Raw genomic sequence first — 54,473 nt, 5'->3', positions numbered from 1 at the left:
TCCTGTTCTCGGCCGGCCTGCTGTCGATCCTGGTACTGATCGTCAACTACGTGAAGCGCCCCGAGACCCAGGGCACCATCGTCTACTCGCACCACAGCTGGATGATCCGCTCGTTCTGGTGGTACCTGGTGTGGTCGGCGGTCGCGTGGGTCTTGGCAGTCACCATCATCGGCATCCCGCTCGCCGTGCTGGTCTGGGGCGTGGCATGGCTGTGGGCGGCCTACCGCATCATCCGCGGCTTCCTGGACCTGAACAGCAACCGCGCGATGCCCTGAGTCACGCTGCGCGCCGCGCTCGGCGGCCGGCATCGCGCCGGCCGCCCTACAGCTGCGCGAGCGCCTGCGCGATATCGGCGATCAGGTCGTCCGTATCTTCCAGGCCCACGTTGAAACGCACCAGCACGCCCTGCTCCTGCCACTGGCTGCGGATCGCCCGGATCCGGTAAGGCATCACCAGGCTGTTCGGGCCACCCCAGCTGTAGCCGAGGCCGAACAGCGTCAGGGCATCCACGAAGCGGTCGGTCTGCTCCTCGGTATAGCGTGGATCGAACAGCACCGAGAACAGGCCGCCCGCGCCCTTGAAATCGCGTTGCCAGTGGGCGTGTCCGGGGCAGTCCTCGAAGGCCGGGTGCAGCACCCTGGCGATTTCCGGACGCGCCTTGAGCCAGGTCGCCAGCTTGCGGGCGCTGGCATCGTGCGCCTCGAAGCGCAGCTTCATGCTCGGCAGGCCGCGCATCACCAGGTAGGCATCGTCGGCGCCCACGCCCAGGCCGAGGCGCATGTGCGCCTGCGCCAGTTGCTCGTTGAGCGCGCGGTCCTGCGTGATCACGGCGCCCATCAGGAGGTCGGCGCCGCCCGACTGGTACTTGGTCAGCGCATGCATGACGATGTCGGCGCCGACGTCGAAGCCGCGCAGCGCCAGGCCGGCCGACCAGGTGTTGTCGAGCGCAACCGGCACGCCCTTCGCTTTCGCCGCCCGGCAGATGGCGGGCAGGTCCGGCACTTCCATCGACACCGATCCCGGTGCCTCGGTCCAGACGAGCTTTGTGTTCGGCTGGATCAGGTCGGCGATGCCCGAACCGATCATCGGATCGTAGAAGCGCGCACTGACACCGAAGTCCTGCGCCAGCCAGCGGCCCAGTTCGCGGTTCGGGTTGTAGACGTTTTCGGGCAGCAGCACGTCGTCGCCGCTCTTGAGCAACGCGAAGTTGATCATCGCGATCGCCGCCAGGCCCGAGGGCGCCAGCAGGCAGTGCCGGCCGCCCTCGATCTGCGCCAGGCGCGCTTCCAGCGTGAAGGTGGTCGGGGTGCCGTGCAGGCCGTAGGTGTAGGCGCTCTTGTCCTTCCACTGCCCCGAACGCATCGCCGCCACGTTCTCGAACAGCACCGTGGAAGCGCGGTGCACACCCGGCGGGAAGGCGTCGAAGCCGCCCGGCGCTTCGTAATCGCTGTGGATCAGGGAGGTCTGGACGGTCTTGTTCATGGGCACGCGCTTCCTTGTTTCGTCGATGGACTCAGGCCACGGTGGCCCACAGGTCGTGGGCGTCGGCCTTGGTGATCACCACGTCGATGAACTGCCCCACGGCCGGCTTGGGCCTACCCGGCACCAGCGCGCGCTTGATGTGGACCACGCCGTCGATTTCCGGCGCGTCCGCGGCGGTGCGGCCGATGGCTTCGCGCGGGCCGACTTCGTCGACCAGCACGCGCATGGTCTTGCCGACCTTGGCCTGCATGCGCTTGAGCGAGATCTCTTCCTGCAGCAGCATCACGCGCGCGCGGCGCTCTTCACGCACTGCTTCCGGCACCGGATCGGCCAGTTCGTTGGCGGTCGCACCTTCCACCGGCGAATAGGCGAAGCAGCCCAGGCGGTCGATCTGCGCTTCGCGCAGGAAGTCCAGCAGGTACTCGAACTCTTCTTCGGTCTCGCCCGGGAAGCCGGCGATGAAGGTGGAGCGGATCGTCAGGTCCGGATTCATCTTGCGCCATGCCAGGATGCGGTCGAGGTTCTTCTCGCCGCTGGCCGGACGCTTCATGCGCTTCAGGACATCCGGGTGCGCGTGCTGCATCGGGATGTCGAGGTAAGGCAGCACGTGGCCGTCGCCCATCAGGGGGATGACCTGGTCGACGTGCGGATACGGGTAGACGTAGTGCATGCGCACCCAGGCGTCGTACTGGCGCGCCATCTTGCCCAGTTCTTCGGTGAGCTGGGTCATGTGGGTCCTGACCGGACGGCCGTTCCAGAAACCCAGGCGGAACTTGACGTCCACGCCGTAGGCGCTGGTGTCCTGCGAAATGATGAGCAGTTCCTTGACGCCGGCCTTGAACAGGTTCTCGGCTTCCTGCAGCACCTCGTGGATCGGGCGCGACACCAGGTCGCCGCGCATCGACGGGATGATGCAGAAGCTGCAGCGGTGGTTGCAGCCTTCCGAAATCTTCAGGTAGGCGTAGTGCTTCGGGGTCAGCTTGACGCCGTGGTCCGGCACCAGGTCGATGAACGGGTCGTGCGGTTTCGGCAGGTGCAGGTGCACCGATTCCATCACCTCGGCGACGGCGTGCGGGCCGGTCACGGCCAGCACCTTCGGGTGCACCTTGGTGATGATGTCCGCGCCGTCCGCATCCTTCTTGGCGCCGAGGCAGCCGGTGACGATCACTTTACCGTTCTCGGCCAGGGCCTCGCCGATCGCATCGAGCGACTCCTGCACCGCGGCGTCGATGAAGCCGCAGGTGTTGACGATGACCAGGTCGGCGCCGTCGTAGGACTTGGCGGTTTCATAGCCTTCGGCGCGCAACTGGGTCAGGATCTGCTCGGAATCGACCAGCGCCTTCGGGCAACCGAGCGACACGAAGCCGACCTTGGGCGCGGCTACCCCGGCAGCCAGGCTCGGAATGACGAGCGGCGCGGGTGCGTCGGCGACGGCGGCAGCGGTGTTGGCGGAGGCAACGGGAATACGACGGAGTTCGGTCATGGGCGGACGACTAGGAATCTGGGCAATCCGCGATTGTACCCGAACCGGGTGTGAGGGTGGAACCAGGGGGATGGATTACCGGCCCAGAACCGGGCCGGCGGTGTCGCAAAACGACGAAGCTTGCCAGGCTGTTTACTTCTTGTCGGCCGGCGGCGGGGTCATGCCCGGGAACGGGAAGGCGCCGAACATGGCCTTGCTCTGGTTCTGCATCTGCTCCTGCATCTGCAGGAACAGGTTCTTCGACTGGTCGATGTAGTTGTTCATCATGCCCTGCATCATCGGGCCCTGCACGTTCATGAACTGGGTCCACATTTCGGGGCTGAAGGGCTTGCCTTCGAGGGCGCCGGCGGCATTGCTGGTGAACTTGTTCTGGATGTCGGTGAACGCCTGCACGTTCTTTTCCAGGTAAGAACCCATCATGCCCTGCATGGCGTGGCCGTAGTAGCGGATGATCTGGGCCAGCACCGAGCTGGAGAACATCGGAATGCCGTTGGCCTCCTCTTCCAGGATGATCTGGAGCAGAATGCTGCGGGTCAGGTCCTCGTTGGTCTTGGCATCGACCACCGTGAATTCGTCGGCGTCGAGCACCAGCTGCTTCACGTCGGTCAGGGTGATGTAGGAACTGGTCTGGGTGTCGTACAGACGGCGGTTCGGATACTTCTTGATCAGGCGTTCAGCACTCTTTTTCACACTACTCATTTCATGTCTCACGTTGTGCGTTGCGGTAGCGTGGACCGCACGCTATTTTTTCTTGATTGGTCACCAGAAAATCCGGCCCGTGGGCCGTGCCGCGCGGCAACTTTATTGCCTTACGGACGGACAAGCCCACACCATACCACGACCCGCTCGCAGGTGCAGCAATTATTAGAGTACAAACTTCCGTGGCGATTTTGATATGGTTCGTGGGTAAAAAACCACCCACCGTACCCGTGCATTCAGTCGGCACGCGCCTTGACGTAGCGGCCCGGCGCGGCCTCGAGCGGCTGGTAGCGCTCGCTGCCGAAGGCCGCCGGCGCCGGCACCTCGGCGCCGCCGTGCTGGGCCAGGAAGCCGGCCCATTCCGGCCACCAGCTGCCCTTCTGTTCGAGCGCGCCGGCGAACCAGTCGGCGGCGGTCTTCGGACGCGCCTTGCCGCTCTTGTCGTTGGTCCAGTAGCTGCGCTTGTTCTTCGAGGCCGGGTTGATCACGCCGGCGATGTGGCCCGAGGCGCCCAGCACGTAGCGGTTGGCCTTCGGGTTCTTCGGGTTGAGCAGGCCCATCGAGGCAAACGCGGCTTCCCAGGGCACGATGTGGTCTTCCTTGGAACCGTACACGAACACCGGGCAATCGATCTTGCCCAGATCCACCGGCACGCCGCACACGCTCAGCGCGCCCGGCACCTTCAGCTTGTTCTCGAGGTAGGTGTTGCGCAGGTACCAGCAGAACATCGGGCCCGGCAGGTTGGTGCTGTCGGCGTTCCAGTACAGCAGGTCGAAGGCCGGCGGTTCCTTGCCCTTGAGGTAGTTCTGCTGCACGTAGTTCCATACCAGGTCGTTCGGGCGCAGGGCCGAGAAGGTGGTGGCCAGGTCGCGGCCCGGCATCAGGCCGCCGCCGCCCAGGGTCTGCTCGCGCAGGGCTACCTGGGCTTCGTCGACGAAGACTTCGAGTACGCCGGTGTCCTGGAAGTCCAGCAGCGTGGTCAGCAGCGACAGGCTGGCCGCGGGTTGCTGGCCGCGCGCCGCCAGCACGGCCAGCGCGGAGGCGGCGATGGTGCCGCCCACGCAGAAGCCGAACACATGGGTCTTGTCCTGCTGCGTGATCTCGCGCACCACCTCGATCGCCTTGATGGCCCCTTGCTCGACGTAGTCGTCCCAGCGCAACTTGGCGAGATTGCGGTCCGGGTTGCGCCACGAGACCATGAACACGGTATTGCCCTGCTCCACCACGTAGCGCACCAGCGAATTTTCCGGCTGCAGGTCGAGGATGTAGAACTTGTTGATGCAGGGCGGGATCATCAGGAGCGGCACCGCCTTCACGCTCGGGGTCGCCGGGGTGTACTGGATCAGCTGGAACAGCTCGTTCTCGAACACCACCTGGCCCGGCGCGGTGCCGACGTTGCGGCCCACTTCGAAGGCCGATTCGTCGGACTGCGAGATGCGGCCCTTCTGCATGTCGGCCAGCATGTTCGCCAGGCCCTTGGTCAGGCTTTCGCCCTTGGTCTCGATGAGTTTCTTCTGCGCTTCCGGGTTGGTGGCGAAGAAGTTGGCGGGCGACATGGCGTCGACCATCTGCTGGACCGCGAAGCGGATCTTCTGGCGCTCGCGCGGGGCGGCGTCGACGGCGTCGGCCAGGGCCAGCATGAATTCCGAGTTCAGCAGGTAGGACGCGGCCGAGAAGGCCGACATCGGATGCTCGCGCCATTCGGAGCTCGAAAAGCGCCGGTCGTGGAGTTCCGGCGACTTGCCGCTGACGAAGTCCTGCCACAGCTGGCCGGCCTTCCTGAGGTAGTCGTCGCGGATGGCTTCCAGCTTGGCCGGCGCGATGCCGGCGCCGAAATCCTTCAGCACGCCGGCCAGCGGATTGGCGCCCATGCTGCTTGCGCCGGCAGGCGGCATCATGGTCGGCATCGTCATCCAGCCCTGCCAGGCGCTCGGGTCGGTGAACTGGTTCATCCAGGAGGCGGCAAAAGCTTGGGGGTCAGGCATGTTCATGTCAGCGTCCGTTGTTTAGAATCGGGTCTACAACCTTGGAGAAAAGCATGTGGATCGTCGCCGTTGCCTGGATTTATGTGGTCGCCCTGATGGCAGCGACCGAACCGACCATCGTGCACGGTGTGATGACGTTCCTGTTCTATTGCGCCCTGCCATTATCCATTGTTTTTTATCTCACCGGGTCAAAACGGCGACGCGCGCGGCGCCAGGCGCAGGCGCAAAACAACGCGACAGTGAAGAATGCAGCAGCCGCAGCGGCGCCCGGTCCGGACACGGGCCGCGACGGCGCCAAGGGCAACTAGGCATTCTGGGCCGCTGCCGGGGCGCTTATTTGATCCAGATCAGACTGGCCTGGCGTCCAGTGACCCGGTCGCGCCGGTACGAGTAAAAGCGCTGCGGGCTCGATGCGGTGCAGATGCCGCCGCCATGCACGCGGGTGATGCCGTCGCGCGCCAGCATCAGGCGCGCCAAGGTGAAAATATCCGCCAAAAATTTTACCGGCTGGTCAAATTTTGGCTTGAACGCAGCCAGCGTGGCCTCGCCCGGCAGCGCGGCCAGGAAGGCGTCGCGCACGTCCTCGCCCACCTCGAAGGCGTCCGGGCCGATCGCCGGCCCCATCCAGGCAGTGATCTCGCCGGCGCCCGCGGCGCGCATGGCCCGCACGGTCTCGCCGAGCACGCCGCCGGCCAGTCCGCGCCAGCCGGCGTGGGCCGCGCCCACCACCTTGCCGTCGAGGTCGGCGAACAGCACCGGCAGGCAGTCGGCCGTCAGGATCGCGCACACCAGGCCCGCCTGGGTGGCGATGCTGGCGTCCCCGCTGCACACCGGCTGCTCGGCGCCGACGCTGCGGGCATCGACCACCGCGGCCCCGTGCACCTGGGCGATCCAGGCCGGGCGGCCCGGCAGCCAGGCCTGCAGGCGCTCGCGGTTGACGCGCACGGCGTCCGGATCGTCGCCGCAATGCATGCCGAGGTTCAGGCCGCCGCCGCCCTTGCCGTCGTCATACGGCCCCTGGCTGACGCCGCCGTCGCGGCCGGTCGCCAGCGCGCCCACGCTCGGCGGCAGGTCCGGCCACGCCGGCCATACCAGGGCGGAGCGCTCCATCATTCTTCGGCGTCGACGTCGTTCTCGTCGCCCGGCTCCGCGATGCCGGCCTTGGCGATCAGCGCGGCGAAATCGGCGGCCAGCGGCACCGTCCATTCGCAGGCTTCGCCCGTGGCCGGGTGCACCAGGCCGAGGCGGCGCGCCTGCAGGGCCTGGCGGTGGAACACCGGCACCAGGTGCTGCTTGCCATAGACCGAGTCGCCCACCAGCGCAAAGCCCAGGTGCTGCATGTGCACGCGGATCTGGTGGGTGCGGCCGGTCTCCAGGCTGCAGCGCACCAGCGACACCGGACGGCGGTCCAGGGTGCCGGTGGCGACGCGCGCGTAGTGGGTGATGGCCGGCTTGGCGAAGGGGCTCGAGGACACGGCCATCTTGACCCGGTCCTTCGGATGGCGGCCCATCGGCGAATCGATGGTGCCGCGCGCATGCGGCGTGCCCCAGACCAGCGCGAAGTACTCGCGCTTGACGGTGCGCGCCTGCAGCTGGCGCACCAGGTCGGTCTGGGCGGCAAGGGTCTTGCCGACCACCATCAGGCCGCTGGTGTCCTTGTCGAGGCGGTGCACGATGCCGGCGCGCGGCACGCCCACCAGTTGCGGGCAATGGTGCAGCAGGCCGTTCAGCAGCGTGCCCGACCAGTTGCCGGCGCCCGGGTGCACGACCAGTCCGGCCGGCTTGTTGATGACGAGGATATCCTCGTCTTCGTAGACGATGTCGAGCGCGATGGCCTCGGGCGTGAAAGCGGTGTCTTCCGGCGCCGCCTGCGGTTCGATGACGACGGTCTCGTCGCCGTAGGCGGTCGACTTGCCTTTGGCGGGCTTGCCGTCGACCTTCACGAAACCGCCCTCGAACCAGAGCTGCAGGCGCGCGCGAGAGAACTGCGGCACCAGGCCGGCGATCACCTTGTCGAGCCGCTGGCCGCAGGCCTCGGGGTTCAGGTGCAGGGTGATCGGCGACAGGTCGGTCTTGGCGTCGAGCTCGAACCCGCCGTCCAAGTCATCGTCTAAATCGGAGTCGAGAGGCATTTCCGCCGAATTCGGCGCAGGAGTTAATATCACGTGAGTCCCATCGGCTATAATCAGCCGTTCGTTGAATCTAGGTAAAACTTTCTTGCAAAGAGCTATGCAAAAAAAATTGTCTGTGTTGGTCGCGGCTTGCGCCCTGAGTTTGTCCGCCTGCAGCATCCTGCCGAAGTCGGACGACGACACCAAAAATTGGTCAGCGGAGAAATTATACGCTGAGGCACGCGATGAGATGAACGGCGGCCACTATGAATCGGCCATCAAGCTGTTCGAGCGGCTGGAATCGAACTACCCGTTCGGCACCTATGCCGCGCAAGCGCAGATGGAAATTGCGTACGCCCATTACAAGGCCCAGGACCAGGCCGAGGCGCTGGCCGCGGTCGAGCGCTTCATCAAGCTGCACCCGAATCATCCGCAGGTCGACTACATGTATTACCTGCGCGGCCTGATCAATTTCAACGACCAGCTGGGCTTCCTGAGCTTCATCTATTCGCAGGATCCGACCGAGCGCGACCCGAAGGCCACCCGCGAAGCCTTCGCCGCCTTCAAGGTCCTGGTCGACAAATTCCCCAACAGTAAGTACCGCGAGGATTCGATCGCGCGCATGAACTACCTGGTCAACGCCATGGCCCAGTACGAAGTGCACGTGGCGAACTACTACTTCCGCCGCGGCGCCTACCTGGCCGCGCTGAACCGCGCCCAGGCCGCCGTACAGGAATACACCGACGCGCCGGCGCGCGAAGAGGCGCTGTTCCTCATGATGCGCTCCTACGACAAGCTCGGCATGCCGGTGCTGCGCGACGACACCCAGCGCGTGCTGGTGCTGAACTACCCGAACAGCCGCTTCCTGAACCCGAACGCGCAGGGCGATGCGCCGTGGTGGCGCTTCTGGTCGAAGTCGGGCCCGAAGGCCGCACCGAAGGACGCCCAGTAAGACCCGGGCGCGGCGGGCTGCGTGCCGGGCTGCGTGCCGGGTTGCGTACCAGCCGCGCCCGGCGTGCCGCTTCCCTGCCCGTTCAGGCCGCCAGTCTGCGGCGGAACACCCAGCTGGTCTCGTTCGACGCCGATGCGTCGTAGGCATAGCCGTCGACGTCGAAATCCTTCAGCTGCGCGGGATCCTGGACGCCGTTCTGCGCCGCGTAGCGCGCCATCAGGCCGCGGGCGCGCTTGGCGAAGAACGAGATGATCTTGTACTTGCCGTTCTTCCAGTCCTCGAACTGCGGCGTGATCACCGGGGCGTCGAGCAGCTTCGGTTTCACCGACTTGAAGTATTCTTCCGATGCCAGGTTGACCAGCGCGCTCGCTCCGGTCTGCGCCAGCTGGGCGTTCAGCGCCTGGGTCACGCTGTCGCCCCAGAAGGCATACAGGTTGTTGCCGCGCGGGTTCTTCAGGCGCGTGCCCATTTCCAGACGGTAGGGATGCATGCGGTCCAGCGGCCGCAGCAGGCCATACAGGCCGGACAGGATGCGCAGGTGGCGCTGGGCGTACGCGATCGCCTCGGGCGCGAGCGTACGGGCGTCCAGCCCGGCATACACGTCGCCGTTGAAGGACATGATGGCCTGGCGCGCCTCGGCATGGTCTTCGCTCCAGTGCGCATAGCGCGCCACGTTGAGCATGGCCAGGCTGTCCGACAGGTCCATCAGTTCGGCGACCTGGCCGGGGGAATACCCGCGCAGCACCGCGATCAGTTCGGCGGCGCGCGCGATGAAGTCCGGCGTGGTGTGTTGCTCGGTGGTGCTTGGGGATTCGAGGTCGAGGGATTTGGCGGGCGACAGGACAATCAGCATCGGTTCAAACAGCTTTACGATCAAGACAGAAAAAAGTTTCCGCATGATACCTGCTTTTACCCCAAACCCGTCGAAACCCATCGTCATCGACACCAACGTCTGCCTCGACCTGTTCGTGTTCCGCGATCCGCGCTGGGCGCCGCTGCTGGCGGCGCTCGAAGCGGGCGAGGTCGTGGCCGTGACGCGCGCCGACTGCCGCGACGAGTACCGCGTGGTGCTGAACTACCCGCACCTGCCGCTCGACCAGGCCACCCGCGCCGAAGCCGCCGCCCGCTTCGACGCCCTGCTGCGCGTGGTCGCACCGGACGCGCAGCATGTGCGCCTGCCGGTCTGCACCGACCGCGACGACCAGAAGTTCCTGGAGATCGCGCGCGACGCCGGCGCCGACGTCCTGATCACCAAGGACAAGGCCTTGCTCAAGCTGGGCCGGCGCACCGCCCGCGAAGGCCTGTTCCGGATCATGGTTCCCGAGGCCTGGCTCAAGGCCCGGTTCGCAAGCACGCTAGAATGACGGCACCGACCCAGCCTTTCGACACCATGAGCACTCCCGCATTGCCTACCCGCCTGCCCGCCGTCGGCACCACCGTCTTCACCCGGATGTCGCAGCTCGCCCTCGAGCACGGCGCCGTCAACCTCGGCCAGGGCTTCCCCGACTTCGATTGCGATCCCCAACTGGTCGAACTGGTGAGCCGGGCCATGCGGGCCGGCCACAACCAGTATCCCTTCATGAGCGGCGTGCCGGCCCTGCGCGAGGCGATCGCCGCCAAGATCGAGCGCCTGTACGGGCGCCGCTACGACGACGCCGCCGAGATCACCGTCACCGCCGGCGCCACCCAGGCCATCATGACCGCGATCCTGTGCAGCGTGCATCCGGGCGACGAAGTGATCGTCATCGAGCCGGCCTACGATGCCTACCTGCCGGCGATCGCGCTGGCCGGCGGGGTGGCCGTGCCGGTGTCGATGCAGGTCGGGGAACAGGGCTACAGCGTGCCCTGGGAGCGGGTGGCGGCCGCGGTCACGCCGCGCACCCGCATGATCGTCGTGAACACGCCGCACAACCCGACCGGCAGCATCCTGCGCGAGGCCGACCTGGAGGCCCTGGCCGCCATCGTCGACGGCAGCGAGATCCTGGTGCTGTCCGACGAGGTATACGAGCACATGGTGTTCGACGGCGTGCCGCACGCCTCGGTGGCGCGCCACCCGGCCCTGGCCGAGCGCGCCTTCGTGGTCTCGAGTTTCGGCAAGACCTACCACGTCACCGGCTGGAAGGTCGGCTACGTCGCGGCCCCGGCGCCCTTGATGCTGGAATTCCGCAAGGTCCACCAGTACAACGTATTCACCGTGAACACCCCGATGCAGCACGGGATCGCCGCCTACATGCAGGATCCCGCGCCCTACCAGGAGCTGCCCGCCTTCTACCAGAACAAGCGCGACCTGTTCCGCGCCGGCCTGGCCGGCTCGCGCTTCGAACTGCTGCCCGCTAGCGGCACCTATTTCCAGTGCGTGCGCTACGACGCGATCTCGGACTTGCCGGAAGCGGAATTCGCCGCCTGGCTGACGGCGGAGGCGAAGGTGGCGGCGATCCCGGTGTCGGCCTTTTACAGCCGCCCGCAGGAGTCGGGCGTCGTGCGCTTCTGTTTTGCCAAGAAGGACGAGACCCTGCGCAAAGCGCTGGCAAGCCTGGCGAAGCTCTAGGCCTCGCCGGCGGCCTTCAACGCCCCAGCTGCTTGAGCTTGCGCTCCACGAAGCCCTGCAGCTCGGCCGACAGGCTGCCGCTGTCGAGCGCCTTGCGGAAGGCGCCGGCTGCTTCGGGGTTGCGCTTCTCGGCCTGCAGCGACAGGCCCAGGCCCATCCACCACACCCCGTTCTGCGGCGCCGTGCGCAGCGCCACCCCGTAGTGCTCGGCCGCCTCGCGGTGGCGCCCCTCGCGCGCCAGCATGCCGGCCAGGAAAGCGTGATAGTCGCCATTGCCGGCCGCATACGGCAGGGTGCGCAACAGCGTGTCGATGCCCGGGCTGCCGCGCTCGACCTGCAGGCGCGCCATCAGCATCGCCATTGCCGGCTGGCGCGGATCGAGCGCCAGCGCCGCGCCCAGCTGGCGGATCGCTTCGTCCGGGCGCTTGGCCTCGATCAGCAGCGACACCAGGGTCTGGCGCGACGCCTCGTGGCGCGGATCGGCCTTCAGGGCCGCCTCCAGCTGCGATATCGCTTCGGTGACCCGGCCGTCCTCGAGACTGGCCAGCGCGCGGCGATACGCGTTCTCGGCGCGCTGGGCCGCTGTCTCGACCCGGCCGCTCCTGGCGGACGCCGCGGCTGCGGGCGCGCCGGCGACTGCCTTCGGCGCCGCGGTCTTGTGTGGCTTCGCCGGCGCCTTCGGGGCCGGCCCGGGCTGCTTCTTCTCCGCCTTGGGCGTGGCAGGCCGTGCGGCCCTGGCGGCAGGCGCCGCTTGCTCCTGCGGTCGAAGCGCCGAGCTGGCCGGCGGCGCGGCCGCGGCAGGCGTGTCCGCATTCGCTGCCGCCGCCGCCGGGCTGGCATCGTCCCGGCGCGGCGGCACCGGAATCTCGATCGCGACGACCGGCGCGGGGGCAGCTGCGGCCGCCGGCCGGGCTACCGGCAACGCCGGCGCCGATGCTGCGGCAGGCGTCGCCTGCGGCAGCATCGGCGCCGGTTTCTGTCCCAGCACGCGCCAGCCCGCCAGGCCGAGCGCGCCCAGCGCCAGCGCGGCCCCGGCCGCAACCGCCAAGTGCTTCCAGGGCTGGCTGCGCTCGGGCGGCGGCACCGCCCGGATATCGGCCGGCAGCGGCGCGGCGCCGGGTTGGCCGGCGCGCGCGTCCAGGTCTTGCAGCATCCGGTTGATCAGGCTCATTGCGTCAGCCTCATCGTCCAAACACCCAGGCCAGCCCGGCGGCCGCCGAGAAGGCCACGGCGCCGCCGGCCAGCCAGTTGCGGATGGTGCGCTGCACGCCGATCGTATCGCGCGCCGCGGTCGCCACGTGGCTGCCCGCCACCTGCTGCCTGCCCTGCCCGTAGCTGAGCATCATCGCCTTGTGCGCCATGATGTTGACCAGGCGCGGTACGCCGCCGCTGGCCTGGTACAGGCCGCGGATCGCCGAACGCGTGAACAGGCGCGCGCCGGTGAAACCGGCCACGCGCAGGCGGTGCGCCACGTAGTAGTCCAGGTCGTCGCGGCTGAGGGCGCCCAGGTGGTAGTGGAAGGTGATGCGCTGGGCCAGCTGGCGGATCGATTCCAGTTCCAGCTTGCGGTTCAGTTCCGGCTGGCCGAACAGCACGATCTGCAGCAGCTTGCGCTTTTCCGTTTCCAGGTTCGTCAGCAGGCGCAGCGCCTCCAGGCTCTCCACCGGAATCGCCTGCGCCTCATCCAGGCACAGCACCACGCGCAGGTCCTGGGCCGCCAGCTCGAGCAGGCGCAGGTTGATCGCCTTGAGCAGGCGGTGCTGGTCGACGTCGCGATCGAGCGCGATTTCCAGCTCGTCGGCCAGGGCCAGCATCAGGGTGCGCGGCTCCAGGTAGGGGTTCGGGATGTAGGCTGTGACGAAACCCTCGCCCAGGGTGGCCATGAACTTGCGGCACAACAGGGTCTTGCCGGTGCCGACCTCGCCCGTGATCTTGATGAAGCCTTCGCCGCTGCGCGCCGCCACCAGCAGGGTGTTGAGCGCTTCCTGCGAGCGCGCGCTGCCGAAGAAGAAGCTGGTGTCGGGGGTGATCCCGAACGGCAGCTCGCGCAGGCCGAAATGGGCCGCGTACATTACTTGCGCTCCCGTGTGCGCGGATCGAGCGCCTCGATGCGGCGCCCGGCGTCCAGCAGGTCCTGGCTCCAGTCGTTGGCGCCTTCGACGATGGTCGGCTTGATCAGCACCACCAGCTCGCGCTTCTGGGTGACGCGGTTCTTGTTGCGGAACAGCGCGCCCAGCAGCGGCACCTTGTCGGCGCCCGGCAGCTGGTCGACGTCGCCGCTCGACACCTGCCGCATCAGGCCGCCGATTGCCACCACCTGGCCGCTCTGGCCGCGCACCAGGCTGTCCAGCTCCGAGGTCGCCGAGGCCGCCAGCGGCAGGGTCAGGGTGCCGGCCGAGCCCAGGTCGACGTTCTTGGTGACGGTCGAGACCTGGCTCACCGACGGGTGCACGTGCAGCAGGATGTTGCCCTTGTCGTCGATCTGCGGGGTTACGTCCAGCACCACGCCCGAGAAGAAGGGCTGCAGGGTCACGCTCGGGGTGACGGTGCTGCCGTTGTTGTTGGTGTTGATGGTGTTGGTCACGCCGGTGACGAAGAACTCGTCGGTGCCGATCTTGAGCACGGCCTTCTGGTTGTTCATCGCCGCCACGCGCGGGCTGGACAGCACGTGCACCTGGCCCTGCGACTCCAGGAAGGAGATCAGGGCCGCGAAATTATTGGTCTGGAAGGCGAAGCCGAACAAGGAACCGGCCGCGGCGGCGGCATTCGACAGCGAGAAACCGGTGCTGGCGGCCAGTCCCTGGCCGTTATTGATGACGGGCGGCTGGCCGCCGGTGTAGGGCAGCGGCGCCAGGTTGGCGCCCGGCCCGATCATGCCGGCCGAGACCCGGTTCGGGTGCGAGCTCCTGATCGAGGCGAACGAGGCCCAGTTGATGCCGCTCTGGAAGCTGTCGTTCAGCTCGACCTCGAGGATCTTCGCTTCCAGGATCACCTGGCGGTCGACCGCCAGCTGGGTCGCCTTGAGGTAGGCGTCGACGCTGCGCAGTTCGTCCGGCATGGCGCGGATCACCAGCATCCCCGACTGCGGGCTGATCACGACGCTGCGGCCGCCCTCCTTCGAACCGACGATGGCTTCCAGCGCCAGCTTCAGCTCGCCCCAGAAATCGTTGTCGGACGAGGTCCGGATGTCGGTGCTGTCGAGCAGCACGTTGCCGCTGCCGTTCGGGCTCTGGCCGCCGTCGTTGCCGCCGTTGTTCTGGCCGCTGCCGCTGCCGTTGTTGTTGTTGCGGTTGCCCTCGCGGCCGGCGTTCGCCACCGAGGTCGAACTCACCCGCAGGTTCGAAGTACCGCGGCGCTTGGCGGTCAGGTAGTTCACCTGGAACATCCGGGTCTGCATGGTCAGCGGACGGATCGTGATGCGGGTGCCGTCGATCCTGTAGTCGTAGCCGTACATCTCGCGCACCGCTTCCAGGGTCTCGGCGATGGTCACGTCCTTCAGGTTGGCGCTGATGTTGCCCGAGACGTCAGGATGGACCAGCATGTTGTAGCGGGTCCCGGCCACGATCGAGCGGAAGAACTGCTGCGCCGGCACGTTGTTGAACGAGACGTTGAAGCGCTCCTCGAGCGCCGGCCGGGCCTTGGGCAGCTGGCTGGCGAGCGCACTGGCCGGCGGCAGCAGCGCGTTGGCGACGGCGTCGTCGACCGCCGGCGCGGCGGGCGGCGCCGCCTTGGCCCTGGCCATCTCCCGGGCGATCGCGTCATAGGTCTCGTGCTGCGCCGTACTCTGGCAGCCGGCCAGCAGCAAGGCCGCGGCGACGGCGCCGGACATCAGGCCGAGCTTGTTCATCATGGTCCGGGTCGTCGCGTACTTGCTCATCGATTGCTTCCTCATTGGGCGGCCGGGCGCATGCCGTCGACCGCTGCGGCCGGCAGGTCCAGGCGCAGCACCTGGCGCTCGCGGCCGCGCACCAGCTCGACCTCGGTCTGGGTCATGCGCGCTACCCGCGCGCCGCGGAAGCTATCGCCCAGGCGCACGGTCTCGCCGTCGATCACGGCCACGTGGCGCCCGCCCGCACGCGGCGAGATCAGCACCGATTGCAGGCGCGGCAGGCCGTCCGCGGCGGCGCCATCGGGCCGGCCCGCGTCCAGCGCGGCCGGCGGGCGGGTCGGGTCGGCCAGGGTCTGCGCGGCGGCCGGCAGGCCGGCCAGCAGGGAGGCAGCGAACAGTGTCGGGATCAGGTTTTTCACAGCTTCATCCATTTCCGGTCCAGGCTCAGGGTGTGGAGCGTGAGCGTCAGGCGGGAGGCCGGGTATTCCTCCACTTCGAGGCTGGCCTTGCCCCAGAACATCCGGGTCGGCATCGCTTCGAGCGCGCTCATGTAGTCGACGATATCGAGGTAATTGCCGCGCACCGTCACTTCAACGCCGTGGCGGTACAGCAGCTCGGCGGACTGGCCGGCGGCGGCGGCGCCGGGCGTGTCGGCCGGCGCGGGCGACGAAACGGGCGGCGAAACGGGTGGCGAAATGGAGCCCGAAGCGGGGGCCGCGCCCGGCCCTGCGGCGGACGGCGCCAGCGGCTCGACCGGCAGCGTGCGCATCGACACCAGCTTCAGGCGCGCGTTGGCGCGCAGGATGGTGTCGACCAGCGGCGCCATGCGCTCAGGCGGCACCAGGCCATGCTCCATCGCCAGCAGCGAATCGCCCAGCGCCGCGCTTTCCTGGCGGATGGCCTGCAGCTTCTCGCGCGCCGGCGCATCCGGGTCGACCTGGTAGGCCTGCAGCTTGGCGGCGATCTCGCCGTCCAGGCCCGTCAGGTTGTTGCGCTGCTGGCTGATCTGCTCGTGCAGCGCATCCTGTTCGCGGTAGATCGGCCCCAGCACCGCAGTGTGGCCGACGAAGGCCAGCACGGCGGCGACGGCGCCGAAGATCAGGCCGCGTTCGCGCAGGGTGAGCGCGTCGAGCCGCGCCGCCAGGCCGAGAAGGCGTTGCTTCATTTGCGCGGCTCCTCGGGCACGGACTGCAGGCTGAACTCGACGTAGGGCGCCGGCATGCTCGCCGGCTTGCCGTCGGCGCCGGTGGCGGCGACCGGCGCGGGCTGGCTGATCGACAGGCTGGCGAAGGACTTGCCCTGCATGAGCGCTTCCTGGGTCAGGCGGTTCAGGTAACCCGGCACCAGCGCCGGATCGGTGGTACGGCCGCGGATGCCGATGTCGCGTCCGGCGCCGGACACGGTCACCGCCGTCAGCCACAGGCCGGGCGTGCTCTGGCGCGCCAGCGCCTTGAAATAGCCGGCATAGCCGCCGGTGTCGCCCAGTTCGCCGCGCTCGACCACGTGCGCGATGTTGCGCAGCGACGCGAGCTGGGCCTGCGCCTCGGCGATCTCGCGCTCGATCTCGCGGTCCCTGGCGCGTGGCGCGAACTCGGCATTCACCCCGGCCAGGCGGGCCTGCTTCTGCTGCAGGCGCGCGGCCCCGCGCTCGGCCTCCTGGCGCAGCTGCGCGGTCTGCATCCGGCCATAGCTGGCCAGGCCGGCGATGCCGCCGGCCAGCACCAGCAGCGCGAAGGCCATGGTCTTGGCCCTCAGTACCTGCTTCTGCGGCAGGAACAGCGGATTGAACAGGTTGACCTGCTGGCTCGGCTGGCGGCTCATGCGCCCTCCTCCTGACGCAGTGCTGCGCCGAGCGGAATGAAGAAGCGCTGCTGCGCCGCCGCATCGCGCAGCTCCGGGGTGCCGCTCAGGTCGAACACGCTGGCCAGGTCGAGGGTCTCGACCGGCATGTACAGGTTGCTCGACAGGTATTCTTCCAGGCCGCTGACCGGCGAAGGACCGAGCACCAGCCGGGCAATGCTGATGAACGAATACTGGCGCTCGAAGTTGTCGAGGGAGCGCTGCAGTTCCAGGGTAATGCGGTCGAAGGCGGCATGCTTGCGGTCGTGGTCGCCGTCGAGCAGCTGGTCCAGCCCCAGGTCGAAGCGGCGCGACAGATACAGCTCGCCTTGCCAGGTGACGGTCAGCAGGCCGCCTTCCTGCCCGAACGAGAGCATGGCCACGCCGCGCCCCTCGGGAGCGACCAGGGCCGAAACGTTGCGCTGCGCCATCTCGGGGATATCGATGACGCGCAGGTCGACCTTGGCGTCGAGGAACAGTTGCTGGCGCGGCTTGACCACGCTGTTGCGTGCGGCCACCACGTACACCGACTGCTGGGCACGCGCCTGCCCGCTGGCATCGAGCGGAATGTCGAGCACGTCGATCGTCGCCTCGTCCACCGGAAAGTCGAGGATGTCCTTGAGGCGCCAGCGCACCGCGGTCTTCATTTCCTCGCGCGGCACCTTGGGGGCTTCGATGCTGATCAGCTGGTACTCGCCGCCGGCCAGCAGGGTGGCGCAGCGATAGGCATGCGCCTGGCCTTCGCGGGCGGCCTTCTCCAGCAACTCGACGCCGGGCTGGCCGGGCAGGAAATGGGCAAAGCGTACCAGAGGCAAGCCGTCCGCGACCGGCTTGACGCTGGTCGCGGCCACACCATCGGTCAGGATGGCAATGGTGAGCCAGCCATCTTTTTTCTTTGCTCTTTTAAAAAAACGCATGCAGCGGTGTGATCGCGAAAATAGTTCGTTGCGGCAAAGACTTGATTATATTCAAGCCTCGTCCAAACCGATCACAAAAAGTCGCCTTTTTAACGAAAACGATGGGGTTTGCCCCGGCCATGACACACTTCCGTTGTCAGTACATCTCGCGCACGTAAATCACGGGGCTTTTAAATTGCCCGAAGGTAACACGACCGATGGTGCTGGGCAGGTAATCGTAGCCATTCACGAACAAATCGACGTTGCCGCTGCGCTCGCCGACCGGGGCCAGCACGAGGCTGGACTTTCCGTCTTGCAACATCGGCAGGGCGACCGTCGACGTGCCGGACGCGGCGCCTACCAGCTTCAGCACGGCCGGGTCGCAGGCATCCGAACTGGTGTTCAGGCGCAGGCCGCGGCGGCATCCGGAAAAGTCCACCGAGCCCATGACCGCCTTGCTGTCGTCGATGACGCTGTTCTGCTCCCAGGCCTGGCCGCTCCAGAACTGGGCGCGCAGCGGCACCGCGGTGCGCGCCAGCGGCGTGCCGATGGTATGCCCCACCATCAGGCGGCCGTTGACCACCATGATGCCGGCTTCCATCGATGCGGTGCCCTTCTCGCGCTGCGAGCGGATCTCGACCGCCGCGCTGCCGCCGGCCGTCGCCCGCAATTCCGGCGCCAGCGCACGCACGTACACCGCGGTCGGCGCGGTCCACTCGCGACTGCCCGCCCTGGCGTTCCAGGGCTTGGCCAGACGGTAGCCGAGCTGGCGTGCGGTCGCCGCCGCCGGTTCGCCGTTCTCGAACTTGCCGAGCTCGCCATCCTCGCCCGGCGCAGCGACGGCGCTGAGGCGGATCTCCGGCACCAGCGGCGCGTCGAATCGCTGCAGCACCCCGTTGCGGCCATAGGCGCGCACGACCACGCCGAAGGGCTGCCCGGAGTAGGCCGCACGGGCGACCTGGTTGGGGCCGTCCGGCGGACAGTTCATGCGCTTCAGGCAGGCGAAGCCGCCGTCGATCTCGGTCTTGAAATATTGCGGATAGAAGCGTCCGACCGCGCTGTACGGCGCCTGAAGCGACAGGTCGGTGCCGAGGTAAGCGCTCAGGACCGGCGCGAGCTGGGCCATCCCGGCCTCGTTCCACACGAAGGTCCGCGCCACCGTGCCCTCCCCGCTCCACGCGTCCTGCGGCACCAGCAGGCGCTGTTCGAGTTCGTCCCCTTGGGCCAGCAGCTCCAGGCGGCCGGACAGCGCGAAATCGCCGCGTTCGCGGCCGAAATTCGGCAGCGGCCCGATGCCGTCCTGCCCATATGCCGACACCGCCGCCTGGAAAGGCTCGCCGGCTTCCGCGAATGCCGGGTCCGCCAGCGGCAGCTTGCCGGGGTTGGCCACGCCGTCGGCGCGCCGGTAGGCCGCGCGCAGCGAGGCCGGCAGCGAGGCGAAGCTCGCGCTGGCGATGTTGCCGGCGCTGTCGCGCATCCGCAGGGTCACGATGCCCACGTCCGGGTAGTAGAATTCGGCCGCTTTCGACACCTCGTTCGCGGTCCATTTCAGGGTGGCGTCCTTGCCGCTGGTCGCGCCCACCGCGGTGCTGTCGGCCAGGCAGCTGGACAGCGCCGTCCCGGCGTAGGTGGCGGTGGTTCCGGCACTGTCGGCAGGATTGTTGCACTGCAGGCTGAGGTTGACGGTCTTGCTGGTTTCCGTGGTGGTGCTGAGCGGGGTGGCGACCCCGCCCACCAGGTGGGTGATGTAGATGGTGGGCCGGCTGCCCGCGGTCACCGGTCCGGCGAACAACGCACAGCCACCCCCGCTGGCCTTGACCACCGTGCCCGCGGTGCATGGGCCCACGGTGAAGGCGAACGGTTCCTGGGTCACCTGCTGGCCGCCGGTGTCTCCTTCGACGGTCGAGCGGTTATTGCCAGGCACGCTGTCGGCCGTGCCCGTCACCTCGGCGGAGTTCACGATCCGGCCTTCGGCGCTGACGCGCGCCTTGATCTGCACGCTGGCCGTGGCGCCCGGCGCCAGCGGCTTGCCGTACTGGCAGGTGACGGTTTGCCCGGAGACCGTGCAACTCCAGTCGGCGCCGGCCGCCGACACGTAGGCGAGCGCGGCCGGCAGGCTGTCGGTCACCTTCACCTGGCTGTCGGCGCGCGCCCCCTCGTTCGAGACGCTCAAGGTATAGGTGATCTCGCTGCCGACCTTGAATTCGCCGGCCTGGGTCTTCTTGATGGCCAGGTCGGCCGGCTTGGACGGCAAGGCGGAAACGGCCACGCCCAGCAGCACCCGGTCGCTGGTCGTGGTGAACACTGCCTTGGCGTTGGCCGCAGAAGCCGGCGGCGCGGCCACGTCGACGATATCGAAGTCGATGCCGCCCGAATTCTCGTCGGCGTTCACGCTGCTCTTGGAATTGAAGGCGTTGTCCTTGTGGACGAAAGGCTCGCTGCTCAGCACCGTGCCGGCGAAGCTGACGTAATCGCCCTTCTGCTGGCCGGTACGGTCGCCCTCCCAGACGATGTAGCCGAAGCGCCCCGAACCGGCGTTCGCGGCGGGCGGCGTGTAATCCGGCATCGACACCGTCACGCTGGCATTCTTGATCGCCTGCAGGCCTTCGTACACGTTGACCGTGCGGTAGCGCTCGGACGCATGCGAATACACCACCACCAGCGCGAAGCCGGCCACCATGGCGTTGTCCTTCTGCTGCTTGGCACAGTAGATGTCCGCCGTCGACACGTTCAGGCCGCCGAAGCTGAAGGTGGTCTTGCCCTGCACCAGCGCGGTGACGTCGGCCGCCGCCGTGAAGTAGGACAGGCCGTCGATGCTCGACGTGTAGCGGCGCTCCGCTGCGGCAGTGACGGTGACATTGTTCAACGACACCTCGGGATCCAGGCTGCCGGTGCCGGCCCAGTACAACTGTGCCGAGACCACCGTGGCGCCGGACGGCAGGCTCAAGCCGGCCTGCGCGCCGCTGGCCAGGTCGCAGGCCTTGGCGCCGCCGCTCTTGCTCTGCAGGCTGGCCTGGGTGCCCGCGATATTGATGTTGCCCTCGAAGGACTTGGCCAGGGCCAGCGAGGCGGCCGCGGCGGCGGGCGCCTGAACCCAGGCCAGGGCCACCAGGCCGGCGCACAGGACGGAACGGGTGAAGTTCGGCAGTATTTTCATATCTCTACCTCGAGCCTGCGTTGGACGTATTCGGGATGGTTGTTGACATACTGGCCGCAGGTCCCGTTGACGGGCTGGTTGCAGGCCACGGCGCCGACGCGCCAGCGCATGAGCGGATTGCCGTCGGCGTCCTTCAGGTCGGCGATCGCCTGGCAGCTCACCGTCACGCGGAAGCTCCCCAGCACGCTCGTTGCCGGGAAGCCGAAGGAATTGGTGGCCGCGCAGCGCCCATGGCGCAGCTGCTCGTACAGGCCCCATTCGATGCCGGCACGCGCCGCCTGGTAGGCCTTGGCGCCCTCCAGGTCGAGATTGGCGCCGGCCTGCTGCGAGGTGAACAGCGTCACCGAAGCCACCCCGAGGCCGGCCAGCACCACCAGCAGGAAGATCGCGGTGACCAGGCCGACGCCCGCCTGGCGCGCATGCGATGCGAAGCCGGTCATGGCGTGTTGTCCACGTGGACCTGGCTGACCAGGCGCACCAGGGCGTCGCCGTCGCGGGAGACCCGCAGCGCCAGGTTCAGGATCACCAGCGCGCTGCGCCGGGTGGCGTCGCTGCCGTAGCGGAACACCTGGCTGCAGTCGGCCACGCGCGAAGCAATGACGGCGCGCTGCGCACCGCCTTGCGGCGGCAGGTTCTGGGCGGGCGCGATCGGGTAATCCCAGTAGCGCACCAGTTCGCTGTTGCCGTCCTTGCCGCGTTCGCAGGCATAGCTGACCGGCCCGGTCACGACCTGGAAGCGGTCGCTGGGCGAGCGCATCGGCGTGGACTGGGTGGCGAAGGGGTTGCTGTCCATGCTCACCACCGGGTTGTTGGGCGAAGCCTCGTCGACGCCGGTGACCCGGGCGATGTTGACGCCCTTGGCCAGGGGCGCGTAGCGGTAGGCGTCCGACTCGTCCCCGCTGCCCAGGTTGTAGACCACGATGTAATCGTCCCTCTCGATTCGGCGCATGGTGCCGCCCACCGCGGTAAAGCTGACTTTGCCGGGATTGTCGAAGTCGAGCACCGGAAAGCCGTCGACGTCGTCGTCCACGGTCAGGTAGCGTCCGCCCGTGCGGGTGAGCAGGAATTCGACCGCGCTGCCGTCGTCGCTGACGCGCACGCTGTTGGGCAGCGCCAGGCGCAGGTCGCGCGCGATGCGGCGCAGCGCCAGGTCGGCCTCGTCGCTGGCGGCGGCGCGCGCGGCGGTGTCGGCATAGCCCTGCACCGGGGCGCGGATGAACACGGCGACGATGGCGCCGACGATGCCAACGATGACGATCACGATGATCGCCTCGACCAGCGTAAAGCCGCCGGTGCGGCAGGGAGGACGTGGCGCGCGCATGGAGCTCATAGGAAGTTCGGCGCGTAGCGCGTGCGGTAGCCGTCGAGCACGACCGACTCGCCGTCGTAGCGCACTTCGACGCGGATACGCAGCACGTCGACGTCGGCCGAGGCGGCGTCGGGCACGGCGATGCCGCCCAGCGATTCCGGCGTGACCGACACCGTGGCGCTGTAGCCGGCGACATTCATCGGCTCGCCGTTGGCGTCCGCCAGCCGGCCCTGGGCGTCGTTGAAGCTGCTCTCGGCCTTGCCGGCCGCGCTCACGTAATCGTTGATGTTGTCGAAGGGCCGGCTGCCGCCCGCCTCCGCCGCCCAGTTCTCGGGCACGTCGCAATCGGCGCTGCCCTGGACGGCATCGTCGCCGGCCTTGTCGGCGCTGGGATCGCACCAGGTGAAACGGGCCAGCTGGACTTCCTCGAGCAGGCCTTCGGCGATCATCAGGGCCTGCTTGCGGCGCAGCGGGTCGGCGCTGGCCTTGTTCGTGAGATTCAGCACCCCGATGACGGCGGCCAGCGCCACGCCCACGATCAGGATGAACATGATCATCTCGATCAGGGTCAGGCCGGCCTGGCGCCCGCCGTGGCCATGCCTGCGCGCCGGCTTACTGGACATAGCCGGTCTCCGGATTCACCGCCACGCTGCGGGTGTCGCCCTGGCCGGCGATGCTGATGACGAGGCCGCCGAAGCTGCCGCCGGTGGCCACCGGCCGCCCGAGCGCGTCGAAGCCGAACTCGGTCATCGGCGCCGACAAGGACATCTGCACACCCTTCGGCAAGCCGAGGCAATACCAGCGCTCGTTGCGGCAATAGGTGGCCGACGCCGTGTCGCGGATGCTGCCGGCAGGGGGCGCGACCAGGCTCACCGGCGGGCAGTCGCCGCGTGGCTGGTCGTAGCACAGCGCAATGCGGTTGTCGTCGAGCAGGACGTAGACGGGAGAATTACGGGCGATCGCGGCCTTCTGGCCGTAGCGCAGCAAGGCCCTGGCCTGGTCGGCGAAGGCCGCCGAGTCGAAGCTGCTGCGCTCGAAGAAGCGGCTGGCGGCAATGGCGCCCAGGATGCCGATGAGGACCATCACGATGACCAGTTCGACCATCGTGAAGCCCCGCGCGGGGCGGTGGCGGGACCGGATACGGAGGGCAGTCAAGATAGATCCATCGGCGTCAGGCCGGGCATGGCTGGATGGCGCAGCCATGCCACAGGGCAGCTAGGTCCCTGAACTTATTCGCACGCAGTGTCGGTGACCACAATGGTCGGCGAAGCGCCGGAAGTGGCGGGAGGGGTGTACTTGACGTTGCAGGATGCGCGCAGTGCCGCAGGAATCTTGGCCGGCGAGACCGTCAGGGTGTTGTCCCCGGCAGCGTTCAGGTAGAAATCGTCGGCACCCAGTCCGGCGGCGGCGGCGAGCGCTGCATCGCCTTTAGGATAGCCGTTCGTCATGCTCAGGGTCGTATTGGCATCGACCTTGATGGTGGTCGCCGTCGAATCGATCATCCATTTCGCGTGGTAGATCGACGCCGTCGAGCTCAGCGAACCTTTCGCAGCCTGCAGGGTTGCAGCACGAGCATCTGCGCCCAGGCTGGCAAACTTCGGCAGCGCGGTAGCGGCCAGGATGCCCAGGATCACGATGACGACGATCAGTTCGATCAGGGTGAAGCCGCCCTGCGCGCTCTTGCTGGAATACTTGTTCATGTGGTTCTCTCCGTTGAAGTGGTGCGGGTGGGCCCGCGGTATTGAACTTGTTATTTGCCGCCGGCGCCGACTTCGTCGATCACCAGTGCGCCGCGGTTCCCGCTCCGGCCGCTGCCGGCTGGGTCATACGAACTGGACAATTCTACCTTGAACTTAAGCAATTTAGATGTCTCGGAAGAAAAAGTGTCGTTACTAAGCAAATAATTGACAGTGCCATCGGTCCGGTCAAAAAACCATGCCCCGCGGCGCAGGGCGCCCAGGTCCGGCGAATAGTATTCGCCCAGGTAGTTGGCGGGCTGCCGGAGCAGCCAGTCCATCGGGTTCTGCCGGGCCAGCGCCAGCACCGCTTCCTGCCCGCCCGTCATGCCGAGCTGCGCCGCGCGCGCCGCCAGCGCCGTGCGCAGGGCGCCGACCACGTGGTAGGCGGCGACGCGTTCCGAGGCGGCGCGCCACTCGAGCAGGCGGCCCAGCAGCACGCCCGCCAGCAGCGTCATCACGATCGCGCACACGGCGAACTCGAAGCGGGTCGCCCCGCGGGCGCGTGCGGCGCGCATTACTGTCCTCCATGCAGGGCCGCCTTGCCCAGGTCCCAGATCGGCAGGAAGATGCCGAGCGCCAGCACCAGCACCATCACGCCAAGGAACGTGATCAGGATCGGCTCGATCTGGCTCGACAGGGTCTTCAGTTCGTAGTCGACCTCGCGTTCGTACATCTGCGCGATCTCGTCCATCAGGTCGTCGAGCGAGCCGGATTCTTCTCCGACCGCGATCATCTGCAACACGACCGGAGTGAAGACGTTGGCGGCGGTCGAGGTGCGCAGGATGCTTTCGCCGCGCTCGACGCCGTCGCGCATGCCTTCGATGCGCGCGCTCAGATAGGCGTTGTCGGCGGTCTGCGACACCACCGTCAGCGCCTGCACGATCGGCACCCCGCTACGGGTCGACAGCGCGAAGCTGCGCGCGAAGCGCGCCATGGTGGCCTTGTGGATGATCTTGCCGGCGATCGGCAGGTGCAGCTTGTGCTTGTCCCAGGCCAGGCGTCCCTTGGGCGTGGCGACCCAGGAGCGACAAGCCAGCACCGCGCCGCCCGTCAGCGCCGCCAGCGCCGGCCAGTAGGCCACCGTGAAGTCCGAGGTCGCCAGCAGGATCCGCGTCATCAGCGGCAGTTCGGCGTTGAAGCTCTTGAATACCTTGGCGAACTGCGGGATCACGAACACGTTCACGATTACCATCGCGATCGCCATCGCGATCATCACGAAGCTCGGGTAGCGCATCGCGGTCTTGACGCGCTCGCGCATGTCGCGGTCGAACTCGAGGTGGTCGAACAGGCGCAGGAAGACCTCTTCCAGGCGGCCGGTCATCTCGCCCACCCGCACCATCGACAGATAGAAGGTGTTGAAGACCTTCGGGTGGCGCGCCATCGCGGTGGACAGTTCGCGGCCCGAGTCGAGCGCTTCACGCAGGTCCTTGATGACCTTGCCGAAGGATTTGTTGATGCTTGACTCCTGCAGGCCGGCCAGGCCGCGCATGATCGGCACGCCCGACTTGAGCAGGGTGTAGATCTGGCGGCTGAACAGCTGCACGTCCATCGACGTGATCTTTTTCTGCGACAGGCGCGCCAGCAATCCTTCGCTGCCCTGCTCCGCTGCCGGTCCCTTGCGGCTGGGGTGGATCTCGATCGGCGTGGCGCCGCTGCCGAACAGCTGGTCGGCGACGGCGCCGCTGTCGGCCCCTTCCAGGATGCCCTGCAGCAGTTCGCCGGCGGCATTGCGCGCCTTGTAGGAAAAATACGGCATCAGTCGTCTTGCTGGTTACTGATGCGCATCGCTTCGGCGATGGTCGTGCGGCCCTGCACCGCCAGGCTCACGCCGTGGCGACGCAAGGTCTCGCCCTGCATTTCGGCGTGCGCCACCTTCAGGAAGTGGCCGGGGTCGGGATGGTTGGCGGCCTCGGTGACGGCGCGCGTCATCTCGAGCAGCTCATAGACCCCGGTCCGGCCGCGGAAACCGGTGCCGTTGCAGTGCGAGCAGCCTTTCCCGTGGAAGAACTGGGTGCTCGCCGCACGCTCGCCCAGCTCGGCGCGCAGCCAGTTGACTTCGGCGGGCGTCGGCTGATAGGGAGTGGCGCAGCTTTCGCAGATCACGCGCACCAGGCGCTGGGCCAGCACGGCCTGCAGCGAGCCGCCCACCATGTAGCGCGGCACCCCCATGTCCATCAGGCGCAGCGGGGTCGAAGCGGCGTCGTTGGTGTGCAGGGTCGAGAGCACCAGGTGGCCGGTCATGGCGGCGCGCAGGCCGATCTGGGCGGTTTCCTGGTCGCGCATCTCGCCGACCAGCACGATGTCCGGGTCCTGGCGCAGCGCGGAGCGCAGCACGCGCGCGAAGGACAGCTCGATCTTGTCGTTCACCTGCACCTGGTTGACGCCCTTCAGGCGGTATTCGACCGGGTCCTCGACCGTGATCAGCTTCTTCTCGACCGAGTTCAGCTCGGCCAGCGCGCTGTACAGCGTGGTGGTCTTGCCGCTGCCGGTGGGCCCGGTCACCAGCACCAGGCCGTTGGGGCGCTGCACCAGCGCGCGGAAACGCTCCACGATCCGGGGCGGCATGCCGATCGCGTCCAGGCGCAGCGTGGTGCCGGCCTGGTTCAGCAGACGCATGACCACCGATTCGCCGTACTGGGTCGGCATGGTCGAGATACGCACGTCGATGCGCTGGTTGCGCACCTTGACCGCGAAGCGGCCATCCTGCGGCAGGCGCTTTTCCGAGATGTCGAGGTCGGCCATCAGCTTGAGGCGCAGCGCCAGCGGCGTGGCGACCTTGATGTCGGCCTCGGTCTGCAGGTGCAGCACGCCGTCGATGCGGAAGCGGATCTGAAGGCGCCCGTCCTGCGGCTCGATGTGGATGTCGGAGGCGCGCACCTGGGCCGCGTCGTCGAACACCGACTGCAGCAGCTTGACGATCGGCGCTTCTTCCAGGCCCGGATTGGCGGCCAGCGCGCCGAAGTCGATCGAGGTATCGCCCAGGTCCTGCTCGACCTCGCGCGCGAAGTCGGTGATCTGGTCGGTGCGGCGGTAGATGCGGTCGATCGCGCCCAGCACCTCGGTCTCGTTGACCACCGCCAGCTCGACGGTCTTTTTCAGCAGGCGCGCGATCTCGTCGTAGGCGAACAGGTCGGTGGGGTCGGAGACGCCCACCAGCAGGGTCTCGCGGCGGTCTTCCAGCACCAGGGCGCGGAAGCGCCGGGCGGCCGTTTCAGGCAACAGGCGCACCAGCTCGGCGTTGATGTTGTAAAACTTGAGGTTGAGGTAAGGGATGTTCAGCTGGCGCGCCAGCGCGCCGGAGATCTGGTCTTCGGTGACGAAGCCGCTTTCGACGAACACCCGGCCCAGCTTGCGCCCGGTGCGCTTCTGGTCCGCCAGCGCCTGGTTCAGCTGCTCTTCCGACAGCAGTTTCTGCTGGATCAGCACCTCGCCGAGGCGAATTTTTTCCGGCCTTGCCATACCATCCCTTGTTTTTATATCTTGCAACGAACATTTTATGCCAGAACACCTGAAAATTGACTGCTGGAATTAGATGCCGAAGCCCAAGTGTCTCGGTTTCGCCTCGCCGGCGTGGCATCGCGTGTAAGATGGCCAACAAAAACGACCAGGAGTTCCGATGGATGCCAGCCACCCGCGCCTGCAACGGCGCCGCATCTACCTGATGCGGCACGGCAGCGTCACCTACTTCGACGATGCCGGCCGCCCCTTCCTTCCCGAGGGCATGGCCCTGAACGCGGCCGGCCGGGCCCAGGCCGACGCTGCCGGCCAGGCCTTCCGCGCGGCCGGCGTGCGCTTCGACCGGGTGCTGGTCTCCGGGCTGCCGCGCACCGTGGAGACCGCGCGCCGGGTGCTGGCGGCGAGCGGCCAGGTCCTCGAACCGGAAGCCTGGCCCGAACTGCGCGAGATTCGCGGCGGGCGCCTGTCCGCCATCCCGACCGCTGAACTGCGGCGCGCCTTCACCGGCGCCTTCGAGGGCCTGGTCGACGAAGGCCAGCGCTTCCTGGGCGGCGAATCGGTCGGCGACATGCTGGACCGGGTCCATCCGGCCATCGCGCACCTGCGCGCCCAGGACGACTGGGAGACCGTGCTGCTGGTCCTGCACGGCGGCGTCAACTGCGCGATCCTGTCGCTGGCCCTGACCGGACAGCGCCTGTTCCTGGGCGGCCTGGCGCAGGCGGCCGGCTGCATCAATGCCCTCGACGTGGGCCAGGACCCGCGCGACTGGGTGGTCCGCTTCGTCAACTACGTGCCGCCCGGCCCGCTGCAGCCGGAAGCGCGCAGCACCACCATGGAACAGCTGTACGCGCAGTACCGCAAGGGCCGCTGAGCGCATTCGCTCGCAAAGAAATAGCACGTTCGTGCGTTTGCGGTCTAGAATAGAAAACAACCATGACAACGGAGACGCGATGTACGAGGAAATGATGGGCACCAAGGAGGTGTCCGAACGCCAGCGTTTCGACGTCGGCGCGCTGGCCGCCTGGCTGCAGCAGCACGTCGACGGCTACCCGGGCGGCGCGCCCGCCGTCGAGCAGTTCAAGGGCGGCCAATCGAACCCGACCTTCCGGCTCAGCGCGGGCGAGGGTAGCGCCAGCCGGCGCTACGTGCTGCGCACCAAGCCCGGGCCGGCCGCCAAGCTGCTGCCCTCGGCCCACGCGATCGACCGCGAATTCCGCGTCATGCACGCCCTGCACGGCGCCGGCTTCCCGGTGCCGCGCCAGTACGCGCTGTGCCTCGACGAAGCCGTGATCGGGCGCGCCTTCTACGTGATGGAATGCGTCGAGGGCCGGGTGCTGTGGGACCAGTCCCTGCCCGGCATGACGCCGCAGGAACGCGCCGCCATCTACGACGAGCAGAACCGCGTGATCGCGCAGCTGCACACGGTCGACCATGCGGCCATCGGCCTGGGCGACTACGGCAAGCCGGGCAACTATTTCGCGCGCCAGATCGAGCGCTGGACCAGGCAGTACCAGGCTTCCGTCACGGAGCCGATTCCCGAGATGGACCGCCTGATCGAATGGCTGCCGCAGCACATCCCGCCGGGCGACGACACCAGCATCGTGCACGGCGACTACCGCCTGGACAACATGATCTTCCACCCCACCGAGCCGCGCATCCTGGCGGTGCTGGACTGGGAACTGTCGACCCTCGGCCATCCGGCCGCCGATTTCTCCTACCACTGCATGAGCTGGCACATCCCGCCGGGGCGCTTCCGCGGCATCGCCGGCCTCGACCTGCCCGCACTCGGCATCCCCCTGCTTTCGGACTACGTGGCGCGCTACTGCGAACGCACCGGCAAGCAGATGTCGCTCGAGGACTTCGACTTCTACCTGGCCTACAACATGTTCCGCCTGGCCGGCATCATGCAGGGCATCATGAAGCGCTACGTCGACGGCACCGCCTCCAGCGCGCAGGCGCTCGAGAACGGCAAGGCCGCACGACCGATGGCCGAGATGGCCTGGCAGTTCGCCACCCGCAGCCGCTGACCCACCATTGCACGAACAAGGACAAGGACACCCGCATGGATTTCGCCTATTCGGAACGCTGCAAGGAATTGCAGGCGCGCCTGCTCGCCTTCATGGATGAGCACATCTATCCCAACGAACACGCCTTCGGCGAAGAGATCGCGGCCAATGCGCGCGACCGGGGCACGCGCTGGCTGCCCTTGGCATTGATCGAGCGCCTCAAGCCGCTCGCACGCGAGGCCGGACTGTGGAACCTGTTCCTGCCGCGCTCGGCGCGCGCGCCGGAAGGCCTGTCGAACCTCGACTACGCGCCGCTGTGCGAGATCATGGGCCGCGTGCCCTGGGCTCCCGAGGTCTTCAACTGCTCGGCCCCGGACACCGGCAACATGGAAACGCTGGAGCGCTACGCCTCCGAGGAGATCAAGCGCAGCTGGCTGGAGCCGCTGCTGCGCGGCGAGATCCGCTCGGCCTTCGCCATGACCGAGCCAGGCGTCGCCTCCTCGGACGCGACCAACATCGCCACCCGCATCGAGCGCGAAGGTGACGACTACGTCATCAACGGCCACAAATGGTGGATCTCCGGCGCCGGCGACCCGCGCTGCAAGGTCTTCATCGTGATGGGCAAGACCGACCCGGAAGCGAGCCGCCACAAGCAGCAGTCGATGATCGTGGTGCCGGCCGATACCCCCGGCATCCGCATCGTGCGTCCGCTGCCGGTGTTCGGCTACGACGACGCGCCGCACGGCCATTGCGAGATCCTGTTCGAGAACGTGCGGGTGCCGGCGTCGAACATGCTGCTGGGCGAAGGCCGCGGCTTCGAGATCGCCCAGGGCCGCCTGGGGCCGGGCCGCATCCACCACTGCATGCGCGCCATCGGCGTGGCCGAGCGTGCGCTCGAATTGATGTGCCGGCGGCTGGACACCCGCGTGGCCTTCGGCCGCAAGCTGTCCGACCAGGGGGTCTGGCGCGAACGCATCGCCGAGAGCCGCATCCGGATCGACACGGCGCGCCTGCTGACGCTCAAGACCGCCTACATGATGGACACGGTCGGCAACAAGGTGGCGCAGGCGGAGATCGCGATGATCAAGGTGCTGGCGCCGACCGTCGCTCAGGACGTGCTGGACTGGGCGATCCAGGCGCACGGCGCGGCCGGCGTCTCGGACGAATTCCCGCTCGCCTACCAGTGGGCCGCCAACCGCAGCCTGCGGCTGGCGGACGGGCCGGACGAGGTGCACCGCAATGCGCTGGCGAAGCTGGAGCTGGCGAAGTATGCGGCGACCTGAAGCCCGGCAGGCATTTGCAGGGTGGGCGGCTCCCCGTCGACATGATGTGCCGCGCCGCAGGTGCCGCCCACCCTGCGTTCAGGCGTAAGCGCGCACCAGGAATTCGGCTGCACACACCGGCTTGCCGTCCCGTCCTTCGGGCTCGACGGTGACATTCCAGGTCAGCTGCACCCCACCCTCGATCGGCTCGCAGGCCGCCAGCGTCCAGCGTCCGCGCACCCGGCTGCCGCTCGGCAGCGGCGCCGGGAAACGCACCCGGTTCAGCCCATAATTCAGTCCCATGCGCATGCCCTCGATACGCAGGGCGCTCTCCAGCATCGCGGGCAGCAACGACAGGCTCAGGAAGCCGTGCGCCACCGGCGCGCCGAACGGCGATTCGCGCGCGCAGCGCTCCGGATCGACGTGGATCCACTGCCGGTCCTCGGTAGCCTCGGCAAAGGCGGCGATGCGCTCCTGTCCGACCGGGAACCAGCCGGATGCGGCCACTTCCTGGCCAACCAGCACCGGCAACTCGGCGAACGCGACGGTCCTGGTCATGGCGCCTCCCGCGGACGCTTGCCGAACATGCCCATGCCTTCGATGGTGCAGACGTCCTCGCCGTGCTGGTTGGTGGCGATCCACTTCGACCACACCACGCCGCGGTCGGGCCTGGAGTTCGAGGCCTTGACCGCGGTGGTGAGGTAGCGCACCCGGATGGTGTCGCCGGCGCGCAGCGGCCGCAGCCAGCGCACGCCGTCCAGGCCGGGCGAACCCATGCTGGACGACGAACACATCAGCCCATCGACCACCATGCGCATCATCATGCTGCAGGTATGCCAGCCGCTGGCGATCACGCCGCCGTAGATCGAGGCGGCGGCCGCGTCGGGATCGACGTGGAAGGGCTGCGGATCGTACTGGCGCGCGAAGTCGATGATCTCGGCTTCGCTCACATGGCGGGCGCCGAGGTCGATCTCCTGGCCGGGCTGGAAATCCTCGAAATACCATTGTCGCTTCATGCCTTCTCCTTCATGCGGCTTGCTGGAAAGCCGGCTGCGCCATGAAGCGCGCCAGGTGGTGGTCGCGGTCGCCCAGGGTCAGCTCGATCATCGACAGGCGCTTGAAGTAGTGCGCCGCCGCCAGCTCGTCGGTCACGCCCATGCCGCCGTGCAGCTGCACCGCCTGCTGGCCGATGAAACGGGCCGCCTGGCCGACACGGTACTTGGCGGCCGACACTACGCGGCGGCGCTCGGCAGCGTCGTCGCCGTCGAGCTTCACGGCCGCCAGCAGCGCCATCGAGCGGGCCTGCTCCAGGTGGATGAACATGTCCGCCATGCGGTGCTGCAGGGTCTGGAACTTGCCGATCGGGACGCCGAACTGCTGGCGCGTCTTGAGGTAGTCGAGCGTGGCGTCGAACAGCGCTTCCATCGCGCCCAGGGCCTCGGCGCACAGCAGGCCGGCGCCATAGTCGCTTGCTGCTTCCAGGATGTCCCAGCCGGCGCCGGGCGCGCCGATCAGCGCCGCGGCGGGCAGCAGCACCCCGTCCAGGCGCAGGTCGGCCGCGCGCTGGCCGTCCAGGGTGCGGTAGCCTTTCAGCTGCACGCCCGGGGCATCGGCCGGCACCGCGAACAGGCTGATCCCGCCCTGGTCGCGCTGGCCGCCGCTACTGCGCGCCGACACCACCAGCACGCCGGCCTGGGCGCCGTACAGCACGACGGTCTTCTCGCCGTCCAGGCGCCAGCCCTCGCCTGCCCGTTCCGCCCGCGCGGCGATGTCGTGCAGCGCGTGGCGCGCCTGGCGCTCGCCCAGCGCGCACGCCAGCCTCAAGCCGCCGCCCGCCACCCGTTCGAGCAGTGCCGCGTGCCCGCCGCCCAGCTTGAGGAATTGCGCCCCCAGCACGGTGGCGAAATACGGTTCCACCACCAGGCCGCGGCCGAGCTCGCGCATCACCACGAACAGGTCGACCGCCGTGCCGTCGAATCCGCCCTGCTGTTCCGGCACCGGCAGCGCCGTCATGCCCAGCTCGGCCAGCGTGGCCCAGGCCGCCTCCGACACGCCGGATTCCGAGTGGACGATGGCGCGGCGCTGCTCGAAGCCGTAGTCGCGCGCGATCCAGCGCTTGAGCGCATCGGCGAACTGGAGCTGTTCTTCCTTGAAGTCGAAATTCATCGGGATTCTCCTTACAGCCCCAAGATCATCTGGGAGATGATGTTACGCTGGATCTCGTTCGAGCCTCCGTAGATGGAGGTCTTGCGGTAGTTGAAGTAATAGGATGCGAGCGGCGCGGCATCGTCGTCGCCGGCGATGCTGTGCCCGGTCTCGCCTTCCAGGTAGGCCGGGTCGAACGGCAGGGCCATGGGGCCGGCCGCTTCCAGCATCAGCTCGGTCAGCGCCTGCTGGATGTCGGTGCCGCGCACCTTCAGCACCGAGGCCTCGGGGCCAGGCGCCTTGTTGGCCTGGGCCAGCACCCGCAGCACGGTCATCTCGAGCGCCATCAGTTCGATTTCCAGGTCGGCCACCTTGGCGGCGAACAGCGGGTCTTCCAGCAAGGGGCGCCCGTTCTTCTGCTCGCGCCGCGCCAGCCGCTTGAGGAAGGCCAGCTCGCGCTTGCTGCGCCCCACCGCCGCGATGCCGGTGCGCTCGTGTCCCAGCAGGTATTTGGCATAGGTCCAGCCGCGGTTTTCCTGGCCCACCAGGTTGGCCGCCGGCACCCGCACGTTGTCGAAGAAGACTTCGTTCACTTCGTGGTCTTCGTCGAGCATGATGATCGGGCGTACCGTGACGCCGGGCGCATGCATGTCGATCAGCAGGAAGGAGATGCCTTCCTGCTTGCGCACGCTCGGGTCGGTGCGCACCAGGCAGAAAATCATGTCGGCGTGCTGGGCCAGCGTGGTCCAGGTCTTCTGGCCGTTGACGATGTAGTAGTCGCCCTGCGCATCGGAATGGCGCACGGCGCTGGTCTTGAGCGAGGCCAGGTCGGAGCCCGCACCCGGTTCCGAATAGCCCTGGCACCACCAGTCCTCGCAGGACAGGATGCGCGGCAGGAAATAATCCTTCTGTTGCTGGTTGCCGAAGGCCATGATGACCGGTGCGACCATATCGATACCGAAGGGCATCACGCGCGGCGTGCCGGCACGGGCGCACTCTTCCTCGAAGATGTGGCGCTGCACCGGCGTCCAGCCGGGACCACCGAACTCGACCGGCCAGCCGGGCGCAACCCAGCCCTGCGCGGCCAGGATCTTGTGCCAGCGGACGAAGTCGTCCTTGTTCAGCCGCAGGTGCTGGAGCACCTTGGCCTGCAAGTCCTTGGGTAGATGGGAATCGAGGAAGGCGCGGACCTGGTCGCGAAAGGCCAGGTCCTCGTCCGTGTAGTGCAGGTCCATGTCGTCTCCTTGTTATCGCCGCCTGGAAAAGCACGGTCGTTCACAAGGATTGTACCCGACAGTTTTCAAGCCTGGACGGGATTTTTGCATTCATGGAGGGCGGACAGCGCCACCCTGCATGCAGGCCCGTATCGGGCCGATCAACGGCTACGGCGACGGGTCATGGCGCCCGCGCCCAGCATGCCCAGCAGCATCAGGGCGATGCTCGACGGCTCCGGCAGATCGGCCGCCGGGGTTTCCAGGCGCGGAATCGCCAGGCCATTGTCGTTCGGCTTGTTGGCCTGCTCCGGCAGGAAGATCGTGGACGGTTGGCCGCCGTTGGAGCCGCCGTTCGTGCCGTCGCCACTCGAGCCGCCGCCGGTGCCGCCCGAGGAACCGGTCGAGCCGCCGCCAGTACTGCCCGAGGAACCGGTCGAGCCGCCGCCAGTACTGCCCGAAGAACCGGTCGAGCCGCTGCCACCGCCGCCGCTGCCCACGTTGCCACCGCCGCCCGTCATCACCGGCGCCTTGGCCTGCGCATCCGAAATCACTGCGCCGTTCGCCGAACCGACCACCGACGTGCCCGGCCCGAGGGTCGCCGCCAGGATGCCGTGACCGGAGGCCAGCAGGTAGCTCGCCTCGATGCCGCGCTGGAAGAACAGCGTGGTCTGGCCCTCCACCTTGCCGACGGTGCCTGCAACCTTGCCCATCAGCACATCCATGAGATTGGCGTCCGAACCGCCGCCGGTGGTGTGCGCGACACCGCCAACCAGGTTCAGGTTGCCGTGCAGGACGCCAGAACCAAGCACGTCTGTGCCGTTACCGGTCGTCCAACCGGTGACATAAGTGGCCTGGCCGGTCGGCTGGGGCGAGATGGTGTCCGCGTGGGCCACTCCTGCACCAGCGAGCAACGCGGCAATCACGAATCGGCGAATTGTCATGACGATAACTCCTTGGGTTACATGAAATTGTTGTTTTTACAACCGTAGAGTTATCCTACCATAAGTAAAACAAAGACAAGATTTAGTCGAACTCAACCGTGCGCGGGGTATGAAAGCCAGAAAAACCCCCGGAATTCGGTAGGACTGATCCTACTAGGCTCCCCATTTATGCAGCACGCATTTCCCCGAATAATTACGTTTACGATAATTTTTCCTGCCGTCGAGCACAAACGACAAGGCCGGGCCCTGCTTGCGCAAGACCCGGCCTTGGTGCCGGTTCAGGGGGCGCCCCAGGCGCTGGCGTGCTTCAGTTACCGCCGCGGGGCGAGGCCATGTAGGGCATGGCGCGCGACGCCATGCGGGTATCGGTGCGCAGCATGCCCACTTCGTCCGCGAGAATGTTGGCGGCTTCCTGCAACAGGATGTCCTTGGCGTCCTTGGCGGCCTTCTCGGCAGCCAGTTCGGCCGCCAGGTCGCGCTCGTCGTACTGCAGGCCATCGTCCTGGCGCGGCGCGCCGCGCACCGCCGTCACCGCCTTGGCCGGCTTGGTAGGCGCCGGCACCTTGCCGCGCGCTTCCTTGCCGGCCGGGCCGGCAGCCGGCTCGTCGGTATTGGTGCCGCTGGCGCCGGCCAGGCGCGCTTCGCGCAGCTTGGCGCGGGCTTCCTGGGCGTCGCGCTCCTTGCGGCGCACCGACTCGTTCAGCGAAATCGCGTTTTCCTTGCGGATCTTGAGCACCTCGGCGATGTCTTCCTGCAGGAACTGGAACTCCTTGTCCTTGGCGATACGCGCTTCATGGCGCTTCTGGAGCGGGCCGATCAGCTCTTTGAGGTCGCCCGCCGCCGCATAGCTGGCCGGCTTGATCGCCACCCAGGGCAGCGCATTGTCATAGGACGACTCGCCGAAGCTGTCGAGATCGGACAGCACCGGCAGCTTGATGTCCGGGGTCACGCCGCGCAGTTGGGTGGTGCCGCCGTTGATGCGGAAGAACTGGGCGATGGTCATCTTCAGTTCGCCGTAGCGCACTTTCTCGCCCGGGGAGAAGCGGTCGAGATCGATCAGGGTCTGCACGGTGCCCTTGCCGAAGCTCGGTTCGCCGATCACCAGGCCGCGGCCGTAGTCCTGCACCGCCGCGGCGAAGATCTCGGAAGCCGAGGCCGAACCGCGGTTGATCAGCACGCCCATCGGGCCGTCCCAGGCCAGGCCCGGCTGCAGGTCGGACTCGACCTCGATGCGGCCCTGCGCGTCGCGCTGCTGCACCACCGGCCCCTTGTCGATGAACAGGCCGGTCAGTTCGATGGCCTCGGTGAGCGAGCCGCCGCCGTTGTTGCGCAGGTCGATCAGGACGTTGTCGACCTTCTCTTTCTTGAGCTCGCCGAGGATGCGGGCCACGTCGCGGGTGGCGCTGCGGTAATCCTTGTCACCGCGGCGGCGCGCCTCGAAGTCGAGGTAGAAGGTCGGCAGCGAGATCACGCCGACGCGGCGCTTGAAGGCGCCATCCTTGACCTCGATGATCGATTTCTTGGCGGCCTGCTCTTCCATGCTGATCTTCTTGCGCACCATGGTCACGGTGACGTGCTTGGCGTCGGGACCGGCATCGCCCGGCAGCACGTCGAGGCGGACGGTCGAGCCCTTCTCGCCGCGCACCAGCTGGACCACGTCGTCGATGCGCCAGCCGAGCACGTCGGTGAACGGCGCATTGCCCTGGGCCACGCCGACGATGCGGTCGCCCACCTTCAGCTTGCCCGACAGCGCGGCCGGGCTGCCCGGCACGATTTCGCGGATCACCGTGTATTCGTCGCGCGACTGCAGCACGGCGCCGATGCCTTCCAGCGACAGGCGCATTGCGATGTCGAAGTTGTCGGCCGAACGCGGGCCGAGGTAGTTGGTGTGCGGCTCGATCGAGGTGGCATAGGCGTTCATGAACATCTGGAACACGTCCTCGTTGTTCAGCTTGCGGATGCGGGTGATGTAGTTCTCGTAGCGCTTGTCGAGCGTCTCGCGGATGGCTTTCTCTTCCTTGCCGGCGAGCTTCAGGCGCAGCCAGTCGTTCTTGACGCGCTTGCGCCACAGCTCACGCACCTCGTCCTCGTTCTTGGCCCAGGGCGATTTCTCGCGGTCGAGCTGGATGGATTCGTCGAGGGTGAAGTCCGGGCGGGTCTTGAGCAGCTGGCGCGCGTAGTTCATGCGCTCGGTGAAGCGCTGCTGGTAGAGGTTGTAGATGGCGAACGGAACGGTGAGGTTCTCGTTGTTGATGGCGTCGTCCATCTTGGTGCGCATCGGCGCGAACTGGTCGACGTCGGCCTGGGTGAAATACAGCTTCTCGCTGTCGAGGGTCTGGAAATAGTTGTCGAAGATCTTTACCGACATCGCGTCGTCGAGCGGCACCGCCTTGTAGTGGTAGCGGCCAAGGACGCGCGACGCCCACAGGGCCGCCTGGGTCTGCTCCGCGAGCGGCTTGAGCTGCAGGCTGGCGGCAGCCGAGCCGGCGCCGGCGCCGGATGCCTTGACGGCAGCCACGGCGGCCACTTTCTCTTTCTCGGGCTGGGCAGTCACCACGTGGGCGGACATCGCGAAGGCCATGGCGGCCATGAACAGGTGGTGCTTCTTCATTCGTCGTCTCTCCGAAACGAAATTACTTGCCTCGGCGCGACCGGCGATGGTTGGAAAACAAACAAGCCGGTCAATACGCCCTGTGTGGGCCATTCTACAGGAAGCGGGACGAAGGCAGAGCCGGCATCTGCGCATTTTCGCCCGACAATTAAGGCTCCCATAAGCGAGGCCTTCACCCTTTGACAAGCTGGAGCAGTTCAGTCCGGTAGATCGTGGCCAGTCCGGCAAGCGCCAGCACCGGGATCCACGGCCACGAGCGCGCCGCCAGGCGCCAGTCCACCGGCGAGGGCCAGAAGGACAGGAACTGCGGCGCCAGCAGGAAGGCCAGCGCCAGGTCGAGCGCTTCGAACACCAGGCCATGGCGGGTGCGCCACCAGGCCGCCGCGAACGGCAGCGCCAGCACCAGCAGCGGCGCCAGCGCGCTCGGCGCGGCGTTGTACCAGCGCAGGTTGGCGAAGGTGACGGAACCGAGCTCCCAGTTGTGCCCCTTTCCCGGCTTCTTGATGCGGCGCGGGATCACGCTCAGGCCCACCGGCTCGGCATTGGTCAGGAGACCGACCGAGAAATGCGCCAGCTCGTGGCACAGGGTGCCGGCCGCGGTGAACAGGAAGAAGAAGGGATGCGCGCCCGAGCCGATCCACAGCAGCAGCGCCAGCGCGGCCGAGGGCACGAGGTACAGCAGGATGTCGCTCATGTGGGGCGGCGCAGGCAGGACCGGCGGGCGGGCCCGTGCTGCGATTCAGTGCGAACCGGAATAGAAGCAGCGCCCGCAGGCCTGGCGGTAGCTCTCGTTGCCGCCGATGCTGACCTGCTCGCCTTCGCGGATGCGGCGGCCCTCGGCGTCGACCCGGATGTTCATGGTCGCCTTCTTGCCGCAGGTGCAGATGTTCTTGATTTCCTCGATGTCGTCGGCCAGCGCCAGCAGGTAGGCCGAACCGGGAAAGGGCTCGCCGCGGAAATCGCTGCGCAGGCCGTAGCAGATCACCGGGATGCCGCGCACCTGGGCCACCTGGTGCAATTGCTGGACCTGGGCGGTGGTGAGGAACTGGGCTTCGTCGACCAGGATGCAGGCCACCGGCGGCGCGCTGGCCAGGAAGTCGGTGTCGCGGTCGAACAGGTCGACCTGGCGCTGCGGGCCGAGGCGCGAGGTGATCGTGCCGACGCCGTAGCGGTCGTCGATGGCCGCCGTGTAGAGCTTGACCTTCTGGCCCTGCTCTTCGTAGTTGTGCGCCACCTGCAACAGGGAGGTCGATTTGCCGGCGTTCATCGCCGAATACCTGAAATAGAGTTTTGCCACGGCGCTGCCCCGAACTGCGTTGTTCGACTTTGGGTCGGTGTGAAGAATTGTCGGATTATAACAAGCAGCGGGGCTCCCGCACCAGCGCCCTGCCCCATTCAGCCGGCGTGTTCGCGGGCCGGATTGCCGGCCACGCGCGCCCCGGCGGGCACGTCGTGCGTGACCACGCTGCCGGCCCCGACCACGGCATCGTCGCCGATCGTCACGCCCGGCAGGACGATCGCGCCGCCGCCGATCCAGACATTGCTGCCGATGCTGACCGGGCGCCCGGATTCCAGCCCGCCGCGGCGCAGCGCGGCATCGAGCGGATGCTCGGCGGTGTAGATCTGCACCGCCGGACCGATGCGGGTGTCGCCAGGCCTTGCTCGGCCACCAGCTCGGGATCGCCGGCGTGGTAGGACTGGCCCGCCAGCATCTTGTGCCGCTCGCTCATGCGCATGTCGCTGCTCTCCCCGTTTCGTGGTCCGGCGCCGCGTTGCTTTGCCGCTGCGCGTCCGTCAGTCGAACGCGCGCACGGCTTTGCCGTGCACCCTACATACCGGGATGGTACTTGCGCTCCAGGTGTTTCTCGATGTCTTCCTTGTAGAACAGCACGTCCTTGAATTCGCCGCGGCTGTACATCTCGGCCTGGTCGGCGAAGTGCTTCGACGCCGGGTTGTTGCTATTGCCGCCCGCCAGGATACTCTTGGCGCGCACGCGCGGGCCGAATTCCACCACGGCGACGAAGCTGTTGCCGCGGTCACCGTAGATGCGCTTGGTCTTTTGCTTGGCCACCATGCCGAACGAAGCCAGCGAGCCCCAGTTGGCCGAGGCGAAGCCCACCGGCCAGCTCGGCTTGCTGTCGTCGTACTGCTGCTCGACGTCGCCGCTGATGCGCTGGAAGCGGTTGATCTCGCCCCACGGCGTCTGCCAGCTGCCGAAGTCGGCGGCGAGCTTGTCGGAAGCGCGCTGCAGCGAGGCCAGGCGTTCCTCAGAACTCAGGCTGGCGGTGATGAAATCGACCACCGGCGTACCCTGGGCGCGGGCACGCGGCGCATTCCTGGCCACCATGTCCTGGCCCCAGTAGATCGCCAGCGAGGTCGGCACGGAAGCGACGCCGAAGCGCAGGTCCCAGGCGCGCAGCGCCGCCACCTGGGCGGAGAGCAGCACCTTGCGCGGGTCGCTCGCCGGCAGCGCGTCGTAGTCCTTCAGCAGCTGCGGCAGCAGCGGCTCGAAGGCGGTCAGGTGGCTGTCGTAGGCGGCGGCGATCAGGCTGTCGAGCGTGAAATCCTTCGCATCCTTGAGCACGCGCTCGGCGTGGCGGCCGCGCGCGTTCTCGGGAAGCGACCACATGTAGTCAGGGTAGTCCTGGCGCTTCGGGCTGCTCGCGCCCGAGGAACTGAAGGGCCAGTTGTTGGTGTTCGAGATATAGCCGCTGGCCGGGTTGAACAGCGTGATGGTGTCCCGGATGGCGTGCAGGCCCTGCCATTCGGTGGCCGGGTTGCTGCCATCCACCGGGCGGCTCCAGTCGAAGCGCGGGTCGCGTTTCGGGATGAAGTTGCCGTGGAAGTAGGCGATATTGCCCTTGGCATCGGCATACACGGTGTTGTTGGACGAGTTGGTGCGCAGCTCCATGGCCTTGTAGAAGGCGTCGTAGTCGCGCGCCTTGGTGCGGGTGTACGACTGCGTGAGCGCCTTGAGCGGCTCGTCCATCATCCTGACGGACACCCACTTGCCGCCCTCCTCGCGCACCACCGGGCCGTGGTGGGTGAAGTAAGCGGTGACCGTGCGGCTGGCCATCGCGCCCGAAGCGGTCTTGTACGGCAGCGACATGGTCCTGGCCTGCATCGGGCGCTCTTCCTTGCCGTATTTGTAGAAGAACTTGCCGTCCTTCTCGACCACGGTCTCGAGGTATTCGTCGATGACGTCGCCGCCGCCCGAGGTGTGCATCCAGCCGGCCTTGTCGTTGAAGCCCTGGTAGATGAAGAACTGGCCCCAGGTCACGGCGCCGTAGGCGTTCAGGCCCTGTTCGCTGACCATGTGGACTTCGGGGCGGAAGTAGAACGAGGTATGCGGGTTAATCAGGAGCAGCGCCTTGCCGGAAGCGGACAGTTTGGGGGCGATCGCAAAGCCGTTCGAACCGCGCGGCTCGGCGTCGAAGCCCTTGTCCAGGGCCGCGACCTTGTCGGCCATGGTCGCCTGCGGACGCTTGCCGCGTTGTTCGTAAAAGCGTTCGAGGTCCTTCAGGTCGATCGATTCGATGTCGCCGCCGATGCTGCCCTCGGAAAAACTCAGCGCCATCCAGGGCTCGAAGCGGGTGATCAGCTTCGGCTTCACTTCCGGGTGGGTATGCAGGTAGTAGTTCAGGCCGTCGGCAAAGCCGACCATCAATTCCTTCAGCCAGGCCGGGCTGGCGGCATACTTGGCCTGCATGTCGGCGGGCTGGATATACATCTTCATGCGCAGGTCGCGCCAGATTTCCTTCTCGCCCTCGACCTCGGCCAGGCGGCCCATCGCATTGATGTAGTTGAGCTCGACGCGGTTGAAGTCGTCCTCGGCCTGCGCATACAGCAGGCCGAACACCGCGTCGGCATCGGTCTTGCCGAACACGTGGGGAATGCCCCACTTGTCGCGCATGATGGTCACCCGCGCCGCCGTCTTCTTCCAGCGCGCCAGGTCGGCGGCGCCGGGGGCGTGCTGCGCTGCGGTCGCCGTTGCCGGCGCCGCCAGGGCGGGCGCCGCGGCGCCGAGCGCGCAAGCCAGGATGGCCGGAAGCAGGATGCGGGTGGTGGTCATGCGTGGTCTCCTTGTTATTGTCTTGTCTGCTGCGAAGCTACGGTGAATCTACGACGCTACCCCGGCATGGACCAGGCGCTGCTTGAGCACCTCGTTTTCGGTCAGCAGGGTCGCCACCCGGTCCTTCAGCGAGGCGATCTCGGCACGCGCGGCGGCCAGCTCGTCAGCAGGATCGCCGGCCACCGTTTCCTTCTTCGGACGGGTCGCCATCTTCTGCTCGCGCACCTGGCGCGCGGCCTGCTGCAGCTCCTTGCGGCCGCCCGCCACCGCCGCCTTCTGCACTTCTTCCGGCAGCTGGGCCACGTTGGCGGCGGCATTGATCGAAATGGCGCCGGTGCGCACCGCCTCGCGCAGCTCGGGCGTGGCCGCCTTCTGGATGCGCTCGATCTGGCTGATGGTATTGGCCGACACGCGCGCGGCCTTGGCCACTTCTTCGCGGGTGTTCCAGGGCGGCGGCGGGCGCGAATCGAGGTCGTCGGCTTCCGGCTTGGGCGGCTCCTTGGCCAGCTGCTCGGCCATGCGCGCGGTGACGATCTCTTTCTTCTTGAGCGCCAGCACGCCGCGCTGGAAGTCCGACACGCTGCGGCGCGCCAGGTGGTTGTCGATCATCCACAGCATCACGTCGTCGATCGACGCGAAGTTGTTGTTGTGGACCGTGCGGAAGGGAATGCCGTGCTTCTGGCAGATCTCGTAGCGGTTGTGGCCGTCGATCAGGGTGTCGCGCCACAGCACCAGCGCGTCGCGGCAGCCTTCGGCCAGCAGGCTGCGCTCGAGCGCGGCGTATTCGACGTCGGTCAGCGGGTCGACGAAGGCACGCAGTTCGTCATTGATAGTGATGTTCAATTCTTGTCCTCTTGCTGCGGCGGCAACAGGTTGAGCCGCCGTCCGGCATGCTACACCATCCCGGCGGGCGGACCAATGGATCAGTGCGTCGAAGCGGGCGGGCCAACCGGGAGACTGCTGCGCGGCGCATGCTGCGCGGCGCAAGATCCTGCCGCTGGAAGCGCAGCAGCATCGGGTGCGGCATTCGCACCGGCGCCCTGCCATCTGGAGGCGCACGTGGGCCGGTGCTATGGCGCACCCGTCTTCAGGGAAAGGGAATGACAGGGGAATGACTGCCTCGGCACCGCAGCATGCCTGGCGTGCGCATGCTTGCTGGTGCCCGGAGCCGGGATCGAACCGGCACGCCCTTTCGAGCACGGGATTTTAAGTCCCGGGTGTCTACCAGTTTCACCATCCGGGCAGCGGCCCAGATTCTAGCATATACGCAAGCATTGCAAAACAGTACAGCATGCAAGAGCCGCCAGACACGGCAGCGGCCCTTGGTTCTGCTCAGGGCTTGAGCAGGCGGTAGTTTGCGTAGTCGTGGATCGCCAGGCCGCCATAGCCGGCGTGCACGGCGAAATAGCTGCCGACCTTGGCCAGCTCGCTTTCCATGCGCGCCTGCCCTTGCTCGCAGAAGATGAGCTTGGCGTATTCCTGGTTGCAGGTGGTTTCCACGCCCACGACGGTTCGCTTGCCCCGCGACAAGGCGTAGTTGGCGGGGTGCAACGCGTGCGACACGATGCTGTCTTCACCCAGCGCGTAATCCCGGTAGTCCATCAGCGTGGTGCGGTCGGTGGTATCGACCATCCAGTGCGACAGGGTCTTGGTCACGCCGCCGCGCGTCAGCGAGACATATTCATAGCCCATCGCGATGTCCGCGTTGATGTACAGGTTGTTCGCCTTGATCGCCATGAGCTTGGTGTACAGGTCGACGAGGTGATGACCCAGGGTGACCGGATCCTGCTGCCAGAGCGCGAGTCCATGCGGTTCGATGTCGAAATGGATGCCGACCGGGCGATTGCCGGTCAGGCGCGAGATATAAGCGTTCGCGCGCTGCAGCATCTCGATGGGTTTGTAGTGGTTCTGCGGCAGCGACCACTCCGCCGCGCCGAACAGCAGCTCGACCTTGATGCCGCGGGCGCCGGCCCGGTTCAGGAAGGCGGTCAGCAAGGCCGGCTTGTTGAGCAGGGTTTCGCTGTGCAGGAAAATGTGCGTTACTTTCCGCGCGGCCGCGAAGTCGAGCATCCTGGTCTGCTTCGCGGTAGTGCCGACGTCGGCATCGTACCAAGTCCACATCGCACGATCACCTACCGCGCCAGCGGTGGTAGTGGCCGTACTGGTCGCGACAGTGGCAAGGGTCCGGCTGGCAGGCATGGCAGGCAGTGCGGCCGAAACGGCGCCCGACGCAGTGGCCAGGCTACCCTCCCCCGTGCTGGCGCCCAGCGCCGACACCTGGGCCAGGCTGCGGGTTTCGCTTGGCGCCTCGCTACCGCCGCAGCCGGCAAGGAAAAGTAAGGCGCACGCGGCGGCGAGCCGACGAGAAGAAAAACAGTGTTTCTGAAACATTTAGCGAGCCCATCAATGTGCTGGAAAAAACCGCAGCTTAGGCCATTGACGGCAGGAACTAAATGCTTATATGAAAAAATGTTTCTATGAATAATGGATGCACGATAGGTGCAGATGACAACCATACAATGCACGATGTCGGAAAATTCCTCTAGGATCTCCAACATCGCCAAGCGTTGACGAGAGTCAGGACATTACGACATTGGCATGCGATGGCGAATAGACCCCACGTGTATCCACGATCAGTTGTGCGTTGTTCAATATCATGTCGTAATCGAAATCCGAGTGATTGGTGGCAATTAGCAACACGTCGTATGCCGCGATGGTGCGGGGGTCGAGCTGGACGCTGCGCTGCTCCGGACAATGCGGCTTGCGGTAGACCGGAATATGTGGGTCCGCATACTCCACCAGGGCGCCGCGCGCCTGCAGCATCTCCATGATGCGCAGCGAAGGCGACTCCCGCAGGTCGTCGACATCGCGCTTGTACGACAGCCCCAGCAGCAGCACCCTGGCGCCCCGGACGGCCCGACCGCGCGCGTTCAACGCATCGGCCAGCTTGTCGATCACCCAGCGCGGCATGTGCTCGTTGATCTCGCCGGCGAGTTCAATGAAGCGGGTCGGCACGCCGAATTGGCGCGCTTTCCACGTCAGGTAGAAAGGATCGATCGGGATGCAATGGCCGCCCAGGCCCGGGCCCGGGTAGTGCGCGGTGAAGCCGAAGGGCTTGGTGGCCGCCGCCCGGATCACTTCGTGGATGTCGATACCCATGTTATCGGCGATCATCTTCATCTCGTTGATCAGCCCGATGTTGACCGAACGGTAAATATTCTCGAGCAGCTTGGTCAGCTCGGCAGCCCGGCTGGAACTGACCGCGACCACCTGGTCCACGGCCGCGCTGTACAGGGCGATGCCGGCACGGCGGCAATCCGGCATGTCGCCGCCGCACACTTTCGGGATGTCGCGCGTCTTGTAGTGCGCATTGCCGGGGTCCTCCCGCTCGGGCGAGAACACCAGGAAGAAATCCTGCCCGATCGTGAAGCCCCGGCTTTCGATGCGCGGACGCAGCTCTTCGGCCGTGGTGCCCGGATAGGTCGTGCTTTCGAGCGACAGGATCTGGCCGCTCCGCAGGTGCGGCACCAGCGCGTCCGCCGTGCCCAGCACATAGCTCAGGTCGGGCTCGCGCGAGGCGTTGAGCGGGGTCGGCACGCAGATGATCAGCGCATCGGCGTCGCCGGCGCGCGACATGTCCAGCGTCGCCTCGAAACCGCGCGCGCGGGCGGCGATGATCGCTTCCTGGCTGATGTGTTCGATGTAGCTGTTGCCGCGGTTGAGCGCGTCGATCTTGTGCACATCGTTGTCGAAACCGATGACCTTGAAGCCTTCCTCGGCATACCGCAAGGCCAGCGGCGTGCCGACATAGCCGAGACCGACGATGCCGATCACCGCGTTGCGCGTTGCGATCCTGTTGATCAGCCAGTCACATTTGCTGGAACGCTCTCGCTTGGTGTTTGTCTGGGTATGGGCTCGCATGAAAGCTCCTTCAGTGTTTGTGATTGCCGATGAGGTCGCGCCAGAGGCTTTCAAGGCCGGCCGCGACAGCTGTAAAACCATGCAGGCGGAGTTCGTTTCGCAGGCGGCTGTTATCCGCCATCGAGTGGCGGACGTCGCCGGGACGCGGCGCCAGCATCTACCCGATTATTTAACCGATTTCAACGGATCGGGTGGCTCTAATTTTCAGCCTGTAAATCTATTTCATCCAGGCACGTAGGCCATTCCGTTAATGCAATGTGGCTTTCTCACATCTCCTTCCGGCCTGCGCTCGTTGGAAAGCATGCTTACAAAGAAAGGCATAGGCCAAGAGCGCGCTGTTATCCTTCGCTATGGATGAGGTTTGAACTGCTGAGCCGTTGCATGGTCGAACACCGGTCTCCATCACCGGGAAACGAACATGCGTGCGCCTCAGTTCAAGAAGTGGTTTGCCAGACGGCCGGCCCTGAACCTGCCGCAGCACCTGCACACGCTGGCCGCCCTGCAGCCGGCAACCGGCCTGGCGCAGGTGGTGGCGCGGATCGGCCAGCCTGGCCCAGCGCAGCGGCGCTGTCCCGCTTGGGCCTGAGAACGGTACCACCGGCACGGACACGACCGCGGGGTGCAGCGCTACCGCTGCTGTGCCTGCGGCAAAACCTTCAGCGCCCTGACCGGCACGCCCATGGCCCGGCTGCGCCACCGCGGCAAGTGGCTCGATTACCTGGGCCGGATGCTGGACGGACAGTCGGTCAGGAAGGCGGCCGCCGGCTGCGGCGTGCACCGCAATACCAGCTTTCGCTGGCGCCACCGCTTTCTGTACCTGGCCAAGGCAGACCGGCCGGCCCAGCTGGCCGGCATCGCCGAGGCCGACGAAATGTTTTTCCTGGAATCGCAGAAGGGTTCGCGCCAGCTGGACCGGACGCCGCGGAAACGCGGTGGCGTCGCCAGGCGGCGCGGCATCAACAGCGAACACGTCTGCGTGCTGGTGGCGCGCGACCGCGCCGGCGGCACCCATGACTTCGTGACCGGCCGCGGCGCGGTCACCGCAGCCCTGTTGCTCCAGCACCTGTTTCCCGTGCTCGACCCGGACGTCCTCCTCGTTACCGACGGACACCCGGCCTACCGCAGCTTTGCACGGTCAGCCGGCATCACGCATGAAGCCGTCAACCTGCGGGCGGGCGAACGCGCCCGCGGCGCGTTGCACGTGCAAAACGTGAATGCCTATCACCGGCGCTTCCGGCAATGGCTGGCGCGCTTCAATGGCGTTGCCTCACGCTACTTGCCCAACTATCTCGGCTGGCAGTGGGCAGTCGACGGGCAACGCATCGGATCCGCCGAAAGCTTGCTGCGGATAGCGCTGGGCGGCGCATCCCACAACGAACGGTGACAGCGCCCAAAAAAAACCGCTGCCCTGTCAAGGGCAGCGGTCAAGAACTCAGTCAACACTGAGCTGGAGACACGCGGAGAGAGGTGGAACTATCCACCAGAGAACGTAACGAAGATAGGTCCGGAATGCGGACCTGCAAGCGCCATTTTTTCCCGCGCGTTTGTCAGCGTGATCGCACAACCGTGTTGCAAGAATCTCGGAGCGCAGCTCAACGCAGCGACTCGTAGGCGACGGCCAGGCAGGCCAGGGCAACCAGCACCAGAAGGCCGTAGACGAAGATACGCATCGAGGTCGCCAGCTCGGCGACCGCGCGGTTGGCTTTGCTGTCCAGTTTGCCTTTGCGGCGCGCCGCGTTCAGCAGCATCGACACGAAGACGAACAGCGTCGCCAGGATCAGGACGATTTTCATGTCACCGGCCGCTCAGGTGCGCGCCATGACCAGGGCCAGCGCCACCAGCGCCAGGATCGCCGACACGCCCGTCGCTACGCCCAGCCACAGCATGCGGGTGCGCGCCAGTTCCATCTTGGCGATCAGCTGGGCGTTCTGGTCGGCCAGGTTGGCGATGATCTCGGAGGCCTGCAGCATCTGGGCGCGCAGGTCGAACAGGGTCGCTTCGTTCTTTTCCACGCGCTGGATCAGGCTGCCGAATACGTCTTCCTGCGGCGCTTCCTCGACTACCTGACCCGGCGCCATGCCGGCCATGCCGCCGCCGGACTTGCGCGCCACCGTGTCCCACAGCCTGCGCGCGCCGCTCGCCACCTGCGGCGCTGCATTGATCACCTCGCTCCAGGGCACGGTCTTGAGGACGCTCCACCAGCCAGTTGCCATACCAGTTCTCCTATGGATTCAATGTATTTCGCGAGCATACCACCCCGGCCGGGCGGTACGCGAACTCATCCGGAACCCTAGCGTGCCGCAGCCTGCGCGCAGCTGCGCTACCATGGAATCATGTGTGGACGATTTGACCAGAGCCAGACGGCTCGCTACTACGCCCAGGTCCTCGGCTGGACCGACGCGCTCTACGACAGCGCGTCGGCGCCGGCCTGGAACGTCTCGCCCGGCAGCTACCGCCCGGTGATGCACCTGCAGGACGGCGAGCGCCGCATCGACGACGTGTTCTGGAGCTATCGCGCGCGCTGGGCCGAAGGCAAGGTGCCGGTCATGGTCAACGCGCGCATGGACAAGCTCACCAACCGCTACTGGAAGCCGCTGCTCAAGCACGGCCGCGCCATCGTGCCGGCCGAGGGCTGGTACGAATGGACCGGCGAAAAGGGCAAGAAGCAGCCCTGGCACATCCACCGCAAGGACCGCGCGCCGCTGTTCTTCCTGGCGCTGGCGAACTTCGGCGGCCTGAAGGAGAACGGCGCCGACAACCGGGCCGAGGCCGGTTTCGTGCTGGTCACCGACGCCGCCGACGAGGGCATGCTCGACATCCACGACCGCCGCCCGGTGGTGCTGGAAGCGGCCGATGCCGAGCTGTGGCTCAATCCGGATCTCTCGCCCGAAGAAGCGCTCGACCTGGCCCGGCGCGCCGCCCTGCCCTGCGGCGCCTTCGAATGGTACAAGGTGACCACCGCCGTCAACCGCGCGGGCGCCCAGGATCCGCAGATGGCCCTGCCGCTGGCCGACTGATTTTTTACCAGACGTAAAAACCCGCACGCTCGCACGTGCGGGGTCAAACGGACCGGTCCGAACGGCGGCATGCCGCCGGTACTGGCCGCAGCTGCCTGGGGCAGCCTGGTGCTGCTTGGTGTGCTTATTGCTGCTTAGTGCTGGTAAGCGCCCAGGTCGAAACCGGTGGTCGCGTTACGCGCCTGGCCATGGATGTCGGTCGACGGTGCGTAGGTCGAGATGCCGCGGCCGAGCGCCGGCGAGCTGGCGCTCAGTTCGTAGTTCGGCATGGCGGCAGTGCGCGAGTAGCCGACGAACAGCGGGTTCGAGCTGATCGTGTTGGTGTGGGTCAGGCCGTTACGCAGCTGGAAGTTGTAGGTCGGGTTCTGGAACACCAGGTTGTTCTTGTAGGTGTTGCCGGTACCGGTCTTGCCCTGCTCCGAGATGCCGTACTTGTTGTCGAACACGATGTTGTTGTGCACGTGGACGTTGTTGGCGCCGGCCGAGGTGAAGTAGAAGTCGCCACCGCCGACGATGATGCCGAACACCGAGGAGCTCACCGTGTTGTTGACGATCTTGACGTCGTTCGCATCGTGCCACAGGTGGATCGCCGCCGAACCGACGCGGTACACCAGGTTGTTCATGATGGTGCCCGATGTCGAGTGGTAGATGCCCTGCACGTAGGAGCAGCCGGCCGGGCCGATGTCGTGCACGACGTTGCCGATCACGTCGCCCTTGACGCCCTTGTAGTAGCTGTCCACGCCGATCGCCGAGCCGCCCGCGCTGCTGCACGGGATGGTGGTGGCGGTGTGGTGCACGTGGTTGCCCTCGATGACGTTGTACGAGCCGCCGGTGTAGATGCCGAGGGTCCACTTGGTGCCCGCGCCGATCTTGCTGCCGTCTACTTCGAAGCCGATGATGCTGACGTAGTTGCCGCGGTTGTCCCAGGCGGTCTTGTTGGTCGAGTTGGCCGGCGGGACGATCTTGGCGCCCCACTTGGTGGTCGAGACCCAGTAGATGCGGCCGGTCGAGGTGCCGCTGCCGGTGGTCTTGAAGCCGCCGGCGTAGGTGCCCGGGGCGACCCACACGGTGGTGTTCGGCTTGGTGGCGACCTGGGCGGCGCGCGCCAGGGTCTTGAACGGGGTGGCCTTGCTGCCGTTGGCCGAATCCGAACCGGTAGGAGACACGTAGTAGTTATAGGTGGTGGCCGGAATGGCCGGCAGGCCGCCGGTGCCGGTCGGGCCCGAATTCGTGTTGCGCTTGATGTATTCGTCGCTCGCCTTGAGATGGGTGGCGATGAAGTCCATGCTCACGCCCGCATCCAGTGCGCTGGCCCACCATGCCAGGCCGGCTGCATCCGGTTCGCGGCCCAGCAGCTGCAGGTACAGCTGGCGGATCTGTTCCTTCTGCGCGGTGGTCGCGCTTTCCATGGCCGGGTTGGCGGCCGAGGTGGCGGCGAAGGCGTTGGCGGAGCCGAAGGCGCCCAGCAGGGCGGCGGCGGTACCGCAGAGGACAACGCGGTGGCGGATCTGCGAAGCGAAAGCGAAAGTCTTGTTCATCTGTGTTTTTCCTGTGTGCCCGGAGTGAGTGGGCTTGGAATGACGGGCAAAAAAGGCCCCGTGCACCGGGACATCCGGTACAGCCGGCCACCTGGAAAAGAGCGGTGGCGTCTTCCTGGTTGCTTGATCAGGCACGCGCGTGCGCGCCATCGGGGTGCACAGGCGGCGACAGGCCGCCTGCACGGGATGGAACTGCTTGTTGCTGCCCGTTGCTGCTGCTGGTTGCTGCTGCTTGCCAGGCTGCGCTTAGTGCTGGTAAGCGCCCAGGTCGAAGCCGGTGCTCGTGTTGCGCGGGCGGCCGTCGATATCGGTGATCGGGGCGTAGGTCGAGAGACCGCGGCCGATCGCCGGCGAGCTGGAGGTGAGCTTGAAGTTCGGCATGGCGGCGGTGCGCGAGTAGCCGACGAACAGCGGGTTCGAGCTGATGGTGTTGGTTGCCTTCAGGCCGTTACGCAGCGAGATGTTGTAGGTCGGGTTCTGGAACACCAGGTTGTTCTTGTAGGTGTTCGCGGTACCGGTCTTGCCCTGCTCCGAAATGCCGTACTTGTTGTCGAACACGATGTTGTTGTGCACGTGGACGTTGTTGGCGCCGGCCGAGGTGAAGTAGAAGTCGCCGCCGCCGACGATGATGCCGAACACCGAGGAGCTCACCGTGTTGTTGACGATCTTGACGTCGGTGGCGTCGTGCCACAGGTGGATCGCCGCCGAACCGACGCGGTACACCACGTTGTTCATGATGGTGCCCGAGGTCGAGTGGTAGATCCCCTGCACGTAGGAGCAGCCGGCCGGACCGATGTCGTGCACGACGTTGCCGATCACGTCGCCCTTGACGCCCTTGTAGTAGCTGTCCACGCCGATCGCCGAGCCGCCCGCGCTGCTGCACGGGATGGTGGTGGCGGTGTGGTGCACATGGTTGCCCTCGATGACGTTGTACGAGCCGCCGGTGTAGATGCCGAGGGTCCACTTGGTGCCCGCGCCGATCTTGCTGCCGTCTACTTCGAAGCCGATGATGCTGACGTAGTTGCCGCGGTTGTCCCAGGCGGTCTTGTTGGTCGAGTTGGCCGGCGGGACGATCTTGGCGCCCCACTTGGTGGTCGAGACCCAGTAAATGCGGCCGGTCGAGGTGCCGCTGCCGGTGGTCTTGAAGCCGCCGGCGTAGGTGCCCGGGGCGACCCACACGGTGGTGCTCGGCTTGGTGGCGACCTGGGCGGCGCGCGCCAGGGTCTTGAACGGGGTGGCCTTGCTGCCGTTGGCCGAATCCGAACCGGTCGGCGACACGTAGTAGTTATAGGTGGTGGCCGGCGTCGCGGCGGCGGCGCTGCCGAAAGCGCCCAGCAGGGCGGCGGCGCAAAGGACAGCCTTGTGGCGGAAGTTCGAAGCGAAAGTCTCGGTCATTTGTGGTTTTCCTATTTGCCCAATGAGCGGGCGAAGGACTGCGGGCCAAAAAGAGCCCCGGTGCACCGGGGAATCCGGTACAGCCGGCCACCAGTGAAAGAGCGGTGGCATGGTCCTGGTTGCTTAATCAGGCACACGCAACTGTGGGCCTCTGGGTGCATGGGCGGGGTGAAGCGCCCGTGCGGGATGGAACTGCGGCTTACTGCTTGATGGGGGCGTCCTGCTGTCCGGCCTGCCCTTGCTGCGGCTTGCTGCCGTAGCCGGCCAGTGCGAATTCCTGGGTGCCCGCGCCTGCCTGGTCCGTGGCAGCGGCGCCGGCCGGGGTGGGTGCTGCTGCTGCGGCGGCGGCTTCGGTGCCGGCGACGGGTGCTGCGGGTGCGGCTTCGGCGATTGCTTCGACTGCCGGGGCCGGGGCCACGGCGCCCGCAGCGGCTGCGGCGCCGGCATCGGTGCTCACGCTCGCGGCGGTGGCCGAGAGCTGCCCGGCGCCGGTGTCGACGCTGCCGCCGCAGGCGCTCAGCAGGATGGCGGCGCCGCAGCACAGCAGGGTATTGATGCGGAAGGTCGAAGCAAAAGCGTTGAATTGTTTCATCAAGGTCACAAGCCTCATCAAGTGAATGTAACCCTTTGAGCGGTGGAAACTGCCTAAGTTCAACTTTCTTGAAAAAATTTTTCTTGGAGTAACAATCCTTTAAGATCAATTTCCCTAAGGAAATCAAAAACTTGCATGAGATAGATCGAACGCGCGCACGCAACCAAAGCTCGGTCCGGACGGTCTTAATAGACTGATACCAACCAAAGGGACGTGTTAAATGGGCGAGTACATGCAAGTTCGGGCCATGCTGCAAGAAGGCGAGGCCTACGCGGGACTGATCCTGGGTAAGGAAGAAGATCCCGATTACCATCTGGTGCTGTTGCCGGGCGAGGCGGTGGACGTCAGCTGGCCGACGGCGGTCGAATGGGCGGTATCGTGCGGCGGCGTGCTGCCGACGCGGCGCGAGCTGGCGCTGCTGTTCGCCAACCTGCGCGAAGCCTTCGAGCGCAACTGGTACTGGTCGAGCGAGCCGCACGAAACGCGCACCCAGCTGGTCTGGGGGCAGAATTTTGCCAGCGGCATCCAGACCATCTATGGGCGGCCCTACCGGGGCCATGCGCGCGCGGTGCGGCGCATCCCCGTGCCCTGATGCGGGGCGCGGGGCGAGCGCAAGCACTATATAGAAGCCGGCAGGTGCGCTGACGGCCTGCGGACCGCCAGGCGATCCGCGTCGATCAGCGTTCGGGCACCGCGGCGCGGCCGATCGGCTGCTCGATGTTGGCCAGGAACCAGCTGGTCGTGGCCATCAGCGCCACGTGACGGCGCAGGTGGTCGGGGTCGACCTTGTCGAGCGTGTCGGCCGGGGTGTGGTGGTAATCGAAATAGCTGGACGTGTCGATCAGCGGCGCGAAACTCGGCACGCCTGCACGTTCCAGGCCCGACAGGTCGCCGGTGGAGAGCGCGTCCTCGCGGCGGAACAGGCCGGCGCCGATCGGCTGCAGCGCGGCCTGTAGCGGCGCGAACAGCTTGCTCGACGTCGCCGGCACGCTGGCGCGCAGGCCGAACGGGCGGCCGGCGCCATTGTCGCTTTCGATGGCGCCGATGTGCTTCTCGGCATTGGCCTGCTCGGCGGCCAGGTAACCGCGCGCCCCGCGCATGCCGTTCTCTTCGTTCATCCAGGCGATCATGCGGATGGTGCGGCGCGGACGGTAGTCGAGCTTCTTCAGGGTCTCGAGCACGGCCATGGCGCTGGCGACGCCGGCCGCGTCGTCGTGCGCGCCGGTGGACAGGTCCCAGGAATCGAGGTGGCCCGACACGATCACGATCTCGTCCGCCTTGTCGGTGCCCGGCAGGTCGGCAATCACGTTGTAGCTGTCGGCGTCCGGCAAATTCTGCGGGGTCAGCACCAGCTTCATGGCGAGCGCGCCGCGCTTCGCCAGGCGGCTCATCAGCATGGCGTCTTCGGCGGTGACGGCGGCGGCCGGGATGCGCGCATTCTCCAGCAGCCCGGTGTTGCCGGTGTGCGGCAGGCGGTAGTTGGCGCCCCCGACCGAGCGCACCAGCGCCGCGGCGGCGCCCAGTTCGGCCGCCAGGCGCGGCCCGTCGCGGCGGTAGGCCGAACCCTGGCCATAGGCCGGGCCGGCCTGGCCGCCTTCGGCCATGCCCTGGTCGAAGGCCACGTCGAACAGCACGATCTTGCCCTTCACCTCGGCGCCGCGCGCCTTCAGTTCGTCGAAGCTCTTGACCACCACGACAGGCGCGGTCAGGCCGCCGGCCGGGGTCGCGCCCGAGCCGCCCAGGGCGGTCAGGATCACGCGCTGGGTGATGCCGTTCGGGCGGCCGGCGTAGTCGACCAGTTCGCCGGTCTCGACGCCACGCACCCAGTGCGGCACCTTCACCGGCTGCAGGGTGACCTTGGCGCCCAGTTTGCGCATCGCTTCGGCCACTTGCGTGACCGCGGCGGCGGCCCCCGCCGAACCGGACAGGCGCGGGCCGATCAGGTCGGTCATGTCCGCCATGCGCTCCCAGGCGTAATCGCTCTGCATCGCCGTATCGCGGATCCTGGCGAGCGCCGCCGGATCGTTGCCGGGGCTGGCGGCCAGCGCGGCACTGCTCAGCAGTGCTGCGGCAAGAACGGTGAGGACGGGGAAGCTGCGGCTGCGGTTCATGCGTCGAATCCTTGTTCAGTTCAGGGGACCCAAACGATAGCGCATCCGTACGCTTTTTGCAGGGAAATGTTGGCGTGTTTACACTGTGTCGACACCGGGTGTTCAGGCAGGCACCAGGCGCACCAGAGTGATTTCCGAAGGCGCGCCGAAGCGCTTCGGCGGC

54 protein-coding genes, 1 tRNA gene and 1 pseudogene (2 of these 56 only partly in view) are annotated in these 54,473 nt (G+C 66.9%); 12 read left to right on the top strand and 44 right to left on the bottom strand.

What is annotated here, in order from left to right; genetic code table 11:
* Positions 1 to 275: the 3' portion of a DUF4870 family protein gene (locus AB3347_RS03715; protein ID WP_369090409.1), read on the top strand. It extends 85 nt beyond the left edge of the window; 275 of the gene's 360 nt are visible here — the last part of the coding sequence; its start codon lies off the left edge, out of view; its stop codon occupies positions 273 to 275.
* 46 nt (positions 276 to 321) lie between these two features.
* Here the strand turns inward: AB3347_RS03715 and AB3347_RS03710 are convergent, their stop codons facing one another.
* The 4 genes from AB3347_RS03710 to phaC form a co-directional block, all read right to left on the bottom strand.
* Positions 322 to 1,482 carry a cystathionine beta-lyase gene (locus AB3347_RS03710; RefSeq protein WP_369090408.1) on the bottom strand — a complete coding sequence of 387 codons (1,161 nt, stop codon included), beginning with the start codon at positions 1,480 to 1,482 and terminating at the stop codon, positions 322 to 324.
* A gap of 31 nt (positions 1,483 to 1,513) precedes the next feature.
* Positions 1,514 to 2,965, bottom strand: a complete 1,452-nt coding sequence (rimO, locus tag AB3347_RS03705) for a 30S ribosomal protein S12 methylthiotransferase RimO (RefSeq protein WP_369090407.1) — start codon at positions 2,963 to 2,965, stop codon at positions 1,514 to 1,516.
* Between the two features lie 132 nt (positions 2,966 to 3,097).
* Positions 3,098 to 3,664, bottom strand: a complete 567-nt coding sequence (phaR, locus tag AB3347_RS03700) for a polyhydroxyalkanoate synthesis repressor PhaR (protein WP_369090406.1) — start codon at positions 3,662 to 3,664, stop codon at positions 3,098 to 3,100.
* A gap of 236 nt (positions 3,665 to 3,900) precedes the next feature.
* A complete protein-coding gene (phaC, locus tag AB3347_RS03695; protein ID WP_369090405.1) occupies positions 3,901 to 5,655 on the bottom strand; it encodes a class I poly(R)-hydroxyalkanoic acid synthase in 1,755 nt (584 codons plus the stop codon).
* Positions 5,656 to 5,702: 47 nt separating this feature from the next.
* Between phaC and AB3347_RS03690 the strand changes: the two genes are divergently transcribed.
* Positions 5,703 to 5,957, top strand: a complete 255-nt coding sequence (locus AB3347_RS03690) for a hypothetical protein (RefSeq protein WP_369090404.1) — start codon at positions 5,703 to 5,705, stop codon at positions 5,955 to 5,957.
* A gap of 25 nt (positions 5,958 to 5,982) precedes the next feature.
* Here the strand turns inward: AB3347_RS03690 and pgeF are convergent, their stop codons facing one another.
* Together pgeF and AB3347_RS03680 are read right to left on the bottom strand one after the other, a co-directional pair.
* Complete coding sequence (gene pgeF, locus AB3347_RS03685; RefSeq protein WP_369090524.1) at positions 5,983 to 6,759, bottom strand: peptidoglycan editing factor PgeF; 777 nt, start codon at positions 6,757 to 6,759, stop codon at positions 5,983 to 5,985.
* Positions 6,759 to 7,781, bottom strand: coding sequence for an RluA family pseudouridine synthase (locus AB3347_RS03680; RefSeq protein WP_369090403.1), 1,023 nt, complete (start codon positions 7,779 to 7,781; stop codon positions 6,759 to 6,761). Before AB3347_RS03680 ends, pgeF begins: the two co-directional genes overlap by 1 nt.
* A gap of 97 nt (positions 7,782 to 7,878) precedes the next feature.
* Here AB3347_RS03680 and AB3347_RS03675 point away from each other — a divergent pair, with 97 nt between their 5' ends.
* Positions 7,879 to 8,712, top strand: coding sequence for an outer membrane protein assembly factor BamD (locus AB3347_RS03675; protein ID WP_369090402.1), 834 nt, complete (start codon positions 7,879 to 7,881; stop codon positions 8,710 to 8,712).
* A gap of 82 nt (positions 8,713 to 8,794) precedes the next feature.
* Here AB3347_RS03675 and yaaA read toward each other — a convergent pair whose 3' ends face one another.
* Entirely contained in the window at positions 8,795 to 9,565 is a 771-nt protein-coding gene (gene yaaA / locus AB3347_RS03670; RefSeq protein ID WP_369090401.1) for a peroxide stress protein YaaA, read from the bottom strand.
* 43 nt (positions 9,566 to 9,608) lie between these two features.
* Between yaaA and AB3347_RS03665 the strand changes: the two genes are divergently transcribed.
* Positions 9,609 to 10,076 carry a putative toxin-antitoxin system toxin component, PIN family gene (locus tag AB3347_RS03665; RefSeq protein WP_369090400.1) on the top strand — a complete coding sequence of 156 codons (468 nt, stop codon included), beginning with the start codon at positions 9,609 to 9,611 and terminating at the stop codon, positions 10,074 to 10,076.
* 26 nt (positions 10,077 to 10,102) lie between these two features.
* Positions 10,103 to 11,260, top strand: a complete 1,158-nt coding sequence (locus AB3347_RS03660; protein ID WP_369090523.1) for a pyridoxal phosphate-dependent aminotransferase — start codon at positions 10,103 to 10,105, stop codon at positions 11,258 to 11,260.
* Between the two features lie 16 nt (positions 11,261 to 11,276).
* Here AB3347_RS03660 and AB3347_RS03655 read toward each other — a convergent pair whose 3' ends face one another.
* The 16 genes from AB3347_RS03655 to AB3347_RS03580 form a co-directional block, all read right to left on the bottom strand.
* Entirely contained in the window at positions 11,277 to 12,431 is a 1,155-nt protein-coding gene (locus tag AB3347_RS03655; protein WP_369090399.1) for a tetratricopeptide repeat protein, read from the bottom strand.
* 10 nt (positions 12,432 to 12,441) lie between these two features.
* Complete coding sequence (locus AB3347_RS03650; protein ID WP_369090398.1) at positions 12,442 to 13,332, bottom strand: ExeA family protein; 891 nt, start codon at positions 13,330 to 13,332, stop codon at positions 12,442 to 12,444.
* Positions 13,332 to 15,107, bottom strand: a complete 1,776-nt coding sequence (gene mshL, locus AB3347_RS03645) for a pilus (MSHA type) biogenesis protein MshL (RefSeq protein ID WP_369090522.1) — start codon at positions 15,105 to 15,107, stop codon at positions 13,332 to 13,334. Before mshL ends, AB3347_RS03650 begins: the two co-directional genes overlap by 1 nt.
* Before the next feature lie 41 nt (positions 15,108 to 15,148).
* Positions 15,149 to 15,508 carry a hypothetical protein gene (locus AB3347_RS03640; protein WP_369090397.1) on the bottom strand — a complete coding sequence of 120 codons (360 nt, stop codon included), beginning with the start codon at positions 15,506 to 15,508 and terminating at the stop codon, positions 15,149 to 15,151.
* A complete protein-coding gene (gene gspM, locus AB3347_RS03635; protein WP_369090396.1) occupies positions 15,505 to 16,254 on the bottom strand; it encodes a type II secretion system protein GspM in 750 nt (249 codons plus the stop codon). The genes AB3347_RS03640 and gspM overlap by 4 nt, the downstream gene beginning before the upstream one ends.
* A complete protein-coding gene (locus AB3347_RS03630) occupies positions 16,251 to 16,910 on the bottom strand; it encodes a hypothetical protein (RefSeq protein ID WP_369090395.1) in 660 nt (219 codons plus the stop codon). Before AB3347_RS03630 ends, gspM begins: the two co-directional genes overlap by 4 nt.
* The gene (gene pilM / locus AB3347_RS03625; RefSeq protein WP_369090394.1) at positions 16,907 to 17,845 is read right to left on the bottom strand and encodes a type IV pilus biogenesis protein PilM; all 939 of its coding nucleotides are present in this window, start codon (positions 17,843 to 17,845) and stop codon (positions 16,907 to 16,909) included. The genes AB3347_RS03630 and pilM overlap by 4 nt, the downstream gene beginning before the upstream one ends.
* 136 nt (positions 17,846 to 17,981) lie before the next feature.
* The gene (locus AB3347_RS03620) at positions 17,982 to 20,981 is read right to left on the bottom strand and encodes a DUF6701 domain-containing protein (protein WP_369090393.1); all 3,000 of its coding nucleotides are present in this window, start codon (positions 20,979 to 20,981) and stop codon (positions 17,982 to 17,984) included.
* A complete protein-coding gene (locus AB3347_RS03615) occupies positions 20,978 to 21,421 on the bottom strand; it encodes an agglutinin biogenesis protein MshP (protein WP_369090392.1) in 444 nt (147 codons plus the stop codon). The genes AB3347_RS03620 and AB3347_RS03615 overlap by 4 nt, the downstream gene beginning before the upstream one ends.
* Positions 21,418 to 22,311: a prepilin-type N-terminal cleavage/methylation domain-containing protein gene (locus AB3347_RS03610; protein WP_369090391.1), complete on the bottom strand. Its 894-nt coding sequence runs from the start codon at positions 22,309 to 22,311 to the stop codon at positions 21,418 to 21,420. The genes AB3347_RS03615 and AB3347_RS03610 overlap by 4 nt, the downstream gene beginning before the upstream one ends.
* Positions 22,308 to 22,913 (bottom strand): type II secretion system protein, encoded by a 606-nt coding sequence (locus AB3347_RS03605; RefSeq protein WP_369090390.1) that lies wholly within the window; start codon positions 22,911 to 22,913, stop codon positions 22,308 to 22,310. The genes AB3347_RS03610 and AB3347_RS03605 overlap by 4 nt, the downstream gene beginning before the upstream one ends.
* A complete protein-coding gene (locus tag AB3347_RS03600; RefSeq protein WP_369090389.1) occupies positions 22,903 to 23,445 on the bottom strand; it encodes a Tfp pilus assembly protein FimT/FimU in 543 nt (180 codons plus the stop codon). Before AB3347_RS03600 ends, AB3347_RS03605 begins: the two co-directional genes overlap by 11 nt.
* A 74-nt stretch (positions 23,446 to 23,519) precedes the next feature.
* On the bottom strand, positions 23,520 to 23,990 hold the full coding sequence (locus tag AB3347_RS03595) for a type II secretion system protein (protein WP_369090388.1): 471 nt from the start codon (positions 23,988 to 23,990) through the stop codon (positions 23,520 to 23,522).
* A gap of 50 nt (positions 23,991 to 24,040) precedes the next feature.
* The gene (locus tag AB3347_RS03590) at positions 24,041 to 24,544 is read right to left on the bottom strand and encodes a hypothetical protein (protein ID WP_369090387.1); all 504 of its coding nucleotides are present in this window, start codon (positions 24,542 to 24,544) and stop codon (positions 24,041 to 24,043) included.
* Positions 24,544 to 25,785, bottom strand: a complete 1,242-nt coding sequence (locus tag AB3347_RS03585) for a type II secretion system F family protein (RefSeq protein WP_369090386.1) — start codon at positions 25,783 to 25,785, stop codon at positions 24,544 to 24,546. Before AB3347_RS03585 ends, AB3347_RS03590 begins: the two co-directional genes overlap by 1 nt.
* Positions 25,785 to 27,488, bottom strand: a complete 1,704-nt coding sequence (locus AB3347_RS03580) for a GspE/PulE family protein (protein WP_369090385.1) — start codon at positions 27,486 to 27,488, stop codon at positions 25,785 to 25,787. The genes AB3347_RS03585 and AB3347_RS03580 overlap by 1 nt, the downstream gene beginning before the upstream one ends.
* A 157-nt stretch (positions 27,489 to 27,645) precedes the next feature.
* Between AB3347_RS03580 and AB3347_RS03575 the strand changes: the two genes are divergently transcribed.
* The 3 genes from AB3347_RS03575 to AB3347_RS03565 all read left to right on the top strand — a co-directional run bounded on the left by AB3347_RS03575 (position 27,646) and on the right by AB3347_RS03565 (position 30,774).
* Positions 27,646 to 28,356, top strand: a complete 711-nt coding sequence (locus tag AB3347_RS03575; RefSeq protein WP_369090384.1) for a histidine phosphatase family protein — start codon at positions 27,646 to 27,648, stop codon at positions 28,354 to 28,356.
* A gap of 79 nt (positions 28,357 to 28,435) precedes the next feature.
* Positions 28,436 to 29,512: a phosphotransferase gene (locus AB3347_RS03570; protein ID WP_369090383.1), complete on the top strand. Its 1,077-nt coding sequence runs from the start codon at positions 28,436 to 28,438 to the stop codon at positions 29,510 to 29,512.
* Positions 29,513 to 29,547: 35 nt separating this feature from the next.
* Complete coding sequence (locus tag AB3347_RS03565; RefSeq protein ID WP_369090382.1) at positions 29,548 to 30,774, top strand: acyl-CoA dehydrogenase family protein; 1,227 nt, start codon at positions 29,548 to 29,550, stop codon at positions 30,772 to 30,774.
* Positions 30,775 to 30,852: 78 nt separating this feature from the next.
* Here AB3347_RS03565 and AB3347_RS03560 read toward each other — a convergent pair whose 3' ends face one another.
* The 14 genes from AB3347_RS03560 to AB3347_RS03495 all read right to left on the bottom strand — a co-directional run bounded on the left by AB3347_RS03560 (position 30,853) and on the right by AB3347_RS03495 (position 45,738).
* Positions 30,853 to 31,311: a MaoC family dehydratase gene (locus AB3347_RS03560; protein ID WP_369090381.1), complete on the bottom strand. Its 459-nt coding sequence runs from the start codon at positions 31,309 to 31,311 to the stop codon at positions 30,853 to 30,855.
* A complete protein-coding gene (locus AB3347_RS03555) occupies positions 31,308 to 31,769 on the bottom strand; it encodes a MaoC family dehydratase (RefSeq protein WP_369090380.1) in 462 nt (153 codons plus the stop codon). The genes AB3347_RS03560 and AB3347_RS03555 overlap by 4 nt, the downstream gene beginning before the upstream one ends.
* A gap of 10 nt (positions 31,770 to 31,779) precedes the next feature.
* The gene (locus tag AB3347_RS03550) at positions 31,780 to 32,919 is read right to left on the bottom strand and encodes an acyl-CoA dehydrogenase family protein (protein WP_369090379.1); all 1,140 of its coding nucleotides are present in this window, start codon (positions 32,917 to 32,919) and stop codon (positions 31,780 to 31,782) included.
* An 11-nt stretch (positions 32,920 to 32,930) separates the two neighbouring features.
* Positions 32,931 to 34,133: an acyl-CoA dehydrogenase family protein gene (locus tag AB3347_RS03545; RefSeq protein WP_369090378.1), complete on the bottom strand. Its 1,203-nt coding sequence runs from the start codon at positions 34,131 to 34,133 to the stop codon at positions 32,931 to 32,933.
* Between the two features lie 140 nt (positions 34,134 to 34,273).
* Positions 34,274 to 35,053: a PEP-CTERM sorting domain-containing protein gene (locus AB3347_RS03540; RefSeq protein ID WP_369090377.1), complete on the bottom strand. Its 780-nt coding sequence runs from the start codon at positions 35,051 to 35,053 to the stop codon at positions 34,274 to 34,276.
* A gap of 307 nt (positions 35,054 to 35,360) precedes the next feature.
* A complete protein-coding gene (locus AB3347_RS03535) occupies positions 35,361 to 37,664 on the bottom strand; it encodes a carboxy terminal-processing peptidase (protein WP_369090376.1) in 2,304 nt (767 codons plus the stop codon).
* A gap of 172 nt (positions 37,665 to 37,836) precedes the next feature.
* A complete protein-coding gene (locus tag AB3347_RS03530) occupies positions 37,837 to 38,358 on the bottom strand; it encodes a hypothetical protein (RefSeq protein ID WP_369090375.1) in 522 nt (173 codons plus the stop codon).
* 45 nt (positions 38,359 to 38,403) lie between these two features.
* Positions 38,404 to 38,961, bottom strand: a complete 558-nt coding sequence (locus tag AB3347_RS03525; protein WP_369090374.1) for a thymidine kinase — start codon at positions 38,959 to 38,961, stop codon at positions 38,404 to 38,406.
* 98 nt (positions 38,962 to 39,059) lie between these two features.
* Positions 39,060 to 39,293 (bottom strand): DapH/DapD/GlmU-related protein, encoded by a 234-nt coding sequence (locus AB3347_RS03520; protein WP_369090373.1) that lies wholly within the window; start codon positions 39,291 to 39,293, stop codon positions 39,060 to 39,062.
* A gap of 199 nt (positions 39,294 to 39,492) precedes the next feature.
* A complete protein-coding gene (locus AB3347_RS03515; RefSeq protein WP_369090372.1) occupies positions 39,493 to 41,736 on the bottom strand; it encodes an acylase in 2,244 nt (747 codons plus the stop codon).
* Between the two features lie 48 nt (positions 41,737 to 41,784).
* Complete coding sequence (locus AB3347_RS03510) at positions 41,785 to 42,579, bottom strand: hypothetical protein (protein WP_369090371.1); 795 nt, start codon at positions 42,577 to 42,579, stop codon at positions 41,785 to 41,787.
* A gap of 313 nt (positions 42,580 to 42,892) precedes the next feature.
* Positions 42,893 to 42,979 (bottom strand) — tRNA-Leu (locus tag AB3347_RS03505).
* A gap of 89 nt (positions 42,980 to 43,068) precedes the next feature.
* Positions 43,069 to 43,857 (bottom strand): hypothetical protein, encoded by a 789-nt coding sequence (locus tag AB3347_RS03500; protein WP_369090370.1) that lies wholly within the window; start codon positions 43,855 to 43,857, stop codon positions 43,069 to 43,071.
* A gap of 456 nt (positions 43,858 to 44,313) precedes the next feature.
* Positions 44,314 to 45,738 carry a nucleotide sugar dehydrogenase gene (locus AB3347_RS03495; RefSeq protein WP_369090369.1) on the bottom strand — a complete coding sequence of 475 codons (1,425 nt, stop codon included), beginning with the start codon at positions 45,736 to 45,738 and terminating at the stop codon, positions 44,314 to 44,316.
* Between the two features lie 337 nt (positions 45,739 to 46,075).
* Here AB3347_RS03495 and AB3347_RS03490 point away from each other — a divergent pair, with 337 nt between their 5' ends.
* Both AB3347_RS03490 and AB3347_RS03485 read left to right on the top strand, forming a co-directional pair.
* Positions 46,076 to 46,243, top strand: a complete 168-nt coding sequence (locus AB3347_RS03490; RefSeq protein WP_369090368.1) for a hypothetical protein — start codon at positions 46,076 to 46,078, stop codon at positions 46,241 to 46,243.
* Positions 46,244 to 46,252: 9 nt separating this feature from the next.
* Positions 46,253 to 47,041, top strand: a pseudogene (locus AB3347_RS03485) (IS1595 family transposase); the annotation flags it as partial.
* 208 nt (positions 47,042 to 47,249) lie between these two features.
* Here the strand turns inward: AB3347_RS03485 and AB3347_RS03480 are convergent.
* The gene (locus tag AB3347_RS03480; RefSeq protein ID WP_369090367.1) at positions 47,250 to 47,450 is read right to left on the bottom strand and encodes a hypothetical protein; all 201 of its coding nucleotides are present in this window, start codon (positions 47,448 to 47,450) and stop codon (positions 47,250 to 47,252) included.
* 12 nt (positions 47,451 to 47,462) lie between these two features.
* Positions 47,463 to 47,870, bottom strand: coding sequence for a hypothetical protein (locus AB3347_RS03475; RefSeq protein ID WP_369090366.1), 408 nt, complete (start codon positions 47,868 to 47,870; stop codon positions 47,463 to 47,465).
* A gap of 120 nt (positions 47,871 to 47,990) precedes the next feature.
* On the opposite strand from AB3347_RS03475, the gene AB3347_RS03470 reads away from it, so the two are divergent.
* On the top strand, positions 47,991 to 48,674 hold the full coding sequence (locus tag AB3347_RS03470; RefSeq protein ID WP_369090365.1) for an SOS response-associated peptidase: 684 nt from the start codon (positions 47,991 to 47,993) through the stop codon (positions 48,672 to 48,674).
* A 134-nt stretch (positions 48,675 to 48,808) separates the two neighbouring features.
* On the opposite strand, the gene AB3347_RS03465 is transcribed toward AB3347_RS03470, so the two are convergent.
* The 3 genes from AB3347_RS03465 to AB3347_RS03455 all read right to left on the bottom strand — a co-directional run bounded on the left by AB3347_RS03465 (position 48,809) and on the right by AB3347_RS03455 (position 52,199).
* Positions 48,809 to 50,212 (bottom strand): right-handed parallel beta-helix repeat-containing protein, encoded by a 1,404-nt coding sequence (locus AB3347_RS03465; protein WP_369090364.1) that lies wholly within the window; start codon positions 50,210 to 50,212, stop codon positions 48,809 to 48,811.
* Between the two features lie 246 nt (positions 50,213 to 50,458).
* On the bottom strand, positions 50,459 to 51,607 hold the full coding sequence (locus AB3347_RS03460) for a right-handed parallel beta-helix repeat-containing protein (RefSeq protein WP_369090363.1): 1,149 nt from the start codon (positions 51,605 to 51,607) through the stop codon (positions 50,459 to 50,461).
* A 199-nt stretch (positions 51,608 to 51,806) separates the two neighbouring features.
* Complete coding sequence (locus AB3347_RS03455) at positions 51,807 to 52,199, bottom strand: hypothetical protein (protein WP_369090362.1); 393 nt, start codon at positions 52,197 to 52,199, stop codon at positions 51,807 to 51,809.
* 232 nt (positions 52,200 to 52,431) lie between these two features.
* Between AB3347_RS03455 and AB3347_RS03450 the strand changes: the two genes are divergently transcribed.
* Positions 52,432 to 52,791, top strand: a complete 360-nt coding sequence (locus tag AB3347_RS03450) for a DUF1566 domain-containing protein (RefSeq protein WP_369090361.1) — start codon at positions 52,432 to 52,434, stop codon at positions 52,789 to 52,791.
* A gap of 85 nt (positions 52,792 to 52,876) precedes the next feature.
* Here the strand turns inward: AB3347_RS03450 and AB3347_RS03445 are convergent, their stop codons facing one another.
* Positions 52,877 to 54,310, bottom strand: coding sequence for a M20/M25/M40 family metallo-hydrolase (locus tag AB3347_RS03445; RefSeq protein ID WP_369090360.1), 1,434 nt, complete (start codon positions 54,308 to 54,310; stop codon positions 52,877 to 52,879).
* A 102-nt stretch (positions 54,311 to 54,412) separates the two neighbouring features.
* Positions 54,413 to 54,473: the end of a metallophosphoesterase gene (locus AB3347_RS03440; protein ID WP_369090521.1), read on the bottom strand. 992 nt of this gene lie beyond the right edge of the window; only the last 61 of its 1,053 coding nucleotides appear in the window; the start codon falls outside the window, past its right edge — the gene reads right to left on this strand; it ends in the stop codon at positions 54,413 to 54,415.

This window comes from Massilia sp. X63 (genome assembly GCF_041023745.1).
Lineage (GTDB): Bacteria > Pseudomonadota > Gammaproteobacteria > Burkholderiales > Burkholderiaceae_D > Telluria.
Note: the sequence above shows the minus strand (reverse complement) of the source record. Positions and strands in the feature narration are given on the sequence as shown.

What these genes read in the sequence shown, in the direction of transcription:
- AB3347_RS03465 (WP_369090364.1), bottom strand. Translation starts at nt 50,212, where the DNA reads ATGAACAAGACTTTCGCTTTCGCTTCGCAGATCCGCCACCGCGTTGTC.
- AB3347_RS03490 (WP_369090368.1), top strand. Translation starts at nt 46,076, where the DNA reads ATGCGTGCGCCTCAGTTCAAGAAGTGGTTTGCCAGACGGCCGGCCCTG.
- AB3347_RS03660 (WP_369090523.1), top strand. Translation starts at nt 10,103, where the DNA reads ATGAGCACTCCCGCATTGCCTACCCGCCTGCCCGCCGTCGGCACCACC.
- AB3347_RS03540 (WP_369090377.1), bottom strand. Translation starts at nt 35,053, where the DNA reads ATGACAATTCGCCGATTCGTGATTGCCGCGTTGCTCGCTGGTGCAGGA.
- AB3347_RS03575 (WP_369090384.1), top strand. Translation starts at nt 27,646, where the DNA reads ATGGATGCCAGCCACCCGCGCCTGCAACGGCGCCGCATCTACCTGATG.
- AB3347_RS03610 (WP_369090391.1), bottom strand. Translation starts at nt 22,311, where the DNA reads ATGAGCTCCATGCGCGCGCCACGTCCTCCCTGCCGCACCGGCGGCTTT.
- AB3347_RS03630 (WP_369090395.1), bottom strand. Translation starts at nt 16,910, where the DNA reads ATGAGCCGCCAGCCGAGCCAGCAGGTCAACCTGTTCAATCCGCTGTTC.
- yaaA (WP_369090401.1), bottom strand. Translation starts at nt 9,565, where the DNA reads ATGCTGATTGTCCTGTCGCCCGCCAAATCCCTCGACCTCGAATCCCCA.
- AB3347_RS03615 (WP_369090392.1), bottom strand. Translation starts at nt 21,421, where the DNA reads ATGACCGGCTTCGCATCGCATGCGCGCCAGGCGGGCGTCGGCCTGGTC.
- pgeF (WP_369090524.1), bottom strand. Translation starts at nt 6,759, where the DNA reads ATGGAGCGCTCCGCCCTGGTATGGCCGGCGTGGCCGGACCTGCCGCCG.
- AB3347_RS03455 (WP_369090362.1), bottom strand. Translation starts at nt 52,199, where the DNA reads ATGAAACAATTCAACGCTTTTGCTTCGACCTTCCGCATCAATACCCTG.
- phaC (WP_369090405.1), bottom strand. Translation starts at nt 5,655, where the DNA reads ATGAACATGCCTGACCCCCAAGCTTTTGCCGCCTCCTGGATGAACCAG.
- AB3347_RS03590 (WP_369090387.1), bottom strand. Translation starts at nt 24,544, where the DNA reads ATGCGCGCCGCACGCGCCCGCGGGGCGACCCGCTTCGAGTTCGCCGTG.
- AB3347_RS03470 (WP_369090365.1), top strand. Translation starts at nt 47,991, where the DNA reads ATGTGTGGACGATTTGACCAGAGCCAGACGGCTCGCTACTACGCCCAG.
- AB3347_RS03500 (WP_369090370.1), bottom strand. Translation starts at nt 43,857, where the DNA reads ATGTGGACTTGGTACGATGCCGACGTCGGCACTACCGCGAAGCAGACC.
- AB3347_RS03445 (WP_369090360.1), bottom strand. Translation starts at nt 54,310, where the DNA reads ATGAACCGCAGCCGCAGCTTCCCCGTCCTCACCGTTCTTGCCGCAGCA.
- AB3347_RS03710 (WP_369090408.1), bottom strand. Translation starts at nt 1,482, where the DNA reads ATGAACAAGACCGTCCAGACCTCCCTGATCCACAGCGATTACGAAGCG.
- AB3347_RS03605 (WP_369090390.1), bottom strand. Translation starts at nt 22,913, where the DNA reads ATGTCCAGTAAGCCGGCGCGCAGGCATGGCCACGGCGGGCGCCAGGCC.
- AB3347_RS03515 (WP_369090372.1), bottom strand. Translation starts at nt 41,736, where the DNA reads ATGACCACCACCCGCATCCTGCTTCCGGCCATCCTGGCTTGCGCGCTC.
- AB3347_RS03550 (WP_369090379.1), bottom strand. Translation starts at nt 32,919, where the DNA reads ATGAATTTCGACTTCAAGGAAGAACAGCTCCAGTTCGCCGATGCGCTC.
- AB3347_RS03535 (WP_369090376.1), bottom strand. Translation starts at nt 37,664, where the DNA reads ATGAAGAAGCACCACCTGTTCATGGCCGCCATGGCCTTCGCGATGTCC.
- gspM (WP_369090396.1), bottom strand. Translation starts at nt 16,254, where the DNA reads ATGAAGCAACGCCTTCTCGGCCTGGCGGCGCGGCTCGACGCGCTCACC.
- AB3347_RS03650 (WP_369090398.1), bottom strand. Translation starts at nt 13,332, where the DNA reads ATGTACGCGGCCCATTTCGGCCTGCGCGAGCTGCCGTTCGGGATCACC.
- phaR (WP_369090406.1), bottom strand. Translation starts at nt 3,664, where the DNA reads ATGAGTAGTGTGAAAAAGAGTGCTGAACGCCTGATCAAGAAGTATCCG.
- AB3347_RS03585 (WP_369090386.1), bottom strand. Translation starts at nt 25,785, where the DNA reads ATGCCGTATTTTTCCTACAAGGCGCGCAATGCCGCCGGCGAACTGCTG.
- AB3347_RS03665 (WP_369090400.1), top strand. Translation starts at nt 9,609, where the DNA reads ATGATACCTGCTTTTACCCCAAACCCGTCGAAACCCATCGTCATCGAC.
- AB3347_RS03675 (WP_369090402.1), top strand. Translation starts at nt 7,879, where the DNA reads ATGCAAAAAAAATTGTCTGTGTTGGTCGCGGCTTGCGCCCTGAGTTTG.
- AB3347_RS03595 (WP_369090388.1), bottom strand. Translation starts at nt 23,990, where the DNA reads ATGAACAAGTATTCCAGCAAGAGCGCGCAGGGCGGCTTCACCCTGATC.
- AB3347_RS03545 (WP_369090378.1), bottom strand. Translation starts at nt 34,133, where the DNA reads ATGGACCTGCACTACACGGACGAGGACCTGGCCTTTCGCGACCAGGTC.
- AB3347_RS03570 (WP_369090383.1), top strand. Translation starts at nt 28,436, where the DNA reads ATGTACGAGGAAATGATGGGCACCAAGGAGGTGTCCGAACGCCAGCGT.
- AB3347_RS03620 (WP_369090393.1), bottom strand. Translation starts at nt 20,981, where the DNA reads ATGAAAATACTGCCGAACTTCACCCGTTCCGTCCTGTGCGCCGGCCTG.
- AB3347_RS03530 (WP_369090375.1), bottom strand. Translation starts at nt 38,358, where the DNA reads ATGAGCGACATCCTGCTGTACCTCGTGCCCTCGGCCGCGCTGGCGCTG.
- rimO (WP_369090407.1), bottom strand. Translation starts at nt 2,965, where the DNA reads ATGACCGAACTCCGTCGTATTCCCGTTGCCTCCGCCAACACCGCTGCC.
- AB3347_RS03450 (WP_369090361.1), top strand. Translation starts at nt 52,432, where the DNA reads ATGCAAGTTCGGGCCATGCTGCAAGAAGGCGAGGCCTACGCGGGACTG.
- AB3347_RS03555 (WP_369090380.1), bottom strand. Translation starts at nt 31,769, where the DNA reads ATGAAGCGACAATGGTATTTCGAGGATTTCCAGCCCGGCCAGGAGATC.
- AB3347_RS03475 (WP_369090366.1), bottom strand. Translation starts at nt 47,870, where the DNA reads ATGGCAACTGGCTGGTGGAGCGTCCTCAAGACCGTGCCCTGGAGCGAG.
- pilM (WP_369090394.1), bottom strand. Translation starts at nt 17,845, where the DNA reads ATGCGTTTTTTTAAAAGAGCAAAGAAAAAAGATGGCTGGCTCACCATT.
- AB3347_RS03460 (WP_369090363.1), bottom strand. Translation starts at nt 51,607, where the DNA reads ATGACCGAGACTTTCGCTTCGAACTTCCGCCACAAGGCTGTCCTTTGC.
- AB3347_RS03655 (WP_369090399.1), bottom strand. Translation starts at nt 12,431, where the DNA reads ATGAGCCTGATCAACCGGATGCTGCAAGACCTGGACGCGCGCGCCGGC.
- AB3347_RS03680 (WP_369090403.1), bottom strand. Translation starts at nt 7,781, where the DNA reads ATGCCTCTCGACTCCGATTTAGACGATGACTTGGACGGCGGGTTCGAG.
- AB3347_RS03560 (WP_369090381.1), bottom strand. Translation starts at nt 31,311, where the DNA reads ATGACCAGGACCGTCGCGTTCGCCGAGTTGCCGGTGCTGGTTGGCCAG.
- AB3347_RS03690 (WP_369090404.1), top strand. Translation starts at nt 5,703, where the DNA reads ATGTGGATCGTCGCCGTTGCCTGGATTTATGTGGTCGCCCTGATGGCA.
- AB3347_RS03480 (WP_369090367.1), bottom strand. Translation starts at nt 47,450, where the DNA reads ATGAAAATCGTCCTGATCCTGGCGACGCTGTTCGTCTTCGTGTCGATG.
- mshL (WP_369090522.1), bottom strand. Translation starts at nt 15,107, where the DNA reads ATGAACAAGCTCGGCCTGATGTCCGGCGCCGTCGCCGCGGCCTTGCTG.
- AB3347_RS03580 (WP_369090385.1), bottom strand. Translation starts at nt 27,488, where the DNA reads ATGGCAAGGCCGGAAAAAATTCGCCTCGGCGAGGTGCTGATCCAGCAG.
- AB3347_RS03565 (WP_369090382.1), top strand. Translation starts at nt 29,548, where the DNA reads ATGGATTTCGCCTATTCGGAACGCTGCAAGGAATTGCAGGCGCGCCTG.
- AB3347_RS03495 (WP_369090369.1), bottom strand. Translation starts at nt 45,738, where the DNA reads ATGGTTTTACAGCTGTCGCGGCCGGCCTTGAAAGCCTCTGGCGCGACC.